Source organism: Prevotella sp. oral taxon 306 str. F0472 (assembly GCF_000257925.1).
Classification (GTDB): domain Bacteria; phylum Bacteroidota; class Bacteroidia; order Bacteroidales; family Bacteroidaceae; genus Prevotella; species Prevotella vespertina.
Window position 1 is genome coordinate 230,686 of sequence record NZ_AJIN01000067.1, and the last position, 57,671, is coordinate 288,356.

49 protein-coding genes and 1 tRNA gene (2 of these 50 only partly in view) are annotated in these 57,671 nt (G+C 44.5%); 27 read left to right on the forward strand and 23 right to left on the reverse strand.

Translation table 11 applies throughout. The features are described 5' to 3' along the window. On the forward strand, nt 1-1,646 hold the 3' portion of the coding sequence (locus HMPREF9969_RS11120) for an efflux RND transporter permease subunit (RefSeq protein ID WP_009435939.1). It extends 1,543 nt beyond the left edge of the window; only the last 1,646 of its 3,189 coding nucleotides appear in the window; its start codon lies off the left edge, out of view; its stop codon occupies nt 1,644-1,646. Continuing rightward, nucleotides 1,643-3,073 carry a TolC family protein gene (locus tag HMPREF9969_RS11125; protein ID WP_009435787.1) on the forward strand — a complete coding sequence of 477 codons (1,431 nt, stop codon included), beginning with the start codon at nt 1,643-1,645 and terminating at the stop codon, nt 3,071-3,073. Before HMPREF9969_RS11120 ends, HMPREF9969_RS11125 begins: the two co-directional genes overlap by 4 nt. Nucleotides 3,074-3,376: 303 nt before the next feature. On the opposite strand, the gene mnmE is transcribed toward HMPREF9969_RS11125, so the two are convergent. After that, a complete protein-coding gene (gene mnmE, locus HMPREF9969_RS11130; protein ID WP_009435956.1) occupies nt 3,377-4,768 on the reverse strand; it encodes a tRNA uridine-5-carboxymethylaminomethyl(34) synthesis GTPase MnmE in 1,392 nt (463 codons plus the stop codon). A gap of 23 nt (nt 4,769-4,791) precedes the next feature. Continuing rightward, nucleotides 4,792-5,667, reverse strand: a complete 876-nt coding sequence (locus HMPREF9969_RS11135; protein WP_009435834.1) for a nucleoside phosphorylase — start codon at nt 5,665-5,667, stop codon at nt 4,792-4,794. 491 nt (nt 5,668-6,158) lie between these two features. Here HMPREF9969_RS11135 and lpxD point away from each other — a divergent pair, with 491 nt between their 5' ends. The 7 genes from lpxD (at nt 6,159) to HMPREF9969_RS11170 (ending at nt 15,490) form a co-directional block, all read left to right on the forward strand. Then, nucleotides 6,159-7,199, forward strand: a complete 1,041-nt coding sequence (gene lpxD / locus HMPREF9969_RS11140; protein ID WP_009435812.1) for a UDP-3-O-(3-hydroxymyristoyl)glucosamine N-acyltransferase — start codon at nt 6,159-6,161, stop codon at nt 7,197-7,199. Between the two features lie 5 nt (nt 7,200-7,204). After that, nucleotides 7,205-8,593 carry a bifunctional UDP-3-O-[3-hydroxymyristoyl] N-acetylglucosamine deacetylase/3-hydroxyacyl-ACP dehydratase gene (locus tag HMPREF9969_RS11145; RefSeq protein WP_009435874.1) on the forward strand — a complete coding sequence of 463 codons (1,389 nt, stop codon included), beginning with the start codon at nt 7,205-7,207 and terminating at the stop codon, nt 8,591-8,593. A 37-nt stretch (nt 8,594-8,630) separates the two neighbouring features. Then, nucleotides 8,631-9,401, forward strand: coding sequence for an acyl-ACP--UDP-N-acetylglucosamine O-acyltransferase (gene lpxA / locus HMPREF9969_RS11150; RefSeq protein WP_009435810.1), 771 nt, complete (start codon nt 8,631-8,633; stop codon nt 9,399-9,401). Nucleotides 9,402-9,405: 4 nt separating this feature from the next. After that, on the forward strand, nt 9,406-10,305 hold the full coding sequence (gene miaA, locus HMPREF9969_RS11155) for a tRNA (adenosine(37)-N6)-dimethylallyltransferase MiaA (protein WP_009435907.1): 900 nt from the start codon (nt 9,406-9,408) through the stop codon (nt 10,303-10,305). Between the two features lie 65 nt (nt 10,306-10,370). Beyond that, nucleotides 10,371-12,938 carry a transglycosylase domain-containing protein gene (locus tag HMPREF9969_RS11160; protein ID WP_009435767.1) on the forward strand — a complete coding sequence of 856 codons (2,568 nt, stop codon included), beginning with the start codon at nt 10,371-10,373 and terminating at the stop codon, nt 12,936-12,938. Nucleotides 12,939-12,956: 18 nt separating this feature from the next. Further along, nucleotides 12,957-14,699, forward strand: a complete 1,743-nt coding sequence (locus HMPREF9969_RS11165; protein ID WP_009435914.1) for an AAA family ATPase — start codon at nt 12,957-12,959, stop codon at nt 14,697-14,699. A 266-nt stretch (nt 14,700-14,965) separates the two neighbouring features. Then, complete coding sequence (locus HMPREF9969_RS11170; protein WP_009435817.1) at nt 14,966-15,490, forward strand: hypothetical protein; 525 nt, start codon at nt 14,966-14,968, stop codon at nt 15,488-15,490. 508 nt (nt 15,491-15,998) lie between these two features. Here HMPREF9969_RS11170 and HMPREF9969_RS11175 read toward each other — a convergent pair. Both HMPREF9969_RS11175 and HMPREF9969_RS11180 read right to left on the reverse strand, forming a co-directional pair. Continuing rightward, a complete protein-coding gene (locus tag HMPREF9969_RS11175; protein ID WP_036895715.1) occupies nt 15,999-16,835 on the reverse strand; it encodes a bifunctional metallophosphatase/5'-nucleotidase in 837 nt (278 codons plus the stop codon). A 21-nt stretch (nt 16,836-16,856) separates the two neighbouring features. Beyond that, nucleotides 16,857-17,621 (reverse strand): 5'-nucleotidase C-terminal domain-containing protein, encoded by a 765-nt coding sequence (locus HMPREF9969_RS11180; RefSeq protein ID WP_009435794.1) that lies wholly within the window; start codon nt 17,619-17,621, stop codon nt 16,857-16,859. A gap of 318 nt (nt 17,622-17,939) precedes the next feature. On the opposite strand from HMPREF9969_RS11180, the gene HMPREF9969_RS11185 reads away from it, so the two are divergent. The 3 genes from HMPREF9969_RS11185 to rplS all read left to right on the forward strand — a co-directional run bounded on the left by HMPREF9969_RS11185 (nt 17,940) and on the right by rplS (nt 22,143). Further along, entirely contained in the window at nt 17,940-20,075 is a 2,136-nt protein-coding gene (locus HMPREF9969_RS11185) for a TonB-dependent receptor (RefSeq protein WP_009435816.1), read from the forward strand. A gap of 718 nt (nt 20,076-20,793) precedes the next feature. Then, nucleotides 20,794-21,522, forward strand: coding sequence for an acid phosphatase (locus HMPREF9969_RS11190; RefSeq protein WP_009435983.1), 729 nt, complete (start codon nt 20,794-20,796; stop codon nt 21,520-21,522). 252 nt (nt 21,523-21,774) lie between these two features. Next, nucleotides 21,775-22,143: a 50S ribosomal protein L19 gene (gene rplS, locus HMPREF9969_RS11195; protein WP_009435837.1), complete on the forward strand. Its 369-nt coding sequence runs from the start codon at nt 21,775-21,777 to the stop codon at nt 22,141-22,143. Nucleotides 22,144-22,198: 55 nt separating this feature from the next. Here the strand turns inward: rplS and HMPREF9969_RS11200 are convergent, their stop codons facing one another. Both HMPREF9969_RS11200 and pncB read right to left on the reverse strand, forming a co-directional pair. Then, nucleotides 22,199-22,483 (reverse strand): hypothetical protein, encoded by a 285-nt coding sequence (locus tag HMPREF9969_RS11200; RefSeq protein ID WP_004383742.1) that lies wholly within the window; start codon nt 22,481-22,483, stop codon nt 22,199-22,201. Nucleotides 22,484-22,597: 114 nt separating this feature from the next. Then, on the reverse strand, nt 22,598-23,803 hold the full coding sequence (pncB, locus tag HMPREF9969_RS11205; protein ID WP_009435780.1) for a nicotinate phosphoribosyltransferase: 1,206 nt from the start codon (nt 23,801-23,803) through the stop codon (nt 22,598-22,600). Nucleotides 23,804-24,570: 767 nt separating this feature from the next. On the opposite strand from pncB, the gene nrfH reads away from it, so the two are divergent. The 5 genes from nrfH to HMPREF9969_RS13250 all read left to right on the forward strand — a co-directional run bounded on the left by nrfH (nt 24,571) and on the right by HMPREF9969_RS13250 (nt 29,426). After that, nucleotides 24,571-25,200 carry a cytochrome c nitrite reductase small subunit gene (gene nrfH / locus HMPREF9969_RS11215; protein WP_036895684.1) on the forward strand — a complete coding sequence of 210 codons (630 nt, stop codon included), beginning with the start codon at nt 24,571-24,573 and terminating at the stop codon, nt 25,198-25,200. A 23-nt stretch (nt 25,201-25,223) separates the two neighbouring features. Further along, a complete protein-coding gene (gene nrfA, locus HMPREF9969_RS11220) occupies nt 25,224-26,720 on the forward strand; it encodes an ammonia-forming cytochrome c nitrite reductase (RefSeq protein ID WP_009435933.1) in 1,497 nt (498 codons plus the stop codon). A 213-nt stretch (nt 26,721-26,933) separates the two neighbouring features. Then, nucleotides 26,934-28,247 carry a cytochrome c biogenesis protein ResB gene (locus tag HMPREF9969_RS11225; protein ID WP_009435818.1) on the forward strand — a complete coding sequence of 438 codons (1,314 nt, stop codon included), beginning with the start codon at nt 26,934-26,936 and terminating at the stop codon, nt 28,245-28,247. Further along, nucleotides 28,244-29,032 (forward strand): cytochrome c biogenesis protein CcsA, encoded by a 789-nt coding sequence (ccsA, locus tag HMPREF9969_RS11230; protein ID WP_009435769.1) that lies wholly within the window; start codon nt 28,244-28,246, stop codon nt 29,030-29,032. Before HMPREF9969_RS11225 ends, ccsA begins: the two co-directional genes overlap by 4 nt. Before the next feature lie 109 nt (nt 29,033-29,141). Continuing rightward, a complete protein-coding gene (locus HMPREF9969_RS13250) occupies nt 29,142-29,426 on the forward strand; it encodes a hypothetical protein (protein ID WP_009435927.1) in 285 nt (94 codons plus the stop codon). A gap of 212 nt (nt 29,427-29,638) precedes the next feature. Here HMPREF9969_RS13250 and HMPREF9969_RS11240 read toward each other — a convergent pair whose 3' ends face one another. From HMPREF9969_RS11240 to HMPREF9969_RS11270, 7 genes are all read right to left on the reverse strand, one after another. Beyond that, entirely contained in the window at nt 29,639-30,994 is a 1,356-nt protein-coding gene (locus HMPREF9969_RS11240; RefSeq protein WP_009435772.1) for an MATE family efflux transporter, read from the reverse strand. A 279-nt stretch (nt 30,995-31,273) separates the two neighbouring features. After that, nucleotides 31,274-31,852: a porin family protein gene (locus HMPREF9969_RS11245; RefSeq protein WP_009435979.1), complete on the reverse strand. Its 579-nt coding sequence runs from the start codon at nt 31,850-31,852 to the stop codon at nt 31,274-31,276. Nucleotides 31,853-32,151: 299 nt separating this feature from the next. Continuing rightward, the gene (locus HMPREF9969_RS11250; RefSeq protein WP_009435821.1) at nt 32,152-33,153 is read right to left on the reverse strand and encodes a 2-hydroxyacid dehydrogenase; all 1,002 of its coding nucleotides are present in this window, start codon (nt 33,151-33,153) and stop codon (nt 32,152-32,154) included. Nucleotides 33,154-33,826: 673 nt separating this feature from the next. Further along, nucleotides 33,827-34,408 carry a DUF417 family protein gene (locus HMPREF9969_RS11255; protein ID WP_009435953.1) on the reverse strand — a complete coding sequence of 194 codons (582 nt, stop codon included), beginning with the start codon at nt 34,406-34,408 and terminating at the stop codon, nt 33,827-33,829. A 191-nt stretch (nt 34,409-34,599) separates the two neighbouring features. Next, nucleotides 34,600-35,307 (reverse strand): DUF4230 domain-containing protein, encoded by a 708-nt coding sequence (locus HMPREF9969_RS11260; RefSeq protein WP_009435915.1) that lies wholly within the window; start codon nt 35,305-35,307, stop codon nt 34,600-34,602. Continuing rightward, nucleotides 35,308-35,976 (reverse strand): DUF4230 domain-containing protein, encoded by a 669-nt coding sequence (locus tag HMPREF9969_RS11265; RefSeq protein WP_009435854.1) that lies wholly within the window; start codon nt 35,974-35,976, stop codon nt 35,308-35,310. Between the two features lie 88 nt (nt 35,977-36,064). Then, on the reverse strand, nt 36,065-37,750 hold the full coding sequence (locus tag HMPREF9969_RS11270) for a glycoside hydrolase family 10 protein (protein WP_036895685.1): 1,686 nt from the start codon (nt 37,748-37,750) through the stop codon (nt 36,065-36,067). A gap of 356 nt (nt 37,751-38,106) precedes the next feature. Between HMPREF9969_RS11270 and HMPREF9969_RS11275 the strand changes: the two genes are divergently transcribed. The 6 genes from HMPREF9969_RS11275 (at nt 38,107) to HMPREF9969_RS11300 (ending at nt 41,609) form a co-directional block, all read left to right on the forward strand. Continuing rightward, complete coding sequence (locus tag HMPREF9969_RS11275) at nt 38,107-38,601, forward strand: outer membrane beta-barrel protein (protein ID WP_009435850.1); 495 nt, start codon at nt 38,107-38,109, stop codon at nt 38,599-38,601. Nucleotides 38,602-38,629: 28 nt separating this feature from the next. Then, nucleotides 38,630-39,238, forward strand: coding sequence for a recombination mediator RecR (recR, locus tag HMPREF9969_RS11280; RefSeq protein WP_009435937.1), 609 nt, complete (start codon nt 38,630-38,632; stop codon nt 39,236-39,238). Between the two features lie 33 nt (nt 39,239-39,271). After that, nucleotides 39,272-39,724 (forward strand): hypothetical protein, encoded by a 453-nt coding sequence (locus HMPREF9969_RS11285; RefSeq protein ID WP_036895686.1) that lies wholly within the window; start codon nt 39,272-39,274, stop codon nt 39,722-39,724. Continuing rightward, nucleotides 39,725-40,924, forward strand: a complete 1,200-nt coding sequence (locus tag HMPREF9969_RS11290; protein WP_009435889.1) for a glycosyltransferase family 2 protein — start codon at nt 39,725-39,727, stop codon at nt 40,922-40,924. Nucleotides 40,925-40,928: 4 nt separating this feature from the next. Then, nucleotides 40,929-41,456, forward strand: coding sequence for a GNAT family N-acetyltransferase (locus HMPREF9969_RS11295; RefSeq protein WP_036895717.1), 528 nt, complete (start codon nt 40,929-40,931; stop codon nt 41,454-41,456). Between the two features lie 79 nt (nt 41,457-41,535). Beyond that, nucleotides 41,536-41,609: transfer RNA gene (locus HMPREF9969_RS11300), tRNA-Asp, on the forward strand. 374 nt (nt 41,610-41,983) lie between these two features. Here the strand turns inward: HMPREF9969_RS11300 and HMPREF9969_RS11305 are convergent. From HMPREF9969_RS11305 to HMPREF9969_RS11335, 7 genes are all read right to left on the reverse strand, one after another. Continuing rightward, nucleotides 41,984-43,330 carry a zinc ribbon domain-containing protein gene (locus tag HMPREF9969_RS11305; RefSeq protein WP_009435793.1) on the reverse strand — a complete coding sequence of 449 codons (1,347 nt, stop codon included), beginning with the start codon at nt 43,328-43,330 and terminating at the stop codon, nt 41,984-41,986. Nucleotides 43,331-43,392: 62 nt separating this feature from the next. Then, nucleotides 43,393-44,100 (reverse strand): glycoside hydrolase family 25 protein, encoded by a 708-nt coding sequence (locus HMPREF9969_RS11310; RefSeq protein ID WP_009435829.1) that lies wholly within the window; start codon nt 44,098-44,100, stop codon nt 43,393-43,395. Nucleotides 44,101-44,421: 321 nt separating this feature from the next. Beyond that, complete coding sequence (locus HMPREF9969_RS11315; protein WP_009435873.1) at nt 44,422-44,907, reverse strand: ferritin; 486 nt, start codon at nt 44,905-44,907, stop codon at nt 44,422-44,424. A gap of 171 nt (nt 44,908-45,078) precedes the next feature. Then, nucleotides 45,079-46,095 carry a branched-chain amino acid aminotransferase gene (locus tag HMPREF9969_RS11320; protein ID WP_009435884.1) on the reverse strand — a complete coding sequence of 339 codons (1,017 nt, stop codon included), beginning with the start codon at nt 46,093-46,095 and terminating at the stop codon, nt 45,079-45,081. 90 nt (nt 46,096-46,185) lie between these two features. Beyond that, nucleotides 46,186-46,374, reverse strand: a complete 189-nt coding sequence (gene xseB / locus HMPREF9969_RS11325) for an exodeoxyribonuclease VII small subunit (protein ID WP_004383232.1) — start codon at nt 46,372-46,374, stop codon at nt 46,186-46,188. A gap of 40 nt (nt 46,375-46,414) precedes the next feature. Continuing rightward, nucleotides 46,415-47,716 carry an exodeoxyribonuclease VII large subunit gene (gene xseA, locus HMPREF9969_RS11330; RefSeq protein ID WP_009435795.1) on the reverse strand — a complete coding sequence of 434 codons (1,302 nt, stop codon included), beginning with the start codon at nt 47,714-47,716 and terminating at the stop codon, nt 46,415-46,417. 36 nt (nt 47,717-47,752) lie between these two features. Next, complete coding sequence (locus tag HMPREF9969_RS11335; RefSeq protein ID WP_009435913.1) at nt 47,753-49,177, reverse strand: S8 family peptidase; 1,425 nt, start codon at nt 49,175-49,177, stop codon at nt 47,753-47,755. A gap of 406 nt (nt 49,178-49,583) precedes the next feature. On the opposite strand from HMPREF9969_RS11335, the gene HMPREF9969_RS11345 reads away from it, so the two are divergent. Both HMPREF9969_RS11345 and HMPREF9969_RS11350 read left to right on the forward strand, forming a co-directional pair. Then, nucleotides 49,584-50,327 carry an Eco47II family restriction endonuclease gene (locus tag HMPREF9969_RS11345; RefSeq protein WP_009435786.1) on the forward strand — a complete coding sequence of 248 codons (744 nt, stop codon included), beginning with the start codon at nt 49,584-49,586 and terminating at the stop codon, nt 50,325-50,327. A gap of 117 nt (nt 50,328-50,444) precedes the next feature. Further along, entirely contained in the window at nt 50,445-51,560 is a 1,116-nt protein-coding gene (locus tag HMPREF9969_RS11350; protein WP_009435910.1) for a DNA cytosine methyltransferase, read from the forward strand. A gap of 186 nt (nt 51,561-51,746) precedes the next feature. Here the strand turns inward: HMPREF9969_RS11350 and HMPREF9969_RS11355 are convergent, their stop codons facing one another. From HMPREF9969_RS11355 to HMPREF9969_RS11365, 3 genes are read right to left on the reverse strand one after another with little or no spacing between them, the layout of a single operon-like run. Beyond that, nucleotides 51,747-53,276 carry a peptide MFS transporter gene (locus tag HMPREF9969_RS11355; protein WP_009435908.1) on the reverse strand — a complete coding sequence of 510 codons (1,530 nt, stop codon included), beginning with the start codon at nt 53,274-53,276 and terminating at the stop codon, nt 51,747-51,749. Nucleotides 53,277-53,299: 23 nt separating this feature from the next. Beyond that, nucleotides 53,300-54,049: a porin family protein gene (locus tag HMPREF9969_RS11360; protein WP_009435989.1), complete on the reverse strand. Its 750-nt coding sequence runs from the start codon at nt 54,047-54,049 to the stop codon at nt 53,300-53,302. A gap of 26 nt (nt 54,050-54,075) precedes the next feature. Further along, nucleotides 54,076-55,485, reverse strand: coding sequence for a LysM peptidoglycan-binding domain-containing protein (locus HMPREF9969_RS11365; protein WP_036895689.1), 1,410 nt, complete (start codon nt 55,483-55,485; stop codon nt 54,076-54,078). A gap of 225 nt (nt 55,486-55,710) precedes the next feature. Between HMPREF9969_RS11365 and HMPREF9969_RS11370 the strand changes: the two genes are divergently transcribed. Next, entirely contained in the window at nt 55,711-56,394 is a 684-nt protein-coding gene (locus HMPREF9969_RS11370) for a gliding motility-associated C-terminal domain-containing protein (protein ID WP_050899979.1), read from the forward strand. Between the two features lie 145 nt (nt 56,395-56,539). Next, nucleotides 56,540-57,671, forward strand: partial view of an excinuclease ABC subunit UvrA gene (gene uvrA / locus HMPREF9969_RS11375; RefSeq protein ID WP_009435811.1) — the 5' end (the start) only. Its footprint extends 1,697 nt past the window's final position; the window shows 1,132 of its 2,829 coding nt (coding positions 1-1,132); it begins with the start codon at nt 56,540-56,542; its stop codon lies beyond the right edge, outside the window.

A 57,671-nucleotide genomic window follows, 5' to 3' on the forward strand; every position in this document is an offset into this window, starting at 1 on the left:
TAAAGAAGTTCAATACCACTTTCGATGCTGGTAGCAAGCGGTATGCTAGCTTACTGCAACACACTGTTAAGCATAAAGCCTTTACAATGATTGCCATCTTAGTGTTCTGTGGGCTTGCCTATTGGGTGAACCTTGGTCTACCTTCAGGATTCATCCCGCAAGAGGATCAAGGTATGATTTATGCCGTCATCGAGACGCCTCCAGGCTCAACCATAGAGCGCACGAACGAGGTTGCTCACCAACTCCTTGCCATTGCCGAGAAGGAGGATGGCATTGAGAGTGTATCTTCTTTGGCTGGTTTTGAGATCCTTTCAGAGGGTACAAGTGCCAACTCTGGTAGCTGTCTGATCAATCTCAAGGACTGGAAACACCGCAAGCGTACAGCCAAAGAGATTATCGAAGACCTTGAACAAAAGTGTAAGGTCATCACGACGGCGAACATTGATTTCTTCGAACCACCATCGATTCCAGGTTATGGAGCAGCCAGTGGATTCGAGTTGAGACTATTAGATAAGACTGGTAATAACGATTATCACCAGATGGAGAAGGTTAGTAAAGACTTCGTAAAGGAGCTTAATAAGCGTCCAGAAATAGGCAACGCCTTTACGTTCTATTCGGCTAGCTTCCCTCAATACATGCTCAACGTCAATGATGCAATGGCGTTACAAAAGGGTGTAGAACCCGGTAAGGCGCTCAATAACTTATCGATATTGGTGGGCTCAGACTATCAAACGGGATTCATCGAATTTGGCAAGCCTTACAAGGTAATTGTGCAAGCCGCACCACAGTATAGGGCGTTCCCAGAGGACTTACTCCATCTCTATGCAAAGAATGATGAGGGCAACATGGTGCCTTATTCAGACTTTATGACGTTGCAGAAGGTGTATGGTATGAGTGAAATCACACGTCATAACCTTTACAACTCATCAGAGGTAACAGGTGCGCCAGCACCAGGCTATTCCAGTGGACAGGCTTTGAACGCTATCAGCGAAGTAGCAGAAAAGTCCTTACCAAAGGGTTATGACTATGATTGGGCTGGTATTTCAAAGGATGAAGTGGACCAGGGTAACACCGCAGTCATCATCTTCATCGTCTGTCTTGTCTTCGTTTACCTCATCTTGGCAGCGCAGTATGAGAACTTCCTATTGCCTCTTCCGGTCATTATCTTCCTACCCGTTGGTGTCTTCGGAGCCTTCCTCTTCCTGAAACTATGCGGTCTGGAGAATAACATCTATGCACAGATTGCCCTCGTCATGCTTATCGGTCTATTGGGTAAGAACGCTGTGTTAATGGTTGAATATGCCGTACAACGAAAGAATCTCGGACAGCCTATTCTGCATGCAGCAATCGAAGGTGCGGTAGCGAGATTCCGCCCTATTCTGATGACAAGTATCGCTTTCATCGCTGGTTTGATCCCACTCGTCTTTGCTTCGGGAGCTGGTGCTATTGGTAACAAAACCATTGGTACTGCCGCAGTGGGCGGTATGTTAATTGGTACGTTATTTGGTCTTTTGCTCATCCCAGGGCTTTACAATATCTTTGCATCTATGGCGGACAAGATCGTTCACTACCAGAAAGACAAGCCATTAAGCGAAGAGAAGGACAAACGTTACCACAAGGAAAAATCTAAAGAGGAATCAGAATGATGAAAAAGAACCATAGACAGTTACACATTATATATAATATAGCAGCCCTGCTGGGGCTGTTATCTCTCGCAGCATGTAAGACTCCGCAAGCGACCTTACCGAAGGACATCATCAAAGCAAGCCTCCCTGTTGCAACAAGTGACACGGTGAGTGCCATCCCTGTTTGGCGTGATTTCTTCCAGGATGAGACGCTCCGTGCACTCATCGACACGGCTTTGAACAATAATCAAGACCTAAAGATAACCTTGCAGGAGATGGCTATTGCGAAGAGTAATATCCTAGCCAAACGTGGGCAGATGTTGCCTTCCATCACGGCAAACATGTCTGTTGGTGCATCGAAGGTGGGACGTTATACGGCTGACGGAGCGGGTAACGTGGGTACGCAAATCACACCTGGTCATAACATCCCAACCGTCACACCAGATATAGCACCTAGTTTGCAACTCAACTGGACGATTGACCTTTGGAATCAACTCAATAGTGATAAGCGTGCAGCAGTCGAACGTTACCTTGCTTCGGAGGATGGTCAACGCACGCTAAAGAGCCAGTTGGTGGCTGATGTAGCAGAGAATTACTACTCGTTATTGGCGTTAGATAATAAGCTGGATATCATGTTGCAATACATTAAGTTACAACAGAAAGCGGTGCAGATAGCCCGTGTTCAGAAGGAAGCAGACGCTGATACGCAATTAGCAGTGGAGAAGTTTGAGGCCGAGCTAGCGAAGGCGTCAGCTGAAGAATACGAACTCCGACAGGCTATCACAGAGACGGAAAACAACTTGAATATGCTACTTGGACGTTATCCAACGCCTATTCTCCGCAACAAAGAGAACCTGATGAATAAGCAGGTACCTACGTCCTTGCAGACTATTCCTACGAGTCTCTTACTCAAACGACCTGATGTTGTACAGGCAGAGCACCAACTTGAGGCTGCAAAATGGGATGTTGACGTAGCCCGCAAGGCTTTCCTTCCTTCACTGAACGTGTCGGCTTCGCTTGGTTTAGATGCTTTCAACCCTAAGTATCTATTGCATTTACCGAAGTCGTTAGCCTTTGGTGTCATCGGTGGACTGGCTGCTCCTATCATCAACAAGAAGGCTATTCAAGCGAATTTCGACCAAGCAAATGCCTTGCAACTAGAGGCTCTTTACAATTATGATAAGGTGTTGCTATCGGCTTATAGTGATATGACTACCTTGCAGGCAAAGGCTCATAACCTTGCACAATATCAGGCGTTGAAGGTGAAACAGGCGGATGCTCTTTCGAAGGCGGTCATCGCTGCCCAGCAACTCTACACCTATAACCGCGCAACCTACCTAGAGGTTCTCGATAGCGAACGCGAACAACTCGATTGCCAAGTAGAGCTTGTTGACACGCAGTTACGCCAACTCTCTACACTAATCGACCTATATAGAGGTTACTTCTAAAGGCTCAAGACATAGCAAAAAAAAGCCTCTCCCCCGCCCATCTACAGCCTCTCCCCCGCCCCCTCTCCGAATGGAAAAGCCTCCCCCAACCCCTCCGAAGGGAGGGGAGAGCCTAACGGGAGCTAGCTAGGAAAAGGCACTCTTAATACAAAGAGGGCGTTTCTTCGATGCAAGGAAAGCCTCTCTTCATAACGAAGAAACGCCCTTTTCACATGAAAGAGAGGCTCTTTTAGATAGAAAGAAGCGTTTTGGGGGAATACATCCCCTCCTTCGGAGGGGCTTGGGGAGGCTGTTTTTCCGTCCTTACTTACCGATACAGAAGTGCTTAAAGATATTCCCCAACACCTCATTCGGAGTAATTTGTCCACCCGTGATATCGGCTAGTTCATCGAGACAAATGCGGAGATCTTCACTGATAAGGTCGCCTGAAAGACTCATAGAGAGGGCGTCTATCACACGAAGAATCGACTCGTCGGCGCGAGTGAGTGCTTCGTAATGGCGAACGGAAGTGATGATTACACTGTTCTCATTAATCTCTGGGATATTAGCAGAGGCGTAGATAAGTTGCTCCAGTTGGTCGATATTACGCTTATACTTGGCAGATATACTAACTATCGGACAGTGGCTATCGCCTACCGAAAGCTCTTCCGCATTCGTCTCATCCACCTTGTTCCGCACAAGGATAAGGCTCTTTCCTTCGCAACGAGCCTGCATCTCAGACAGTTCCGATAGACTAGGAGTAGCATCAACCACCCACAAGATGATACGAGCCTCAGCCAGTTTCTTATACGATCGTTCGATTCCGAGTTGCTCAACCTGGTCGTCCGTGTTACGCAAACCAGCTGTGTCAATAAAGCGGAAGGTGATTCCCTGTATCTCTGTTGTGTCCTCAATGACATCGCGGGTCGTACCATGAATATTTGAGACTATCGCTTTCTCCTCATGTAACAAGCAATTCAAGAGCGTTGATTTGCCCACATTTGTCTTGCCAATGATGGCTACAGGCACTCCACGCTTCAGTGCGTTACCTGTTTCAAACGACCTGATAAGCACCGAGATACGCTCGTGTATTGTTTCAGCCAACGCCTTCAACTCCCCTCTATCAGCAAACTCTAGCTCCTCATGATCGGAGAAGTCGAGCTCTAACTCAAGTAGGGACGTCATCTTCAAGAGCTGGTCTCGTAGCTTGGAAAGCTCCGAACTGAAGTGACCCTTCAGTTGGCTCAATGCCACTTGATGTGATGCTCTGTTCGTCGCAGCAATCAGGTCGGCAACAGCCTCAGCCTGACTCAAATCCATCTTACCATTCAGATACGCCCGTTGGGTGTACTCTCCTGGTCGAGCCTGTCGACATCCAGCATCAATGAGAGCCTTTACCACTTGATTAAGAACGTATGCCGAACCATGACACGAGATCTCCGTACTATCCTCACCAGTATAACTATGCGGTGCACGGAACACACTCACAAGGACATCGTCAATCTCTTTTCCGTCCTTGCCAACAATCTCACCATAGTGTAACGTGTTCCCTTTGGCTTCGTGGAGCGGCTTCTTCCCCACCCCACGAAAGACCTTCTCCGTCAGTTCTATTGCTTTCGAGCCACTCACACGCACCACTCCAATGGCTCCACCGGGCTGCGTTGCGAGTGCTGTTATCGTATCTGTTGATATTGAAGAAATCGTGTCTAATAACATAAAAAATATCTATCTCAACCTTATTATATACGCTCAAGGACAAGAGTAATCAGTCCGTCGATGGTGTTCTTATAGTTCGCATTCGCCTCCTTAGCCAATCGGTTGGCAATAACCATGCAACAGGTGACAGCCTTATGACCCATGAGTGTTGCCAAACCAGCCAACGCTGACGACTCCATCTCAAAGTTCGTCACACGCATACCATCGTATTCAAACTTCTGAATCTTCGTATTTAGCATTGGATCTTGCAGTGGTAAGCGCAATTCGCGACCCTGCGGACCAAAGAAGCCACCGCAGGCAATGGTTACACCTCGCACCATATCGTCGCCCGCAATACGCTCAAGTAACTCGCTATCAGCGCATGCCACGTAAGGATTACCCATCTGCATATCCCATTGCACTTGCTCTTTAAACGCTTGTTCAAAGGCTAAGTCGCTTGCTTGATTGCGCCCAGCATAGAAGTTCAGAAGCCCATCAAAGCCAATACTCTTGGCTGATGCGATGTAAGTACCTACTGGTGTGTTAGGCTGCAAACCACCACATGTACCAATGCGAACCAATGACAACTGTCTTAATTGTTCGTTTTCATAACGTGTCTGAAAGTCGATATTTGCCAAAGCATCAAGTTCGTTAAGAACGATGTCAATGTTATCACAACCAATACCCGTGCTCACTACCGTTATACGCTTGCGATGATAAGTACCCGTAATGGCTCTAAATTCACGATTAGAAACCTCACACTCAATGTCTTCAAAGTGTGATGCCACGAGTGCCACACGCCCTGGATCGCCCACAAGTATCACTTTTTCAGCAAGATCTTTAGGCTTTAAATGTAGGTGGAAAACACTTCCATCATTATTGATAATCAGCTCTGAGGGGGCAAAATACTTCTTCTCCATATCAAAAGGTGTTTTGGTAAAAATATTGACTACTGTTTGTTAACTGACAAAGATACGTATAAAAGTGGAAAGAAACAAGTTTTTTCATATAGAAAGCGTATGTTTCTTTCATTCAAAGGTAAGCTACAACAAGGCTAGGAGTGATGTTTATCACAGCTATTCACGTATGATTATAAGTTTTTGTAACGATTTATAAGATAGCCCAGAGGCTGCAACAAGAACATCGGGAGAGGCTCACAAGAGACCTCAAAGCAATCACTTAAAATCGAGCAGCCCCACAGGTGAAAAGGACGAGACGCCCTTCTTGCAGGAAAGAGAGCCTCCCTTCACAGCAAGGAGAGCCTCTCTTGCTAACGACGAAACGCCCTTCTCTATAACGCATAACGCCTCAATGGGAGCATAAAATTATGCAAATTATACTAACGTAAGCAATGATTCTAATAAAAAATATCTATCTTTGCAGAATTAATAACCAATTAATGGTATAATACATGGAGTTTTCTGCAAAACAGATAGCGCAATTCATACAAGGACGTGTTGATGGTGATGAGAATAAAACCATCCATACTTTCGCCAAGATAGAGGACGGAAAAGAGGGAGCAATCTCTTTTCTTGCTAATCCGAAATACACACATTATTTATATGAGACGGCTTCGTCAATCGTTCTCGTTGATGAGGACATCCAGTTGGAGAAGCCCGTTAAAGCCACATTGATACGTGTTAAGAATGCACGTGATTGTGTTGCGAAGTTGTTGCAGTTATATGAGAGCATGAAACCTAAGCGTCAGGGCATTGACAGCTTGGCTTTCGTTTCACCCAAGGCAACCATCGGTAAGGATGTTTATATTGGTGCCTTTGCATACGTAGGGGACGGTGTGACGGTTGGAGATGGCTGTCAGATTTATCCTCATGCAACGATAATGGAAGGCGTAGAGATGGGTAAGAACTGTATTATCTACCCTAATGCTAGCATTTACCAAGGCTGTAAGTTGGGCGATAGAGTTATCCTCCATTCAGGCGCAGTGGTGGGTGCTGATGGTTTCGGATTCGCTCCTAACGCAGAAACAAATAGTTATGACAAGATACCACAGATAGGTATTGTGACCTTAGAGGACGATGTTGAGATTGGAGCAAACACTTGTGTGGACCGCTCAACGATGGGTAGCACCTATGTTCGTAAGGGTGTTAAACTGGATAACCTCGTGCAGATTGCACACAACACAGACATTGGCGAGAACACAGTCATGTCTGCCCAAGTGGGTATCGCAGGCTCTACAAAGGTGGGCCAGTGGTGCATGTTCGGTGGACAAGTGGGCATTGCAGGGCATATAGAGATAGGTGATAAGGTATTCCTAGGCGCACAGTCAGGTGCACCTGGAAGTTTGAAGGCTAACCAACAACTGATTGGTACACCTCCAATGGAGCAACGCTCTTACTTTAAGTCGCAAGCCATCTTCCGCAGACTGCCTGAGATGTACAAGCAACTAAGCGACTTGCAGAAAGAAATAGACCAATTGAAAAAGAACAGATAACATTCATGGATACAATAAAGCAGAAGACATTAAAAGGGAGTTTCTCGCTCTTTGGCAAGGGACTTCACACTGGTTTGAGTCTTACCGTAACGTTTAATCCTGCTCCAGAGAATACTGGTTATAAGATACAACGTATAGACCTTGAAGGGCAGCCAATCATCGATGCCGTTGCAGAGAATGTAGTGGATACACAGCGCGGAACGGTCTTGGCAAAGGGTGAGGCACGTGTAAGTACCATAGAGCATGGTATGTCTGCCCTATATGCAATGGGCATTGACAACTGCTTGATACAGATAAACGGACCAGAGTTCCCTATCCTCGATGGCTCTGCAACGATGTATGTTAATAAGATCAAGGAGGTGGGCATTGTGGATCAAGCAGCCCCGAAGGACTATTACATCATACGTAAAAAGATAGAGATAAAGGAGGCGAACGGGTCAGTAATTACTATCTTGCCTGACGACGAGTTCTCTATTACTGCCATGTGTAACTTTGATTCAAAGTTTATCAGCAGTCAGTTCGCTACGTTGGACGACTTTGGTACCTACGAAGAGGAGATTGCGCCAGCTCGAACCTTCGTCTTCGTGCGTGACATTATGCCGTTATTACAAGCGAACCTCATTAAGGGTGGCGACTTGGATAACGCTATTGTTATCTATGAACAGCAGGTTTCTCAAGAGAAACTAGACCAACTGGCAGACCTCTTGAAAGTGCCTCGCATGGATGCAAATAACATTGGTTACATCCAACATAAGCCTTTGCAGTGGGATAATGAATGTACCCGTCATAAGCTCCTAGATATCATCGGAGACATGGCACTCATAGGTAAACCTATCAAGGGACGCATTATTGCAACTCGACCAGGGCACACTGTGAATAATAAGTTTGCGCGTTTAATGCGTAAAGAGATACGTAAGCACGAGGTGCAAGCACCGATTTACGATCCTAATGAAGAGCCTCTCATGGATAACAACCGCATACGTGAGTTGTTGCCACATAGGTACCCCATGCAGTTGGTAGACAAGGTTATCTCCATGGGAGCAAATAGTGTAGTTGGTGTGAAGAATGTCACTAGTAACGAGCCATTCTTTCAAGGTCATTTCCCTCAAGAGCCCGTTATGCCAGGTGTACTTCAGGTAGAGGCAATGGCGCAATGTGGCGGTCTCTTGGTATTATCTCAGCTTGAGGAGCCAGAGAGATGGTCAACTTACTTCTTGAAGATAGACGATGTTAAGTTCCGTCAAAAGGTCGTTCCAGGTGACACCCTCTTGTTCCGTGTGGAGCTATTAGGTCCTGTTCGCCATGGAATTAGCTCAATGAAAGGCTATGTATTTGTCGGTGTCAACGTTGTCACTGAAGCAACGTTTACAGCACAGATAGTGAAGAATAAGTAAGGAGGTGTTTAGGAACTCCTCCCCAAAACATAATGATATGAACCAAATAAGCCCACTTGCCTTTGTTCATCCAGAGGCACAACTAGGTGACAATAACATTATCGGTCCGTTCTGTTACATCGACAAGAACACCGTAATCGGTAGTAATAATGTGTTCCAAAATGGCGTTACCATTCATACTGGAGCACGAATAGGTAATGGCAACGAGATATTCCCTGGAGCTAGTATCTCTACAAAACCTCAGGACTTAAAGTTCCGTGGTGAGGAGACAGAATGCGTCCTTGGAGATAACAACTCCATACGTGAGAACGTTACAATCTCACGTGGTACTGCATCCAAAGGGAGGACTGTTGTGGGGAGTAATAACCTCCTTATGGAGAGTATGCACATAGCACATGACTGTGAAATTGGGTCTGGCGTCATCATCGGCAACTCGACTAAGTTCGCTGGAGAAGTGGTCGTTGAAGACTATGCCATCATATCAGCTAACATCCTTTGTCACCAGTTCTGTCGCATTGGCGGATACGTTATGATACAAGGAGGAAGCCGTTTCTCAATGGATATTCCACCTTATATTATAGTAGGCAAGGAGCCTGCTCGCTATATGGGAGTTAACCTCGTTGGATTGCGCAGACGTGGTTTTACAAACGAACAGATAGAACTCATCCATAACACGTATCGCCTACTTTATGGTACAGGAACACGTGCTGAGAATATAGCTCGTATAAAGAGTGAACTGCAGGTGACGCCTGAAGTACAGCGAATCATTGACTTCGCAGAGGCTTCACAACGTGGTTTGATTAGGTAAGAGTTTGAAGGAAAAGACATTAATAGTCGTCACGGGACCAACAGGTGTAGGCAAGACGGAGGCTACCTTGCGCCTTGCCGAACGCTTTGATGTACCTGTTATCAATGCAGACTCACGTCAGATCTTCTCTGAAATACCCATCGGAACGGCAGCACCAACGGCTACTCAGCAGGCACGAGTGCGTCATTACTTCGTTGGGAACCATCACTTAGAGGACTACTATTCGGCAAGTCTGTTTGAAGAGGATGTTTTGAAGATTATTAATGAGGCTTCTTCGAAGGTTTCCTTACTATCGGGTGGGTCAATGATGTACATCGATGCGGTTTGTAAAGGTATTGATGACATTCCGACAATACGCCCAGAAGTACGGCAGGAGATGATGCAACTCCTTGATAATGAAGGCTTAGAAAAGATGTGCGAGTTGCTTCATGAATGGGATCCAGAGCACTGGGCTGTAGTCGACAGGAACAATCCTCGACGGGTTATTCATGCCCTTGAAATATGCAAACAGACGGGTAGAACCTATACATCCTTCCGTTCTAATACCATCAAAGAACGTCCTTTTAATATTATCAAAATTGGTTTGAATCGTGATCGTGAGACCCTCTATCAACGTATCAATCAGCGAGTTTTGCAAATGATAGACGATGGTATGATCGAAGAAGCGCAACGCGTCTATCCGAAGAGAATGCTCAATTCGCTTAACACGGTGGGCTATAAGGAACTATTTGAGTATCTTGATGGATTGACAACACTTGATGAAGCGATCTTTAAGATACAAAGTAATACCCGTCGCTACGCCCGCAAACAACTCACATGGTACAAGCGTGATGCGGAAATGACGTGGTTTTCACCTGATAACATTGAAGAAATCTTAAATTATCTATCGACTATCTCCCTGTAAGCAAGTAAATAACTACTTTTGCAGTAATAGGTGAGTTATGTTATAAAACGAAGATTGTAAAGGCAATGATAAAGAGACTTTATTCATTTATTAAAGCTATTTTCCAAGGGATAGTACACTTCTTTCCTTGGTACATAAAGCTCTATAAGGGTCGTGCATGGTACACGAAAGCAGCACTGGGGATCACTTCCTTCATCGTTGCCATATTCCTTTATCTAGGCATGGTAGACACTAACTTCCTGTGGCTCTTTGGTAGATCGCCTGGCTTTATAGAGATTAAAACACCTCCAACGTACGCTGCTTCGGAGATATATAGTGCTGACTCCGTACTTATTGGACGCTTTTATAAAGAAAACCGTACGCCTATCAAGTATGGAGAAGTTAATCCCGCCTTCTGGAACGCACTGATTAGTACAGAGGACGAACGCTTCTATAGCCATCATGGAATCGACTTCATGGGTATCGGTGGAGCGATTAAAGACGCTGTTACTCGTGGTGATGGACGTGGTGCATCGACGATTACTCAGCAGCTAGCAAAGAATATGTTCCGTGTGAGAACACAGTATTCTACAGGCTTACTGGGGCACGTTCCAGGGCTTCGTATGCTTATTATGAAGAGTAAGGAGTGGATTATTGCTGTGAAATTAGAGCTCATCTATTCCAAAAAAGATATATTGACAATGTATGCCAATACCGTCGATTTCGGTAACAACTCATATGGTGTCAAGACCGCAGCAAAGACCTATTTCAATACCACACCAGCGAAGATGTCGGTTGATCAAGCAGCCACCCTTGTGGGTATGTTGAAGGCTACTACCTATTACAACCCCATCACGCACCCTCAAAACTCTATCCGTCGACGCAACACAGTATTATATAATATGGTGACACACCATGTATTACCTCAATCAGAGTACACCACTTATTCGAAGCGTCCTCTACACCTTGATGTACACATGGAAGAGAACTATGACGGTCAAGCACAGTACTTCCGTCAATATGTTGCAGACGAGTTTAAGGAGTGGATGAAGGAACATGGTTACGACTTGTATAGCAGTGGTCTAAAGATCTACACCACGATTGACACCCGCATGCAGAAGTATGCCGAACAGGCTGTATCGAAGCAGATGGAGAGTGTGCAAAACAACTTTAACAACCATTGGCGGGGTCAGAACCCATGGAGGGACGCAAGTGGAAAAGAGATACCAGGCTTTATCGAGGGCATAGCTCAGCGCCAACCTTTCTATAAGAAACTTGTTCAAAAGTATCCCAACCAGCCTGATAGCGTTCTTTATTATCTAAATAAACCACACAAGGTAAAGCTCTTTGATTATGCAAAAGGCACCATTGAGAAGGAGATGTCATCGATGGACTCCATCCGTTACATGGTACAGTTTATGCATTGCGCAATGGTTGCAATGGAGCCACAGAGTGGTGCAGTAAGGGCGTGGGTAGGCGACATCAACTTCGATACATGGAAGTATGATAAGGTCATAGCAGAGCGTCAACCGGGTTCAACCTTCAAGCTTTTTGTATACACCGAAGCCATGCGACAGGGTATGACGCCATGCACTCGTCGACGTGACGAATACATCAGTATGCAGGTTCTCGATAAGAAGACTGGACAGATGAAGACGTGGACTCCGCATAATGCTAATGGGCGTTTTTCTAACGACTCCATACCTTTGATGACCGCATTCGCTCGAAGTATTAACTCCGTTGCAGTGCGTGTTGGACAGGAAGTCACTATACCAAGTATCATCGAGACAGCGCAGAAGATGGGCATAAAGAGTCCGTTAGATAACGAGCCATCATTGGCTCTTGGATCAAGTGATGTCAACTTACTTGAGATGGTGGATGCCTACTCTACGATAGCAAACTATGGTGAGCATATTGATCCTGTGGTCGTTACTCGAATCGTAGATATGAATGGTAACGAAGTTTATACAGCCCCTCAAAACCACGAGAGAGCCGTTGATACGAAGTCTGCCTTCCTAATGCAACAGATGCTCAAAGCTGGTGTCAATCAAGGAGGAGGTACCAGTCAGTCATTGAGACAGTATGTTCCTAGCGATACAGACTGGGGTGGAAAGACTGGTACAACCAATAACCACTCCGATGCATGGTTTATGGCTGTTAGTCCGAATCTAGTAGTTGGTGCATGGGTAGGAGGCGAATATCGCTCCATACACTTCCGTACTGGCGCCCTCGGACAAGGCTCAAAAACAGCCTTACCAGTGGTGGGTGAGTTCCTTCATAGCCTGATGTACGACCGCACCTATAGGCGTTATCATGCCAAGTGGGAGGTAGATGAGGATGATGATATCGACCCAACAATGTATAATTGTCAGCCAGCTCCTGTCCAGCGACAGCTCCCTGACTCTCTGAATGGGCTAAACGCAGGGCACAGACGTTATCATGGTGATAACGAGGAGGGCATTCCTTCTGACGGAAACGATGCTGAAGGCATACCTTCAGAGCCTATCCAACCAGCGGAACCAGTAAGCAGACACCAGTCTGAGAATGGCTCTGAAGGGGGCGGAAACAGCCATGAGAGCAGGTCAGAGAAGAAGAAGGAAAAGAAGATAAAGGCTGCTAAAGACCCAACGGTAAGTAATATTGAATGGGACTAAGCGGCGTTAATCAGCATCATGAAAGCTGCTATTAATAACGCAATAGATCTACAGAATCCAGAGCTACAAAAGGCTTTGCAGATTATACAATTTACACATAATTCCCTGTTCCTGACCGGTAAGGCAGGTACGGGGAAGTCTACTTTCTTGCGTTATATATCGTCTACTACAAAGAAAAAACACGTTATTCTCGCCCCGACCGGCATAGCTGCCATCAATGCAGGAGGCAGCACTTTGCATAGCTTCTTCAAGTTACCTTTCCATCCATTAGTGCCTGATGATAGTCGATACACGCCTCGTCACTTGCGCGGAACAATGCGTTATAACGGCGACAAGTGCAAACTCTTGCGCGAAGTGGAGCTTATCATCATCGACGAGATAAGCATGGTTCGTGCCGACATCATCGATTTTATCGATAAAGTATTGCGTGTTTACAATCGCAATATGCGTGAGCCTTTCGGTGGAAAGCAACTCCTTTTGGTTGGAGACATCTATCAGTTAGAGCCAGTAGTCAAGGAGGATGACCGCAGACTATTACAACCTTATTATGCAAGTAACTATTTCTTCGATGCTAAGGTATTCCAGGATTACCCCTTGGTCAGCATTGAGTTGAATAAAGTTTATCGTCAGAACGATTCCACCTTCATCTCTATTCTCGACCACATACGCACCAATCAAGTCACAGACACCGACTTTAAAATGATTAACGCACGTGTGGGTGCATCCTTAGAACCGCAGGATAAGGACAAAGAAAACTTCACCATCACCCTATCAACGAAGCGAGATACGGTCGACTGGATCAACAATGAGGGACTAGACAGGCTCGAGGGCGACCCCGTGATGTTCCTTGGTGAGATCAAGGGAGAGTTCCCTGAGAGTAGTCTACCTACCCCCATGGAGTTGAATCTCAAGGTGGGTGCACACGTAATGTTCATTAAGAACGATATAGAAAAGCAATGGGTTAATGGCACACTGGGGATTATCATCGGTATAGATGAGGAGGAGGGAATGCTCTATGTACGCACGGAAGAGGGTCACGACCTGCAAGTTCAGCGTGAAATGTGGGCTAACGTGCGTTACACCTTCAATGAGACTGAGAAGAAGATAGAGGAAGAACAGATAGGAACTTACATCCAATTCCCATTGAAACTAGCGTGGGCTATCACCGTACATAAGAGTCAAGGACTAACGTTCAAGAACGTTAATATCGACTTCACGGGCGGTGTTTTCGCTGGTGGTCAGGCGTATGTTGCACTCTCCCGATGCACCAGTTTGGAAGGAATTAGCCTCAAAGACCCACTGAGACAGAATGAGGTTTTTGTCCGAGCAGAGGTTACGCAGTTTGCACGTCATTATAATGATCGCAATATGATAGCCACAGCCTTGAAGCAAAGTAAAGCCGATAAGGAATATTACGATGCTGTGCGAGCATTCGACGAGGGCGATTATGACAGTTTTCTAAACAATTTCTTCCTTGCCATCCATAGCCGATATGACATAGAGAAACCCGTTGCGAAACGTTATATCCGTCGTAAACTCGAAACTATCAATCAGCTCCGACGAGAGAACGAAGCCTTACGGCAGCAACAACGAGCGCATGAGGATTTCCTCAAAAAACTCTCTGTTGAATATGTGATGATGGGTAAGGAATGTGAAAAGGAGGGTATGCGTGAGGCTGCCATTGCCAACTATAAGAAGGCTATAAAGCTCTATGAGGATAATCCGATAGCACGAGGACGACTCGAGAAGCTATGTTCGTAATGCAAAACAAAAAGCCTCCCCAAGCCCCTCCGAAGGAGGGGATGTATTCCCATAAAGCACTGCTTTGATGTAACAAAAAGCCCTCCATTGATGCAAAATGTATATTCGATTAGTGCTGTTGGGGCTAGATTCAAGGAGTGAAAAGAATGAGAAAAAGTGAAAGAGAGCGAAGGCAATAGCACAGACTGCTGTTAGTTGTACTCTCAAAGACGAATGTCTTAACTCCAGCACCCAGTCTCCTGCCTCTTAAAATAGAATTAAATTACATGGAAAAGAAGAATAATCAATCACGAATCATCAGTTTGATCTTCCTCAGCATATTATTGGCTGTGGGCGTCATTGCGTCTTGTCACCATAAAAACAGCATTGAGGTAGAAGACAATAAAGACACTGTTGCGGCGAAGGACTTTGCCCCTTTGGTTGATAGTGGTAAGTTATCAATCGACCTAAAAGGCATTACTTCCGTTGCTTTCCCTAAGTATAAACTATCCAAAGCAACGCCTTTCATCCCCGATTCTGTTAGTGTTGCTGCAGATGAAGAGAGCGTTTCGAGCGGTAATTACTCGGCTACTCTTATGCTCGACACCATCCCTCCGAAAACCTTTTACCAGTCGGTTGAGATGGCAGCACAACACGATACTTGTTGGCAGATTAACAACTTTGCTTTCACTTACGAACGCAAAGATAAGAAGGGAGGAGTGTATAAGGTTAGCTTTAGTAAAGGCGGTCAACAAATCTTTGTCACCCATCTGAATAGTGACATGGTGGGGCTTACTGGTAAAAAGAAGTAGCCTCACCCCCGTCCCCTCTCCGAATGGAGAGGGGCGTGAATACTATTAGTAGGATAAGAGAGGATGGTTTGTGGGGTGAGAGATAATTGTATTTTTGAATCAAAGAAAAAGCCTATGGTTAAGACATCCCCTCCTTCGGAGGGGCTTGGGGAGGATTTTAGTTGAATAAAAATGGGCGTCAGCTTCTGTGGATTCTCGTGTTCCTTTAGGAACTCTGTGTCCCTTTTAGGCTCCGTGCCATCCGTGTATTCCGTGTTAAAAATGCCCCAGCAAAGAATTTATTAATGCCTTTCAACAATAAAAGTAATCACATTTTTGAATCGTGAACTTTGCATTTTAAATTAAAGAAAGGTTTTTAGCAGAATTAAGAAAACGCCTTTCTCCAGTTGAGAAAGGCGTTTCTTCCTATCGAAGAGAGGCTTTCCTTGCATCGAAGAAACGCCCCCTTTATTTGCAAACAGCAGTCTTCACTCCCCTCTCCATTCGGAGAGGGGGCGGGGGAGAGGCTTTACTTCTTCTTCAAATCAAGCACTAGCTTGCCCACAAAGATAGCGTGCTTGCCATTCTGATCATCACCAACTAACTTGCCGTCGAGGTCTTTTACGTACTCAAGTTTCGTTAGGTACGTGTGAGAATGCCCTCCCAAGACTAGGTCAAGACCACGAGTTCCAGCGATAACTTCCTCATCGCTGACCCCTTCAATGTCCCATCCGAGGTGCGAGATACAAATGATTAAGTCGCACTTCTTGCCTTTCAACTCGTTAATAACCTTCTGTGCGCACGCAACAGGGTCGTTATAAACGATCTTACCATAGTTAGCTTTCACCACAAGACCATCCAACTTAGGAGCAAGACCGAACACTCCTATCTTTAAGCCGTTGCGTTTCAAGATGACATAAGGCTTTACCAAGCCCTGAAGTGGCGTACCCGTGAAGTCGTAATTGGCACATACAATAGGGAACTTAGCCATCTTAAAGAGGCGAACCATATTGTCCATACCAAAGTCAAACTCATGGTTTCCTATCGTAGCAGCGTCATAGTGCATCCGATTCATTAGACCCACTTCAACGTCACCTTTGAACATTGTATAATAAGGAGAGCCTTGCGAGAAGTCGCCACTATCGAAGAGTAGCAAGTCAGGTTGCTTCTTTCTCTCTTCTTTAATCATAGCCACACGACGCACGAAACCGCCTCGTCCAGCCTTCATAGTGTCTGCGAGGGTTGCACTTAACGGATAAATCTGACTGTGCGCATCGTTTGTATGCAGGATTGTTAACTGCTTTGTCTGTCCGAAAGCGAGGATTGCTATCAAACAGAAACTCATCAATAATATATTTCTTTTCATCTTCTTCAACTCTAGATATGGTTATTCTACACGAATACGACCCTCTTTCTGAGCATTGACAATGCGCCCTTTAGCGGTTTGCTCCTTAAAGAAGTTCATGATAATAAAGCGTGTGTTATTGCTTGTTTCTTGCGGAGATACAACGCTAGTAGCCGACTTGAATGCCTCCATCTTATCGTTTCCTTGTGCCAAATAATCGAGTGTTGCGATACGATAAGACGCCTTCGGGTCAATCTCCTTACCATTGAGAAGAGCCGACTTCAACTTGTGGTCGCGTGTGAAAACAAGCTCTACTCCATGGCTAACAGCCTCTCCACCAGTATAAGCCATCTGACGGAACAACTCTAACACCTTCTCTCCAGTGAGCGTCACGAAGCATATCTTGTTCTCAAAAGGAGCTATATCAAGGACGTCGCCATAGGTGATTTTACCCTTAGGGAGGGCTGCACGAATGCCACCCATGTTGTAAACACCGAAGTCAACACGCTCATTATAATCGCGAGCACCCCACACCATGATGTCAGCCAAGAGGTTGGATAGGTCGCTCTCAGGTCTGTGTGCAACCATCTCATGGTCTGTTTCACCCACAACAGGTCCCATTAACGAGTCCACCTTGTGCTTGAAAGGTTCCATAAACTTTGCTGCGTCGGCATCAGGAGCAGCGTCATACCTACTATCCACCAGCACACGTGTACGCTGAATACTGGCTAACTCATAGTGAGACGCACAGCCCGTCAATGCCAGCAATGCTGTTAATCCAGATAGATAAACTGTTTTCTTATACATATATAGTGATATTTTATAAATCTCATAAACATTCATCAGCCCAGAGAGCACCCTCACTTTGATTGGATAGCAATGTCTCCTACCTTATATATATAGGTGACATGGCATGCTGATAACATCTAAAAAGATAATGCAAAAGTAAGAAAAAAAATCGAATACACTGCTTGTAGGATGATGAAAGATAGATCTCTACCACATGAAGAGGCGCACGATAACAGCCGTTGCCCCCACCTTTATACCTAGTTTTAGGTATTGCCTATTTGAAAGATAATTTATACTTTTGCACTCAAACATTAACATTTAACGGATTGTACTCACATGAAGAAAGAAGCAATTTACCTATCTCTTGCTATGCTCGCAATGGCTACAACGCCTTATAAAGCGCATGCACAAGAGATGGAAGACACCACATTACAACTCAAAGAGGTAACGATTAGTACGACACGTATGCCTGAAGTAAAGCAGAATGCGGCTGCTACTGTTACCATCATAGACCAGAAGCAAATAGCAGAAATGAGTAAGGCGGCACCCGACATCACCCATCTTTTGGGCTTACTCACACCAGGTATGGCACTATCAAGCAATACCACAAGCTCGCGCTCACAATCACTTCGTGGACGAAGTGCCCTCATCTTGATTGATGGCATCCCTCAATCAACTCCTTTACGTTCAACCGATCGTGACATAAGAACCATTGACATCGCTGCTATCGACCATATAGAAGTGGTGAAGGGATCTACTGCCCTCTATGGTAACGGGGCTATTGGTGGATTGATAAACATCATCACGAAGAAGAATACAACTAATAGAGCTATTGCTGGCGCAACGACTCTCTCGGGCTCAACCTACAACTTCTTCCGCCAGAGCAAAGGGCAAGGTTATCGCATCAACCAGCAACTCTATGGTCGTTTGGGAAACTTCGATTACCTCGTAAATGGCGCATTCGGGCGTACAGGTAGTGCCGTTGATGGTGACGGGAAGTTCATTTCTCCACGTTACGGACTCGGTGATACTTACACAACGAACGCACTCGTCAATCTCGGTTACAGCCTATCTCCAAAGAACAGAATCGAATTGATGTATAATTTCTATCGTAGTTTGCAAGACACGAAACTGATTCCTTCCGGTGGAAAATACCTCCAAAGCCCTTCAATAGGTGTAATTGGAAACAAGGATCCACAGGCAGTTGACGAGGGAACAAGGTACAACCACAATGCGTATCTCAAGTTTACTTCAAAGGACATATTCAAACATACCGACTTAGAAGCATCCGTTTATGGCTCGAGTTTATACACCATCTTCGACTTCCGAAAGGCTAATCCAGCACAACCAAGATGGGAGGAAACAAGCGGACAGTCGGCTGTTAAGGATCGTAAGTTCGGTGTTCGTGCTCAGTTCAACAGCCGTCTTATCTTCTCTGACAACGCCTTTGCACATCTAGCCTATGGTTACGACTACCTCTACAATAAGACTTCTCAACCCTTAGTAGACGGCAGGTATTGGATGCCATGGCTCACCAGCAACAACCATGCACCCTTCCTTCAGATCAAAACAACGCTCTGGCAACACCTTAGCATCAAACTCGGTGGACGTTACGACTACATTAGTGTGAAGGTACCAGACTACGATGTACTGCGTAATAAGCTCTCCGACCCACAAGTGCAGGTAAAGGGTGGCACGCTAAAGTATAACAACTTATCCTTTAACGTGGGTGTTTCTTATAACAAATATCCTGCTTTTCAACCCTTCGTAGCCTACTCTCAAGGCTTTTCTATCTTCGACTTAGGTCGTACACTACGTGCTGCTAAGGCGGATGTACTCGCTAAGATCTCCACAGAACCAGTAAAGACTAACAACTACGAGATTGGTGCTTACTCTGATATTAACCATTGGTTGCAGCTCAATGGCTCGTTCTTCTACACCTATTCTAAGCTAGGAAGTGACCTCAAGATAGACCACGGCTTCTGGGTAGTCAATCGTACTCCACAGAAGGTATATGGCGTTGAGTTGAGTGCAGATGCGCAAATCCTCAGCAACTTAAAGGCAGGCGCTAACCTCTCATGGTTCGAAGGTAAGCTCAAATCAGCTACTGGTAAGTGGGACACATACATGTCGAATATCTCCATTCCAGCCGCTAAGTTGGCTATGTATGTCAACTATGCTCCAGTCAAGAATACCTATCTCCAACTGCAATACATACACACTGGTAAGCGCGACCGATTCGCTCCTAACGCATCAGGAGTATATAACGAAGGAGAAGGAAAGGTAAGTCGTATCAACTTACTAAACCTCACTGCAGGTGTTAACTTGAAGGTTTGCGACTTGAGTTTGTCGGTAACCAACCTCCTAAACTACACTTATTACACACCAGCATCCATGATGATGGCACGCAATGCAGAGTATGCCCACGCCGATGGACGCAGGTTAACTCTCACCGCAGTGTTTAAGTATTAAGCCACAGAAACACGACAGGTAGGCTCCCACGTGGCGGGAGATTCCTAAGTAATAAAGTAGGGGTAGATGTTCAGCATCTGCCCCTTTCTTATGCACAACACGCCTCGCAAAAAGGCACAACAGCCTATCGCACATCGTAAATTATAAGCAGGGAAGACGGAATATAGCATATCTTACATTCCTTCTTGCCTACTTCTCTTTTGCTTTTCAGCGTATTTCGCATTGCTGAAATGCGTATCTAACCATATTATCTAAGCGTGATAATTAATTATCTAAGTCCTGATAAAACTTTATCTAAGCGTGATAAAACTTTATCTAAGTGTGATAATACAAAGACATACGCATTGCATCATTACGAAATAGGCGCTAAAACAATACGAGAAGCGTGTGGAATGAATACCGAAAGCGTATGAAATGAGATTTTAAAGCGTGTGGAATGAAAACCGAAAGCGTGTGGGGAAGTAGCGAAGAGAGGCTCTTCAGAAATCATAACACTACCTGACTCGTTCGCTCGCAAGGATTGCATCATGACATGACAAGGGCTAACACTCAATCATTTATGCGTCAGAAAGGCAATAGTTGCAATACGCTTCACTCGTTACTAACGCAAAATGCAACTATTTAAAAGCGGATATTCCTTTGAAGAACATATACAATTATCTACTTTTGCAGCACTTAATACACATCAATTTATAATCAATAAAAACCGTTTATCATTATGAAGAAGAGTTTATTCATAGGCTTTGTTATGCTCTTAGTTGGCATGACTGCCAGTGCTCAAGACTACAAGAAACAGTCGTTCATACCAGAGGCTGATATGCCAGATGCCGGTATCTACCTCCCTGCGCCACCTGATACTGCATCCTATCAATTCGATTATGACTTCCGTCAGTATTGGTGGGGTCGCAAGATGAGAGAGGACAAAGAGCGTGCTGCACAGGCTAAGTTCGATGCAAACTTCGATGTGGATTCAGTCCTCGTAGGCTTTGCTCCAGCCTTTGGAATGCTCATCACACCCGAGAAAACACCCGAGACTTACAAGCTCATGTGCATGATTGGTATTGATGGTAACCATGCTGTCGATCGTGCCAAGGCTAAGTATATGCGCAAGCGACCATTTGCGCAGTTCCATGAGCATACCCTTCAGCCACAATTCGAGGCAGAGCTGATCAACAACGGGTCTTATCCTTCTGGTCATACCTGCCGTGGATGGATCTTCGGTCTGACCTTAACTGAGTTGAACCCATCACGTGGCAACGAAATTATGAAGCGTGCTTACGATTATGGTCAGAGCCGTGTTATCTGTGGATATCACTATCAGAGCGATGTTGATGCAGGTCGCCTATGTGCGAGTGTAGGCTATGCTGCAGTTCATTCATCCGAAGCCTTCCAGAAACAAATGGCTAAGGCTAAGAAGGAAATAGCCAAGATTCTTGCTACAAAATAAGCCCAATAAATGTCCTAAAGAAGCAAGAATCTTACTTTAAATAAGCATAATTCCTACCTTAAATTAATATGAATCTTACTTTAAATAAGCATGATTCTTAGCTTAAATAAGCATTAAAAGCATACAAATACTTTGTTGTTTCAACGAAAAGCAGTAACTTTGCAACGCTTTTCGGTGTAACCGCTGGTTGTGGAAGAGTCGCTAACTATGTTACATTGGAACGACAAACAATATTTAATTTATCAATAAGAAATGGATTTAATTAAAGTTGCAGAGGAAGCATTTGCAACCGGCAAGCAGTTCCCAGAGTTCAAGGCTGGTGACACAATCACTGTCGCTTACAAAATTGTCGAGGGTAACAAGCAGCGTATTCAGCTCTATCGTGGTGTAGTAATCAAGGTTTCTGGCCATGGAGAGAAGAAGCGTTTCACTGTTCGTAAGATGTCAGGCACCGTTGGTGTTGAGCGTATTTTCCCAATCGAGTCACCTAATATCGATTCTATCGAGGTGAACAAGCGTGGTAAAGTTCGCCGTGCGAAACTCTATTACCTACGTAATCTTACAGGTAAGGCTGCACGTATCAAGGAGAAGAGAACAGTTGTTGCTTCTACTGAGAAGTAAGCCCTTGGAAATCCAAGAAAATAAAAGTCCGATACCAAGAAGGTATCGGACTTTTTTAATCTTCATAGTTCAACTTAGCATCATTGTCGCCATGCAAAGCCTTACTTAGGTCTTTCCAGTTCTGGAACCCAGCGAAGAGTGCTAGCCTATCTAACGTCTTTTGGGATGGTTTCTCTTTACCTTTAAAATAACCAATCAGCCTCTTCAGTGATGTAGTCTCCAAATTGATATGGTAGACCGCAAGCCTGCTTGACAACTTCTCTACATCTGCCACTAGTTCTTTACGCACTTGAGTCTTATGCCCTAAATCCTCAATAATGGCTCTAAACTTCTTTTTCATCTCTCATTGAAAGCATTACTAACGTGCTGCAAAAGTAATAAAAGATTAGGTAAATGAGTAAGATTCAGCAAGTTTTTTATGTTACTAACAGCAGATAATAGCCTCTCCTCCCACTTACTGCTTATAATGTATAGCCTCCATGAAACGCTTGACAACCTCTGGTTTACCCGTGTGTTTACCCTCATCTTCAGATATCTTGCAGGTGTCATTATAGTACGGCCACAGCTCTGTTATCTTAACTGCTACGAGCTTAATAACGATGTTCATAGGCTTAACATGTGGGAAGTCATTGGTGAAGTGAGTGCCTATTCCGAATGAAGGTTTTACCTTTCCTTCGGCATAGTGTTGTAACTCTATCGCACGGTCAGTATCGAGTGCATTAGAGAAAAGAACCTGCTTGTCACGGGCATCGATACCGAATGACTTGTACTTAGCAATAATCTTATCCAACTGCTCATGGTTGTCGCCTGAATCAATACGAAGCCCCTTGAATTGGTTAGCAAAGTCTTCCGAGAAGTTATAAGAGAAGATATCCCAACCGAAAGAATCATATAGGTAAGTACCGAGAGCACCCCTATAAGTCTTGCGCCAAGCCTCCATTGCCATGTAATTAGCCATCTGTGGACCAAACATACCACCTATTGCACAGATGAATTCATGCGCCATTGTGCCCACCGGCATCAGGTCATACTTCATCGCAAGGTGTATATTACTAGTACCCACAAACTTGCCCTTCCACGTCTTACTCTCATAACAATCTTTCATCGCACGAACGGCTATCTCTTCTGCTTTCAGACTAGCACGACGACGCGTACCAAAGTCTGAAAAGACGCAACCAGCCTCTAGCAAGCGTTCCGCCTTATGGTAAGTTTTATCGTAAAGAAGCTGATAATCGAACTCTTCTGCCTGCTCATTAAATACGTAGAAAAGCTCTGATATGATGGCAAGAACCTTCACTTCAAGCAAGATCGTATCGGCCCACAAGCCTTCAAACTCTATGTGTAAATGCCCTTCCGAGCTCTGCCAAACCTTTACCCAATCGCTTGAGAAGCGGAAACCACGTAGATAAGTAAAGAACCATTCAGGCAAATAGTTGCACTTACGACGTAGGAAGTTTATCTCCTCCTGAGTGATGATAACCGACTCTAATAGCTTTATCTGATGTTCCACCTCACGTGCAAATCCATCTGGATAAACCGTATCGTCACGATCAACAAACTGATAACAAACATGCGCACGAGGGAAGTTATCGATGACAGCACAGCACATTGTCAGCTTGTAAAGGTCATCGTCAGTGAAATGATTAATAATCTGTCTCATTTGTTATTGTACGTTTTTTTCTGCCGTCAAAAGTATAAAAAAGATGTGGAAGAACAAAGTCTTTTCATAGAAATAACATATCTGACAACTCAAAAGAGAGCCTCATCCGAAGTCTAATAAAAGTCACTTCTCTACCCATCTCCCGCAGAAAAGCAAGAATAAATAGTCCGTTAACCACAGAAACTATACACGCCAGCACCAACCATTCAGCCTTCATCGATCCTTAGAACAGGCTACTTGAATCCTCCATCATTCATTCCTCTGTGTGTAACAAGCCACCACCTCGTAAACAAAGTCCAACAGAGCGAAAACGAAGAAACGCCCTTCTCCATTTGAAGAAGGCGTTTCCTCACATCAAAGAGAGCCTCCCTTCGTATGGAAGAGAGGCTTTCCTTGCACTGGAGTAAGCCTTTCTTGAATTGAGGAAAGTTTTTCTTTTGTGTTACCGAAAGCACTCTTTTGTAGTGAGCAGTGTTCCTCTTAATATCAAGGCGAAGTACTTCTTTCTTCTTATTAATTGACATCACGCACACAAAAGAGGATGTTAATGAGATGAATTAATCGTTGTTATTCATACATATATTCGTCAGTTCCATCAGTAATAATACGTGATTGGTACGAATAATAGCCCTGAGAATAGGCGTATTCAAGCCGATTTGCAGCGTAAATAAAACTTTCTCATCATTTATAATGATATTTTCTTATTTTTTTACAAGCACTTTAAAGATTATTATTTATATTTGAAAACGAAACATTATGTGATACGTATGAACCTAAAAACAACTCTAAACAAGCTAAAGACTAAATGGTTTAACTTTCTGGAGAGGCTGTCCTATCGTCAGAAAGCGTCGTTGGTAATGCTTTGCGGTGTTATTGTTGGACTGACAGGGCTGTTCTTTTACCTCCTTCGTATGCATACATATATAATAGGAGACGACCCTGCTGCATGTATAAACTGCCACATCATGTCACCTTACTATGCAACGTGGTCACATTCAGCACATGCTCGTAACACAACTTGCAACGATTGTCATGTGCCTAACAACAACATTGCTTCTCACTATGCCTTTAAGGGGGTAGATGGTATGAAGCACGTTGCTTACTTCGTGACACATAGTGAATCACAGGCGTTCGAGGCTGAGGATGCATCTGCAGAAGTGATTATGGATAATTGTATTCGGTGTCATAAACAACTCAACCAAGAGTTTGTAAAGACAGGACGAATCGACTATATGGAAGCGAAAAGGGGCGAAGGTAAGGCCTGTTGGGACTGCCATCGCGATGTAGCACACATGAGGAAGAACTCCTTGTCGAGTACTCCTGGGGCAGAGTTTGTAGAACCCATGCCTCCTTCTCCAGTCCCTGATTGGCTCCAGAAAGTGTTAGGAAAGAAATAAAATAACTACTAAACCCTATAATTATGGCAAAGACATTAAAGAAATGGCAGGGCTGGTTGCTCTTCGGAGGAGCGATGGTCATCGTGTTCTTCTTAGGTTTGCTATGCTCGTCCATGTTAGAACGAAGGGCGGAAATAGCGAGTGTGTTTAATAATCGACGTACCCAGATGACTGACTCTATCGTAGCTCAAAACGAGAAGTTTGCCGAAGACTTCCCCCGTGAATACGAGACTTGGGCGATGACGGAAGATACCAGTTTCGTTAGTAAGTATAACTCTTCACAGGAAGTCGATGTATTAGGACAACGACCAGAAATGGTTATCTTGTGGGCAGGATATTCTTTTTCACGTGGATATAACACCCCTCGTGGACACCGCCATTGCGTTGAAGACTTACGTAAAATAATGCGTACTGGTAGTCCAGGTGTGGATGGTCAAGACGATATACAGCCTGGTACGTGCTGGACATGTAAAGGTCCTGATGTGCCAAGGTTGATGAGAGAGAAGGGAACAGACAAATTCTATGCTGCCAAGTGGAGCAATTGGGGACCAGAGGTCATGAACACCGTCGGTTGCTCTGACTGCCATGATGCACGGACGATGGAGCTTCGTCCAGCTCGTCCAGCACTCTATGAGGCGTGGGCTCGCGTTGGTAAAGACGTGAGAAAAGCCACACATCAAGAGATGCGTAGCCTGGTCTGCGCACAGTGCCACACAGAGTATTACTTCGAAAAGGACAATGGTAACTATCTACACTTCCCTCAGGAGAAGGGTATGACGTGTGAGGCAGCAGAAGAATATTACGATAGTATAGGCTTCTATGACTACATTAATCCACTCTCAAAGGCGAAGATCTTGAAGGCACAACACCCTGGTTATGAGCTTTACTTACAGGGTATTCACGGACAGAGAGGCGTTTCTTGTGCTGATTGTCACATGCCTTACATCTCTGAAGGTGGTGTGAAATACACCGACCACCACATCATGAGTCCGCTAGCTCACATCGATCGCACTTGTCAGACATGCCATCGTCAAGATGCAGAGACGCTTCGTCAGAATGTTTATGAGCGTCAACAGAAGATTTATGACTTCCGTACTCATGTGGAGAAGGAGCTTGCTGCAGCACATATCGAGGCTAAGTTTGCCTGGGATAAGGGTGCTACAGAAGCAGAGATGCAGCCTGTTTTGACTGATTTACGTAAGGGTCAGTGGCGTTGGGACTATGCTGTTGCGAGTCATGGAGCAGCCTTCCATGCACCTCAAGAAGTAATGCGTTTGCTCGCAAGTGCTATGGAGTTTGCTAAGGATGCACGCCTACAAATAGCACGAGTTGTCGCTCGTCATGGCTTTACAGGACAAATTCCTCTGCCTGACATATCGACTAAAGCAAAGGCTCAGTCATATATAGGACTAGACATGCCAAAGCTTAATAGTCAGAAAAAACAGTTCCTCGACACAATCGTACCGAAGTGGATTGAGACTGCAAAAAAGAACAAACGGTTCATAACTAAGCCGATGTAAGCGAACAAAGTAGTAAAAGATAGTTGGTAGCTAATGGTTAACTCCATTGCTACCGACTATTAATTTTTATGGTATTGATCTAGTAATGTGATAGAAACAGGTGATAGTCTTGTATCTGAAAAAGCATGAGAAATGCAACAGAAACAGTGCAAGTATTGAGGATAATATCAAAGATTACAACTGAAGATACCATTTCTTTTCCTTAAAATAACAATGTGGAATAAACCTTATACATTAAAAGAAGGGACGGCAATCGTCGTTGGATTGCTTATAACTGGTCAGTTATTACAGTTTACAATGGGGCCTTTGGAGTGGGCAATCTTTGCTTGGCCAGCTAATATCGGGACGCTCCTTTTCCTATTGATAGCCCTAGTTGTTGTTTATGCCTTGCGTAAGAAGGTGTACTTCTTCCGCTTTATGACCACCATGCAAGCCGCTATTCCTGCCATAGCAGGTGCTGCTTTGCTAACGTTGATCATGGGTATTACGAAGCAAGTAGCCGAAGGGAGAAACCCAGTAGACCCCATCGGACTAACGAAGATGCTGAACTATTGGCCATTTGTACTCGTCTATCTCTGGTTGACCATCATAGTGGGTGAGGTCACACTGAACCATATCTTCCATTTTTCATGGCGTCGTTTGCCATCTTTTGTGAGCCATGCAGGATTGTTCATAGTGCTCACCTGTGCAACACTGGGTAGTGCTGATATGCAGAAAGTGAAGATGTATTGTGAGACAGGGCAGCCTGAATGGCGTGGTCTAGACGCTATGGACAATGTGCATCACCTACCAGTTGCCATTCAACTAGAGAAGTTCACCATTGATGAATACCCTCCCAAGCTAGCGTTAATAGGGCGTGGTGGGTTCCCACTCCCTAAGGATAAGCCTGAGAATCTATTGTTAGATAAAGGTATGCGAGTAGGTCAGTTGCTCGATTGCAAGGTAGAAGTTCTTAAGCGAATAGATAATGCTGTCCCTGCCATGTTGAGCAAGATGATAGGCAAGATGCCCACTGGAATGATGGGAAATATTCGAATGGATTCACTCGGACAAGCACGTAATAAGGATGGATATATAGCCTCGGATGCAGCTGGTTCGGCGTGTGCTCTATTGGTGAAGGTCACTACTAACAATGCACCCTACAAGGGTGTACATCATAGCTACACGGGTTGGGTGACCTGCGGAAGCTATCTCTTCCCTTATCAAGCCCTACGTTTGGATGACGGGCGTATGTTAGCTATGCCTAACCGAGAGCCTCGTCGTTTTGCATCTCTCGTCGACATCTATACGAAGAGTGGGCAGAATATCCAGACAGAGATAGAGGTTAACAAGCCATTCAGCATTGAGGGATGGACGATCTATCAGCTCAGTTACAACGAGCAGATGGGTAAATGGAGTAATCTCAGTATCTTTGAGTTAGTCACCGACCCATGGTTACCAGTGGTGTATGTCGGTATTTTCATGTTATTAATAGGTGCCGTTGGAATGTTCCTAACGGCTAGTCGTAAGAAGGAGAATCAGTTATGATCTGGAGTTATTTCGTCGTTTTCGCAATCATCTCAGTATTGTTATGGGCAGTCGGAGCATGGGCTTCGTGGCGTAATCGCCGTAGTCTAGCCTTCATAACAACAGGTCTTGGACTCTGTGTGTTCTTCTCTTACATCCTTATCATGTGGATAACTCTCGAGCGACCACCGCTCCGCACGATGGGAGAAACGCGTCTTTGGTATAGCTTCTTCCTCCCTTTAGCGGGCATGATAGTGTACAGTCGATGGCAATACAAGTGGATTTTGAGCTTCTCAACACTCCTTGCAACCGTCTTCGTGTGCGTCAATCTCTTCAAACCAGAGATACATTCAAAGACGCTCATGCCTGCTTTGCAGAGTCCATGGTTTGCCCCTCACGTCATCGTTTACATGATGGCTTATGCCCTCTTAGGCGCAGCTGTGGTCATGTCAGTGTATCTGCTCTTCTTCAAGAAAGGCACAGATACCACGAAAGAGATGGAGATTACGGATAATCTCACCTATGTTGGGCTCTCCTTCATGACGCTTGGAATGCTCATGGGAGCACTCTGGGCAAAGGAAGCATGGGGTCATTACTGGGCATGGGACCCAAAGGAAACATGGGCAGCTATCACTTGGTTCTCTTATCTCGTTTATGTTCATTACCGCCAGTATCGCCCTCATCACCTGCGCCCAGCCCTTATCATCCTCATTATAGCCTTCTGTTTGTTACAGATGTGTTGGTGGGGTATCAACTACCTACCATCTGCGCAGGGGATAAGCGTGCATACTTACAATTTGAATTAAGGCTTTTCTAAAAGCCTATTCAGCCTCTCCCCCCGTCCATCTACAGCCTCACCCCCGTCCCCTCTCCGAATGGAGAGGGGCGTGAATACTATTAGTAGGATGAGAGAGAATGGTTAGTGGGGTGAGAGATAATCGCACTTTTGAATCAAAGAAACAGCCTCTGGGTAAGACATCCCCTCCTTTGGAGGGGCTTGGGGAGGCTTTTAGTAGAATAAAGGAAACGCTCTTCTCGCTTGGAGAAGGGCGTTTCTTTGCATTGAAGAGAGGCTCTCTTGCCATCAAAGAGACGCCCTCTTCAATAGCTATCAACCCTGTTCTCTCCCCTATCCATTCGGAGAAAGGAGGAAAGCGAGGCTCTCCCTCTCCTTTCAAGGAGGATAGAAGGAGCATCTAAAGGGGGTTGACAAGACTTTAGGGGAGGTTCTGCAGAAGATTCAACAAGGGTGTTTATACTCATCATCCACATTGTTTTGAAGGGAAGAAAGCAGTATATACAATCTCCCCCTATCGTCTGTTGTGACAATAGGGGGAGGCTTTGTGTTGTGTTGTTGTTATCTATCTCTATCGTGAAAAGATAATGGAAAGGCAGGAATAAAGTCCTTTCTTTTACTTTGCAGACTCCTCTATACGCTTCAAACCCTTCTGATAATAAACGTAATAGAGTATTCCTGCGGTTGTTAAACCAAATGGGAAGGCATACCAAATACCCAAGAGTTGGAAATTCATAACTACTCCGAAGAGGTAACCCAATGGCAATGAAACGATGAAGAAAGCAATAAATGCAATCCAAATCAGCGGTTTCACTACGGCGATACCACGCATGGCATTTGCATAATTACACTGCATTCCGTCGCCAAACTGATATATCATGAAGGGGACAATGGTCATTGATACCATCGAAATAACCTCGGTATTATCAGTAAACAAGGCTCCCATGCTATGACGGAAGATGAAGATTGGAACAGAGGTCAGCATTGCCAGGAAGAAAACGAGGTGTATTCCTGCTGTCGCCGTGCGCCTTACTGCTGTGTAATCACGCTGTCCCATGAAGTTACTAATGCGCACTGCTACTGCTGCAGCAAGCCCATAATAAATCATATAACCCAGTTGGGAAATAGTTAACATGACCTGGTGTGCTGCCAAGGCTGTTGTTCCGAACCAACCAACCATTAGGCTAGACAGACTGAAAGCTGCTGTTTCCATACCCATTTGAAGTGCCAACGGAAACCCGAGAACAGTGATTTGTCGGAAGTCTCTGCGGTTTGTTCGCCCTTGATGCCAGCCCTTTCTGTATTCCTTGTACTTCTTACTAAAGAAGAAGATACCCATCATTACGAGTGCCATCACTATACGGGAAATCATTGTGGAAAGCCCTGCTCCTATCAGTCCCATCTCTTCCATGCCTAGGTGACCATAGATGAGAACCCAGTTACCAAATATATTCATTATGTTGCCACTTACCAATATCCACATAGCCACACGAGTATCAGTAATACCGTCAGTGAACTGTCGGAAGGTGTTAAACCAGCAAACAAATGGAAGGGAGATAAGCTGTATGATGAAGTAAGGACGCATAAGGGGTAAGAGCTCTTCAGGCTGTTTTAAGTTGCCTAGATTCATATACAATACACCCATGATAACCGATAAGATTACTGCCATACAGGTGTTTGCTGCCACCGCACTCTTCATGAGTTCGCCAATACGATGCGTCTTCTCCTGTCCATAAAGGTTACCCACAAGGGCAGTAATAGCGTAAGTAAAGCCTATAGCAAAGACGATTACCAACGTAAACATATTGTTAACAAATGCCGCAGCAGCCAACTCCTCCGTACTATGATGTGATATCATCAAGGTGTCAGCGAAGTTTAGAATGAGGTTTCCTAGCTGTCCGATGATGATAGGTACACCCAAATAAGTAAGGTTCCGATAGTGTGTCTCGTATCTTGAAAACTGATATGACATAATGATGTATCCTGTTTCTTTGTTGTTAATGGTGCAAAGGTACGAAATTAAAACGTATTATTATACGCCTTTTATAATAATCTTCTCTCTTTTAATTAACTATTAGAACTTTTCTTGCTCATGCTCATCTGTGTTTGAACGAAACGCCTCCTTTTTGTAACAAATTTATCTTTTCTATTATTATGTGGCTTTGGCTCCGTGCCAGATAAGGGCAGATAAAGACGAAAAAAGAGGAAACCTTCAGGCTTCCTCTTTGCTATTTAAACTGTAACGAATGGTTTACAAGTCGAATTTATAGCCCAGTGTAATCTGGAATACGCTGTTCTTTACCTTGCTACCTTCGTATACCTTTGTTACACCCCAGTTGTAACGAGCATCCAACTGGAAGTTGTTATACTCATAAGAAACGCCTACTGGAATAGAAAGGTCAAATGACTTTGCCTTGCCAGGAAGGGCTACATTGAGTGCATGTGCTGCATCAACAGAAGCAACATCACCGACTTTGAAACCTGGTTGAACACCCAACTTCACTGCAAGACCCTTAACAACATACACATTAGCAGTTATTGGAATGTTGATGTAATCAAGCTTTTGTGTAACTGTAACAGACGGTTGATTCACCTTAGCACCTTGCATAGAGTAGAGCAGACCAGCGCTAACTGAAACGATGTCAGTTGCTTGATACTCTCCTTCAGCACCTGCTACAAGACCGAGACGAGCGTCTGACTTGCTGTAATCAGTTAGGTTTGCAATGTTCAAACCAACCTTTGGCTGGATGTTAAAAGAACCTACTGCGTGTTGTGCGAATGTAGCTACTGATGATAACATCAGGGCTGCTACTAACATAATCTTCTTCATAATCGAATGAATTTAATGTGAGTTTAATTGTTATCTATAATCTTTTTACTGTCTTGTTAATTCTCTCCTTTGTAAGTCATAACCTATTCGTTCGTTTTAACAAACCTATTATCACTTGGCGTGGGCAAAGTTATGTTTTATAAAGAAAACGGCAAATTATTTCCAATTAATAAGTGTTAAAGAAGGTATTTGGATAACATTTATCATAAAAAAAGGCGAGTATTGGAGATCAATCAACCAACTCTCACCTTATTATATATATAACATAAATGTTGCTGATAACATTTAGTTACATTGCTTTATGCGTTCTTTACCTCACAAGTTAAGTCTTTTCCTTCGGCAAACTCCTTCACACTATCGAGGGTAGAAACGGCTATGTTATGCAGAGCCTCAGCAGTGAAAAAGGCTTGATGAGAGGTTAGTACGACATTAGGAACCATCAACAAACGCGCCAAAACATCGTCATCTATCATCTTATCACTCTTGTCTTCATAGAAGTACTCACGCTCTTCTTCATATACATCAAGGCCTGCTGAACCTACTTGCTTACTACGAAGTCCCTCTATAAGATCCTCTGTATTGATCAGTTTCCCACGACCAGTATTGATGATCATAACGCCCTTCTTCATCTTAGCTATGCTATCCTGATTAATCAAGAACTTCGTGTCTGGCGTCAATGGACAGTGCAGAGAGATAATGTCACTATTGGCATATAACTCGTCAAGACTTACCACCTTCACATCGTACTGCTTAGCAAATTCGTGGTCAGGATACAAGTCGTAAGCCATCACATTCATACCGAAACCATGCAAGATCTTGATGAGTTCCTTTGCAATTCGGCCCATTCCGATTACACCAGCGGTCTTTCCATACATGTCAAAGCCCAACAGTCCGTTCAGAGTAAAGTTACCATCTCGGGTGCGATTAACGGCACGGTAGATCTTACGATTTAGACTGAGCATGAGTGAAACAGCGTACTCTGCCACTGCATGAGGTGAATAAGCTGGAACGCGTGTAACCCTTATTCGACCCTCAGCCGCTTTAAGGTCTACGTTGTTAAAGCCCGCACATCGCAATGCAATTAACTTGACTCCGTTGTTGATCAACTCGTCTATCACCTGTGCATCACACTCTGCATTCACAAAGATACAAACGACATCTGCACCCTTAGCGAGGGGCACTGTGCTAATACTCAGGCGTTCCTGATAGTAGCGAATATCGAAGTTATAATCCTTGTTAACTGCGTTGAACGACTCAATGTCATACGACTTTGCGTCGAAGAAAGCGATTCTTAATGCCATGTATCCTAAATATTTAAATTGTTATGAGTGTTTAAATAAATCCTTAAGACCATTGTCTTAGGGAGTTCTTATCAATTCTTTCAATGTCTCAGGTAGGTTTTATCCCTTTTAGTTACCTTGTCTTTTCCTTTAAGACAATGCAAAGTTACGCATAAATTGTAATATTTGCAAGTATCAAACTATAATTCATTTCATTAATAGATATGGGTCAAGTGACCCGCTAGTTGGCGTCCTTTCTTTTGCCAATAACGCTAACATCTCTCCCACTCCACGCCGTCACAGGAAGGACATGAGCCTCTCCTCCATTTGAAGGGGGCGTTTCCTTGCATACAGAAGAGCCTTTCCTTGCCTCAAGGAAACGCCCCCTTTAATGCGAAGGGACGCCTTCTTTGAATGAAGGTAAGTCTTTCCAAGCTAGCTCCCGTTAGACTCTCCCCTCCCTTCGGAGGGGTTGGGGGAGGCTTTTCCATTCGGAGAGGGGTTGGGGGTGAGGCTTCTTCTTCCTACGCATAGGGTACGAAGCTGTGGGAAAAGAGCACCTCAACTGCCTATTGACAACAGCTCAAGTACAAGGGTGGATATAAATAAGAAAGTGTGTCAAATATGCTGTTGAAGCATCTGACACACCCTTCATTGCTATTTAATTACTCTAGTAAAAATGTGTTGTATATGATTACTTACGTTTCAAAATACGCCGTGCACAATCGGACAAGACTACTATCGCTGATGCCAATATACAGACATCCTTGATAACTAATCGCCCTGCTCCGGTTAATAACGGGAACCCGTGTTCGCCACTACCAAGGTCGGGAACCCACGCTTCGGGTGTAGTGACAAGGAAGGACAAAGTGCCTAAGGTCATTAAGATGACAAGCCCCGTACCAACGAAACCTACCTTTGGGAACCATATACCTAATAGTGTCAATACACCGAAAGTCATAATCGCAATGCCTAGACCATGTGAGAAGGTGTAAGTGTTGTTGGCCTCATGCCACTCGTGTTTAACCTTATCGAACTCACCTTCCTTTAGCTTGTAATCCTTGTATTCTGGCGCATTCTTTGTGTAAAAGAAGCTCATAAACGGACTGTTAGCAACGAATGGTACGATGCCTTCGGCCTCATAGTTCCAGAACTTCAAGCCCCCAATCCAAACGAAGATAATAAATATTGCAATACGTATAAAGTTGATACCCACGCCCTTAATTGAGGCCGCAATCTCAAGTACTGTATGCACCAGTGCTGTGATCTTATTCATAGATTCTTATCCTTTTAATTAATTGATTAATATTCTTTTAACGCCTACAAAGGTATATACTTTTGCTTAATTAAAAGGCAAAAAGTTGTATTTATTACAAAAAATACCCACTTCATGGTATATAACCTGGCGCTAAAAGGGGGCTAACGAACCATGAAGTGGAAAAGAAGTGGGTATCGGGACATTACTTCCTATCCCTCTTTTTGCATTAAATTCTTCGGACTTTGTGGAGCTGACAGCGTCACTTTCACATTCTTATAACCCATTGCTTTCAGGAATTGGGTGAACTGTCTCCGTGCGTTCTCTTCGGCTATCTTGATGTTAGCAGGCGTCAAACAGCGTGCAATCATCTTGTTATATGCACGGCGATAAAGGGCTTCGCGGTCAGCTGATGACCAATCTCCTTTCTCGAAGAACGAGCGTGTGTGCGCCTCATCAATGAAGTTCCTATCCAAGAGTTCGATAGGTGGTAGCTTGGCAACTACGATACTATCATCCTCAACTTGCAGCCATTGAGGTTCTGCGTGGTGCAGGTCTATCCCCATGCGAATCGTTCCGTAATAGATTCTCACTAGTTCATCGTCAGAGAAGAAACCATGATTAATCGTGTCAATCAGCTCCTCGTCATTGATAGCAAGGAACTCCCATTGCCCGATGTCTTGTATCTCTTGTATGCGAGTAGGCGTGATGTCTATCTTATTGTCAGTGCTTATCCCTATCTCATTGGACCCATTCAACCATGAGAAAGCACCGATGAGGATCACAATGAGTGCTAGGGGGAGTAACAAACAGCCCATTGCTTTCCAGCTTTTAGGTAGGAATCCAGCGATAGTCTGCCCTTTCGTTTCGTTCTGATGAACCTTCTGTAACTTGTTCGTAGGCGTTTTCTCTTCCATCATTTAGCCCTCCTTGCTTGTTTCAATAAAGTTACGTATATCATTGATGGTAAACTTCTTGCGGAAAGAAATCGTCACATCAGCATCCTTATAACCAAGTTGTGTGAAGATAGGAACCAACTGGCGCGCTGCACTCTTGCGTGCTTCTTCTATGATCCCCATCTGTGGTATGGCATTAAGAATCTGTTTCCTGCCTTGCTCCTCATAGTTAGTTAGCTCGGCATCAGTGAAGTTTTGCCGTGTTAAAGCTACGTATTTCTTGACCTCCTGATGGTCTATTTTTGTCGAGGTAAGCACAATCTTAGGGTCAGGAAGGGTGATAATGAGTTGTTTCCCACTGCGTTGAATGTTCTTCGCATCGAACGATGAGAGGTCGATATACGCCTTTATCGTTGCTGTCATAGGGATTGCTATGCGCCTCTCACCCAACGGAAGGTTCACACTGAAGTCTTTCTTCATAAACGAACCAGACACTTTCATCTCGTCATCGTGCGTGATGATCTTATGAATATGGTATTCCGTCGTATAGAGACGGGAACACTCTTGCACCTGCGTGACCAACATTGGAATCGTATCGAGCGCCTTATTGGTTGCGTCGGCATCAGTATTCTTGTTCTTACAAGCCCCTAGGGTGATAGCCAGTAAGACGATTATAGGGATTATTCTCTTCATCTTCTTAGTTGTTAAACGGCACAAAGATACAAAAAAAGTGTTATATCTTACAATGCAAAACATAATTCATACATCATCGTTAGAGCCTCTATCGCTTTATAACAAACGCACCAATGCTATACTCCTTATGCTTCTTTGTACGCCCCGTAAGCTGGTAGATGCCAGGAGAAAGGCTTGAGATATTAAGGGCAGATTGCCTATTTGTTACGTTTGTGATGGTGCGAAGACTCGTTCCCTGCATACTTTTGATGTCATACTCCACGATGTCTGCCTCCTTCACCATCGCTGGTAAGGTTAATGATTGTCCGTCATTAGCGAGCAAAGCGGTTGTTTTCTTACTTGAAAGTGGTGCCAGTTCTTGCAGTGCGGGACTCTCATTACCATATCTGTCCATCGCTGTCACGGCAAAGTAAAGACCCTCGTTTACGGATGACAAGTGCAACTGTGTACCTGCATAACGGGCGTATAAAAGGTTACGTGCATTGCTTATGTCGACAGGATAAGACCTACTGGCATATATATTATAATAAGGTGTGTTGCCCTTCCAACGCATTGTCATCCCTCGGTCGGAACCATATTCTACGAGTGGCGACATCGACTCTGTCGTTGGAACCGATACGGCTCGTCCCCCCTTCGTGACGGGTGGCAAGGCAAGAGAAGAGTTGAATCTACATTCAAAATCATAGATTCCTTGTTGGTTAGAAGTGAGGAAGTAAGAACGGAAATGAGCGTGTCCCATACCCAAGGAACGACTGACGTACATCTGACGAGTCATGTCCGACAATCGCCAGTTGCCCTGTCGTGGGTCGAGGAAGTACGTTCCCAAGCCCGTAACAACGTCCCTGCTATATCGGTTCTCCACCCAGTCTGCGATGAAAGGATAGTAGTTCTCGCCACGGAAATACTGCATAGGATAGAGTTGATCCATTAGACCTTCTCGTAGCCACTCTTGCGCTTCTTGTGCCACACGATCGCGTGCATTGAAGTTCTTAGAGCTGTATCTACTCAAGTCAGAGTACTTTCCGATGGGCGAACATGACATCTTCACCCATGGTTTGATAGCCTTCACTTCATCGTGAATAGCCCGTACAATCGCTGTTATATGCGCCCTTCTCGCCTCGGGGGTATCGCCATTTCGATACGAAGGGAGCGGCCATCCATCAGGATAACGTATGTAATCGAGGTTGATACCATCAATGTCATACTTCCTCGTAATCTCTCCGCAGATGCGAGCAAGGTATCCCGGCACGGCTGGGTCGGCTGGGTCTAGATACGAACCAGTGGCATAGCTCCGCACACGGAAGCCCCTTTTCATAATGGTCCGACAGCCTAGAGTAGTCTTCATACCCACAGGAATGGTGGCAATCCACGCATGAATCTCCATACCACGGCGGTGACATTCATCAATGGCAAAGGCTAATGGGTCATAACCGAAGCCCGGCGCACGCCCTTCCACACCTGTGATACAATGGTCCCAAGGCTCTATCTCGGATGGATAAATGGTCGCTGCACGCACACGCGCTTGCAGTAATACGGTGTTGATATGCGCCTTTTGATAGCTATCGAGTATGTCTCTCAGCTCTTGCTTTTGCTTTTCTATATTCTCTTTCGACGTTGCGAATGTCTTAGGCCAGTCCAAATTGGATAGTGTAGTGAGCCATACTGCACGAGTCTCACGCTTTGGTTGCGGTAGAGTGAGATAATCCGCAATGTTCGTTTGAGCCTGCGATTGCAACGTTAAAAAGCCTAATATAATAAGGTGAAAAAGTCTCATAAATGATGAATTAAGAATGTTATAAAGCCTCCCCAAGCCCCCAAAGGTGGGGAGAAGGAGCCTCACTCCCAACAAAGAGGGCGTTCCGTCGCATTAAAGGGGGCGTCTCTTCACATCGAAGAGAGGCTTTCTTTGCATGAAAGAAACGCCCTCTTCATTTGCACCCCCGCTATTCCAGCGAACGAGCTACTGCCTCGTAACACTCCGACTGACGTCCCCTCTTATGCAAATAAAGCACAAAGATACAGCAAAGATTTCTTTAATCCAAATATTATCCTTACCTTTGTCTTGATTTGCTAACGTATAGGTTACGTGCAATCAATCAATCATTAATATTCATTTTAAGTAGTATCAATATGATAAGAAAGTGTTTCCTACTTGCTGCGGCAATGATAGTTAGCCTCTGTGCATCGGCTCAATTCCAAGAAGGAAAGGGCTATGTAGGTGCGTCACTGACGGGACTTGACTTGCATTATAATAGTAATGACGGTTTAAACATGGGTGTTCAAGCTAAGGCGGGATACTTCCCTTGGGACAACGTAATGGTATTGGCTTCCGTTGATGCAGTACATAATGGTTCTAAGACAGTGGCTGATCACATCAGTGTGGGTGCTGGTGGACGCTATTACATCACGCAGAATGGATTGTACCTCGGTGCTGGTGTGAAGTTTCTACACGCCAATCACCGATATAACGACATAATGCCGGGCATGGAAGTGGGGTATGCCTTCTTCATTAACCGGTCGGTAACCATCGAGCCAGCTATCTATTACGACCAGTCGCTTAAGAGCTCTAATTACTCTACAGTAGGGCTTAAGGTAGGTATTGGTGTCTATCTCTTCGATGATTAAGGTAGCCCTTTAGCAACACAAAACACACATGCAACAATATTCATCACAGCTCTTGGAACGTGCTGTTGAGAGCTTTTCGCAGTTGCCGGGAGTAGGACGTAAAACCGCCCTACGCCTTGTTTTGCATCTACTTCGCCAACCCCTAGAAGACGTGGACAGCTTTACTGATGCGGTAACACGTGTTAGGCATGATGTAAAATATTGTAAGGTGTGCCACAATATATCGGATACTGACATCTGTTCTATCTGTTCTGACCCCCGAAGAGACGGCTCCGTCGTATGCGTAGTGGAGAATATTCAAGACGTAATGGCTATTGAGAACACACAACAATATCATGGTCTTTACCACGTTCTAGGCGGTATCATCTCTCCAATGGATGGTATCGGACCTCACGATCTATCGATTGATTCATTGGTGGAACGCGTAGATACGGGCGAAGTAAAGGAGGTGATCCTTGCCTTGGCAAGCACGATGGAGGGCGACACAACCAACTTCTATATATCACGGAAGCTCAAGGACAAGGATGTGAAGCTGTCTATTATAGCACGCGGAATATCTGTTGGCGACGAACTAGAGTACACCGATGAGGTCACTCTGGGGCGAAGTATCCTCAACAGAACGCCTTTCCAATCTTAATATCATCGCTCTCAAGAGCCTTACTAATTAACAATGACTGAAACAAGAAAAACCCTTTTGACGGAGTTAATAGCGTCATGTGCGTTGGTACTCATCATTATCATTGTCTTTGAATGCCAATGGCTCTTACCCGGGATGTGGGTAGGTGCAGAGAACCACGTACTTGTTATGCTGCAATTCATTATGCAGTTAACCACCTTAGCAGCCATCCCCTTGGCTCTATTCTTATTCAAGATTGGATCGATAAGGGACGCTTTGAACACTGATGAAAGCCATGTGAACAGGGCTTTACTGAAGTGGGGAACGGTGCGCATGATGCTCCTCTGTGTGCCAATGGTTGCCAACATCTTCCTGTATTACGCTACTGGTGAGGTCGTTAGTTACTTCTATCTCGCTATCATTCTAGCCCTTAGTCTCGTCTTCATCTATCCTAGTAAGAAGCGATGTGAGCATGAATGTCACTTGGATAACCCAACGGATGAATAGATGAAGATTAGTGTTATCATCGTAAACTACAACGTTAAGTACTATCTCGAACAATGTCTTATGAGCGTGGAAAGGGCTTTGGAGGGCATTGAAGGCGAAGTGCTCGTTGTGGATAATCACTCTTCTGATGGGTCAGTAGACTATCTCAAGCCTCGATTCCCAGCCGTTCACTTCATTACAAGTGGGCATAATCAAGGTTTCGCAAAGGCAAATAACATCGCTATCAAGCAATGCAAAGGGGAATATGTACTATTGCTTAACCCCGACACTGTCGTGGGGGAAGAGGCGATCCGATCGTCACTTGCCTTCATGGAAGGGCATGAGAAAGCGGGAGGATTGGGCGTGATGATGCTGACGGACACAGGAGTTAGAGCCTTGGAGAGCCGTCGTGGACTGCCAACTCCACGTGTCGCCTTCTATAAGATGGTTGGTCTTTGCAAGCACTTCCCCACTCACAAGGACTTTGCACACTATTATATGGGGGACTTGTCATGGGATGTTCCAGGACAGATAGAGGTCATTAGTGGGGCATACTGCTTCCTTCGGCACTCAGCATTGCGCCAGATTGGATTGCTGGATGAGGACTTCTTCATGTATGGAGAGGATGTTGACCTTAGTTACCGACTCTTACAAGCAGGCTACGAGAGCTGGTATTTGCCCGTGCAGATACTCCATTACAAGGGAGAAAGCACTCAGAAGTCGAGCTACCGATACGTACATGTGTTCTACAATGCCATGCTGATCTTCTTTCAAAAGCATTATGGCGGAGCAAGCCGATTGCTGACGATACCCATCAAAACGGCTATTTATGCCCGAGCACTGCTCTCACTTGTGGGGACAACACACCATGCTATTGGTAAGATGTTAGGCTTCCGAAGTCGAAAAAGGCACCATTCGCCACATTATATATTTGTTGGTGGAGAGGAGATGACGGCACGTTGCCAACAAATAGCAGCCGATAACGGATTGATAGCAACATCTCGTAAGGTGAACAAAGATAGCTTACGAATGATTCATAACGCACTCTTAGACGAATGGGAGGGGCGGAAAGAAACGCTCTACATCGTCTATGACAATGCACTCTTTGCCTATCGTGACATATTAGAAGTCTTTGAAGCACGCCCAGTGACGCTCATTCACATGGGATTCTATCATCATTCTATAGACAAAATCATCACTTCTAAAGAAATAATTGGTTGATAAGATGCAAACAAGCAACGCACCCACTGTTACCTTGCGAGCCATGGAACCAGAGGATCTGGACGCCCTTTATCGCATTGAGAACGACCGCCAATTATGGAACATCGGCTCTACGAATGTTCCTTATAGCCGTTACGCACTGCATAACTACATAGCGGATGCGAAGAACGACATCTACATTGATGGGCAGATACGCATGATGATTGAGAACGAAGAGGGCATTGTGGTGGGGGTAATCGACCTCGTTAACTTCGATGCCAAGCACCAACGTGCAGAGTTAGGAATCATCATCATGGAGCAACACAGGCGTCAGGGCTATGCCAAAGCAGCAATTCTTAAACTCATTCAGTACGCTCGTAACGTCTTACATCTCAATCAGATATACGCAGTTGTAGCTGTTGACAACACGAACTCACGCCATTGTCTCACCTCATTAGGCTTTAGCTCTGGTGCACGTCTTCAACGATGGCTTTGTAGCGAAGGCTCTTATCAAGATGCACTAGTAATGCAACTTTTTATCGAAAAAGCGTAAATAAAATTTGTGGGATTAGTTTTTTATTGCTATCTTTGCACTCGCAAAACAGAAATGGGGCACTCATTAGCAATGCTTTGGTGCGTTAGTTCAGTTGGTTAGAATGCCTGCCTGTCACGCAGGAGGTCACGAGTTCGAGTCTCGTACGCACCGCAAAAGGTCTTAGCTTTATCGCTAAGACCTTTTTCTTTATATCCAGATAGACGATAGTAGTACCAGTGGAAACACCCCGAAACACCCAACCCAACCGCAAGAATTACCCTAAACAGCCTATCCGAACTATCACGCTTAACACCGCCGAAGAGGGCTGTGTATGCCTTAGAAGTTCGTAAGGAAAGATGGGATTAACACTAATGGGGCTGCACCTCGTTCACAAGGGCAACTGAAGTAAAAATGAGGAAACGCCTTCTTTGCATTAAAGAGAGCCTCTCTTCAATACAAGGAAACGCCTTCTTCATAACGAAAAGACGCCCTTCTCTATTCGAGAAGAACGTCTCCTATTTTCTAAAACAATCTTTCTTTTCCGTTTAGTTCCAGTTGATTTGCGTGATTCTACCGCCTTTCACAACTGCAGAAATCATGTACTTGCGGTTGGAAGTACCGCCTTCACGCTCTATGCTAAGCGTCGCAGGCACCTTAATCTTCAAGGGTGCGTCATCGTCATTGCTGTCTTTTGTCACCTCAGCAGGCGACCCGAGATGCCAATTCACCGTCTTCACGTCAGCTTGATAGAGCCTATTGTGCATATAACTCTGTATGTCCTTTGCTGTAGAACCAGCCGACCCGAGGAAGTTCAGTTGGCTAGCTACAGCGCCAGCTATCTTTTCGTTGCTCTTACTATTTATCCCTTGCAACAGCTGACGGACTGCATTTACAGCACTAGACTTGTCTGCGTCAGCCACAGTATGCTTCATCAACTTCTTTAAAATAGCGTCAGCCTCAGCAGCATGTGCGCCATTCTGGTGCATAGCAAGGTAACCGGCATAAGCGTCCTCATCGTTCTTTTTCACTGCCGTAGCCCAATCCATCTCATCAATCTTTGCTTGCAACTCCTGCTTGTGAGGCGAGTTAGGGTGCTTAGAGAGGTAAGCCTGCATTGCTTCCTTCGAGTTGCTTGCTGCAACCGAAGCCCAGTCAGTATCTGTCGTATGCAATGCCTTTATACGTAACGACACACTATCGCGGTGCGCCTTAGGTGCATCTGGATATTGCTTGAGGTAATTTTGCATAACAGTAGGCTCACTGCTTGCCATTGCCTGGGCGTATTCCTCCTGTTCATCATTCGTCTTGTTATTCCGAACTCCTTGGTTATAAAGGAAGAGCAAGACGGCAGCTGTGATGACAGCAATGAGCAATGAGACAGCCAGAGAAGTGTGATTATGCTTCTTAGATTGCTCCTGCTCTTGACTTTCCGAACCCTCTTCTTCAAGTCGTTCAGCCGCATCTAGCACAGCAGCATCCTTATCATTATCCATGATAAATGCCGCATCTACGACATTATCTTCTTCATCATCTGCATCCGTTATAGTCGGTTCCTCCGCTGGCAAACCCACAACGATTGGCTCGTCAGAAGGCGCATTTTCAAGACTATCATGCACCTCCTCTGCTGCCACCCCTTCGGTTATCTCTTCTACAGCCGATGATGCGTTCGCCTCCTTCGGAGCGTCCACAACCTCCTTCTCAACCGCTGCCACAGCCTTAGCAACGTCCGTTTCCGTGTGATGACAATTAGGACATGAAGCCTCTTCTATTAGGTATAACTCCCCACAATGGCTGCATTTAATGATATGTCCGGCTATTTCTACACCACAGCTAGGGCACACTGGAGCTTTATCGCTCACCTGATGACCACATTCAGGACATTTAATTATCATGAATCTAACGTATTATTCGATTATTGCAAATGATATTTTCTTATTCTTTCAAGGCGTATCTCTTATCGTCGTCGCCTGTATCTCAGTTCTCGCATACTATGTCTTCCGAGTAAACGACTCTTGTCGACGTATCCATTCACACCATTAATTCGCCCCTTACCAGTGTACTGCCAGGCAAGAATATCATGTCCGTCGGACAGTACCGGCTCCTTGTTATTGTATTGCGCAATGAATAGCTTGTATTCATCTAACGCCCCAACGAGGTAACGATTATAGAAGTTTGTATAGGTATATACCAATGGTTTCACCCCATACGCCTTAGTCATTAGCACCAAGAATGTCTGTAAGCTATCACGCAAAGCCTGCGCACTTAGACCGCCAGTAGTCTCTATGTCGACCATAGGAATCAGGTCTTGATCCTGCGGGCGGCACTGAGTTTGGAAATTGCGGAGCTGTTCTAACTGCGGAACCGACGGACGATAGAAATGGTAAGAACCGACATTCATACCATAGCGTTGCGCCGCCTCAATATTATCGAGGTATCTTTGATCAATTCTGCCACTGCCTTCGGTAGCCTTCAGATAGACGTAATTGAGTTTATGATTGCTGTTTTCTGCAACCGTCTCCCACCACACATCACCCTGATAATGGCTCATGTCAAGACCATGAATATGGCTACATGTGTCCTCACATTGTATGGTGTATTGCGCTCGCAAGCCTGTGAATGAGCACAAACAGACTATGATTGATAGTAAATATTTCATTTTCATACCTGCAAAGGTAGTGTTTTATGTTGATATAAAGCCTGTGTACGAATAGATTTAAGGGCTTAGAAACTTAATTTAACTTTGTGTAAGAGGGTGAGAAAGAGGCGTTTCCCCAACGTGAAATTCTGCCTTTTTGAATGAACTTGAAAGCCCATCTGGATGGGAAGAGAGGCTTTCGTCACAGCAAAGAGAGCCTCCCTTCATGGCAAGGAGAGGCTCTCTTCCTAACGAAGAAACGCCCTTCTCGAATGGAGAAGAGCGTTTCCCTTAATTCAGAAATACGAGAAGTTATATGCCTCGTTAGTATTATCTGCTATGCCAATATTACTTACGATCGCCTAACTTGCTATCGATGTGTGCAATAGCATGGCTTGACAAGTGAGCGAAAGAATCGAGTATGTCTTGTACATTACGCTCCTCTTCAACTTGCTCATCGATGTATTTTGCGATGAAGTTCTGCGATGCGCGATCCTTTTCCTCATCTGCTATATCAGCTAACTTGTTGATGAGTTCAGTTACTTTCTGCTCATGTGCCAATGTGTCAACGAATACTTCTTTAGGATCAGACCAGCTTGTCTTGACTGCATCAATTGCTGTCAACACAACCTCACCACCACGATGTAGAATGAACTGAGCCATGTCCATGGCATGTGAACGCTCCTCTTCTGCCTGCTTATACATCCAACTAGAGAAGCCCTTCCAGCCCTCTTTACGGAACCAGCAAGACATCTGGAGATAGAGATTAGACGAATACATTTCAGCTATAATCTGCGCATTGAATGCGTCTTGCATCTTACTTGTAATACTCATTGTTATACCTTTTTAAATTCTAAATAAACCTTATTTGTATCTGTCGTTATTGTAATTCCGACTGCAAAGGTACCACTTTTTCTGCACAAGACCAAACTTCTTGTGCAGAAAACATTGCTTACGACGGATTATACCGATAATTTAATCACAATATAAATAACGCCTTCTTGCCTACTCAATAACGACAGTTGTCCATCCATGTTTGTCTTCGATCGTACCGTATTGGATGCCTCGAAGGGTCTCATAGAGCTTTGTTGACCATGGTCCGGGCTTATCTCCAAAGTTGTAAACCTTGCCTGTCTCCAAGTCATCGAGGTGTGAAATAGGTGAGATAACAGCTGCTGTACCACATGCACCAGCCTCTTCGAAGCTGTCTAACTCATCCTCCGCAACAGGTCGGCGTTCGACTTTCATACCCAAGTCTTCGGCTATCTGCATGAGACTCTTATTAGTGATTGAAGGCAAGATAGACGTTGACTTCGGCGTAACATAGGTGTTATTCTTGATTCCGAAGAAGTTAGCTGCACCGCACTCATCAACATATTTCTTCTCTTTAGCGTCCAGATAGAACTCCGAAGCATACCCTTTTTCATGCGCCATCTTATTGGCTCTCAATGAAGCGGCATAGTTTCCTCCCACCTTAAACATACCTGTTCCCAGTGGAGCAGCACGATCGACGTCACGCACAATGACGTATGGATTGGAAGAGAAACCGCCTTTGAAGTAAGGACCTACTGGTGTGGCAAAGATCAAGAAACAATATTCTGTTGCTGGACGAACGCCCACGCCTGCTGTAATACCAAATAGTAACGGGCGCAGATAGAGCGTTGCTCCACTCTCATAAGGTGGGATGTACTCTTGATTGAGGCGTACCACCTTCTTCACCATATCAACGAATAGCTCGGTTGGAACCTCTGGCATGACAATACCACGGGCTGTGCTCTGCAAACGAGCGGCGTTTTCTTCTGCTCGGAAGATGCGTACCTTGCCATCAGGACAGCGGTAAGCCTTCAGTCCCTCGAATGCTTCTTGACCATAGTGGAGGCACGTTGCAGCCATGTGTAACTTCAAGTACTCATCCGAACAGACCTCTACTTCGCCCCACTTACCATCTCGGTAATAACAACGAACATTGTAGTCGGTGCGTAGATAACCGAATGTCAAACTCTTCCAATCTATATCTTTCATATCATATAAGTATTTAATTGCATCCTGCTATAGCCTAATGCAAAAGTAAACAAATCTATCTTTCCCTGTAACCCATCGTTCGCTTTATTGCTACTGATTGGCTAACAGCTTTTGAATCTCATCATCGGTGTGCTTGAGCTTCTGCTTACACAGCTTCACAAGTGCCTGTGCTTGCTTCAGTTGAGCAGCCATTGAATCAACATCGAGTTCGCCTCGTTCCATCTTGTCAACTATGCTCTCGAGTTGCTGAACGGCGTCTTCATATTTCATTTCTTTCATCTTCTTGATTGTATTAAAGGGTTTAAAGGATTCCTCCTAGCTATTTCTTCACCACACTCTCCACCTCTCCTTGCTCAAAGCGAGTGGTGATAACGTCTCCAGCCTTCAGCTGTGAGGCATGGCGAACAGCCTTCCCATTGTGTAAGGTAATGCTATATCCTCGACTTAAAAGCAGCTTCGGATCCATCAGTTGGGCACGTTGAGCGAGCATATCTATGCGACGTTGCTCGTTAGAAAGGCATCCTACAAGGGTGGGAATAGCATATCGCATCATCGAATCAAGGTCGTAACGGGCTTTAGAAAGCCTTTCCTTCATCCTATTCACCAACCTTTGTGAAAGACTGTCGAGCCGTGCTTCCTGTTGAGTACGCACCACAGAAAAGAGCATGGGGATGTGAGTTGCAATGTGTTGTATGTGCATCTTCTCCCGTTCTAACCTGCGTTGAACAGCCTCCACAATGCTTGCTTGTGCGTTCTCAACCCTTGCCAGCGTTGCAGCCAACTGATTGATAAGGTAAGCGGCAGCTGCTGTTGGGGTTTTCACACGCATGAATGAAACCATATCCAGCACACTCTCGTCACGTTCGTGACCAATTCCTGTGATTATCGGGAGTGGGAAGTTCGCCACATTCTCCGCCAGATTCAAGGTGTCGAAACCACTCAAATCGGCTGTCGCACCGCCTCCTCGGATGATAACAACGCAATCGAAATCCTCTTCCCGTTCGTTAATTAGGTTCAAAGCATTGATAATGCTCTGTTCAACTTGGTCTCCTTGCATCACTGCGGGGAACAGTTCTACATGAAAGGCAAGCCCAAACTCGTTATGAAGTAACTGATTGCAAAAGTCGCCATAACCTGCTGCTGTCTCGGAGGAGATGACGGCTATGCGTTGAGCAAACATCGACAAGCACAATTCGCGTTGCAAGTCATAGACGCCTTCTGCCCTTAGCTGTCGGATAATCTCCTGTCGTTTGCGCATCATGTCGCCCATGGTAAACTCGGGATTGATGTCATCTACAATCCAAGAAAACCCATATTGAGGATGGAACTGAGCGTGCACAAGCAACATAACTTTCATACCCGCATGGATCGTCTGACCCGTTATCTTGATGAAAGAAGGCTGTATCTCCGCCCACACATTATGCCAACACTTGGCTTGAGCACGTGCAATGGGAACATTGCCACGAGCGTCCTTCTCAATCAGTTCCATATAACAGTGTCCACGGCTCTCACGTGCTTCGGACAATTCAGCCTCAACCCAGTAAGAACGCGACAAGGTGCTACTGATAACATCCGATACCAATGCGTTCAGTTCATAGAGGGTGAGTGCTTTTGTCGTCATGTGTGCTTCTATATATATAATAAGGTGTAAATTACATTACTTATCCTTAGGCAATACCACCTGATGATACGCCTCCATGAAATCGGGAACACCATAACCCATGATGTTATTGGGCGTCAGATGATTATTAGATGTCTGCCGAATCACCTCTATCAAGTCCTTTGCACACGTGTTAGGAGCGGCTTGCCACAAGCAAGCAACCATCCCTGCCACCAACGGACAAGCAAAGGAAGTACCCGTATCGGGCGTTATATATCCCCTACCCGATACCACATTTGTTGGACAACCATACGCCATCACGTCTGGTTTCACTCGATTATCTGCGGTTGGACCGATCGATGAGAAAGCTGCATTAATGCCGTCTGGTGCAATCGCACCTACCGTGAGTATGTCATGCGCATCGGCTGGTACATTGATCTTCTTCCATGGTCCCATGCCATCATTCCCCGCACTGTTGACAAGGATAATGCCTTTGGATGCAAGCAAGGAAGCCGCCCTTGAGATGGGTGCCGTCACTCCATTGAGGTCGGAATAATGATAGTTTAAACTCTTATCATCGAAGCCGTGATAGCCTAAAGACGAACTAATGACATCGACACCGACGGAGTCAGCAAACTCAGCAGCGGCTATCCAGTAGTCTTCCTCCGCTGAGCTCTCTGTGAGATAATCCTCCGAACGCAACAACCAAAAGCTCGCTTTCGGTGCAGAACCTACGAAGGTAGAGGGTTGATTGACTGCTATAACGGATAAAGTCTTCGTTCCGTGATCCATTTCCTTGTACACATCAGCATCATAACCAGCAACGAAATTATGCGTTCCAACGATGTTGACATTCTTAAAAGCAGCCATCTTATCCACGTTCATGAAGCCTGCATCAAGCACAGCGATGGTCATTCCCTGTCCTTGAAAGCCCATGTTGTGCAACTTCCGACCATTGAGATTCTCCAACTGTGCCTTTCCCATACCATAATAATCATGTATGGTGGAATCGAGCACTTGCAAGTCTGACCGACAGCGAACGCGTTGTGACAAAGGACGAATAGAGTCGGGAGAGGTGAAAACGAGCTTGCTATCTCTCACAAAAGACAACACCTTGAGATCTTCTAACGTCTGTCTGTTCCCTCCACGCACCAAGACTGAGTTGTTCCACTTGCTTATTGCAACCACATTCCCACCCTCTTTGCGTATCTTCTGGATATAGGTTGGCGATACAGGAAGGTCCGTTGAGTCCAACGTCAAGTGCTGTCTTTGACGTCGTTTCAGCGCCGCCTCAGACAAAAAGGCACTCGGTTTATCTAGCGAATAAGGCGATTGTCCCTTGTCACGGAGCGTCACACGAAACATATAACACTTCCCGCCAGGGTAAGCAATATAGCCTTTTCCATCATTACTAGCCTCAACGAAGGATGTAATGAAGGCGAATAAGCATACAAGATAAATCTTTAGATGGTTCCGACTCATAATATGCAAACTTACACAAAATAATTGAAATACGGATTACCAGGCTGTCTTTTTCGCTAAAATTATGATTCGTTCCGCCAGATGTTTTGCTTTTTTAGGGTCTAGACAATAAACCATCTTCCGCCTTAGAAGTTACCTCTTCAACCCAAAGAGATTTATTTGTGAAATGAAAGAGACGCCTTCTTCCCCACAAAGAGAGCCTTTCCTTCTCTCGAGGAAAGGCTCTCTTCATAATGAAGAAACGCCCTTCTCAAATGAAGAAGGGTGTTTCCTGTTATTCAAACATAACACTTTTCTTTCGGAAGCTACGCCAATCAGCAATGGAGCTAACACAAAAAAGCAATGGATAGGATGGGATAATATAATTTAAATTGTACCTTTGTTACGTTTTTAAATTACATATATTATGGCACAAGGAACTTACAATTTAGGGTTTATCTCCGATGTTGACATCTTCAATCACGTAAAGAATACAGTCTTAAAATATAAGGCTCTTATAGATTTAGCGAGGTTTAATAAGAACGTGATAGACCCCATTAAGCTCACTTTTGATGCCAAGGTATATGGTAAAACATTTGAGGAGATCATTGAATCAGAGTGTATTAGGCAAATAGACAAAGCCAATAATAACCATATAGAATACTTTCATCAGAACCTATTTAGCTATGCTGGTAATGGTTGGTATGTACCAGAAACGGGCTTCGATGTCGCTAATGACAGAAGGAAGATATATGTAGAAATGAAGAACAAGTACAACACAATGAATAGTGACACAGCCCAAACAACATATATAAAGATGCAGGATCAACTCTTGAGAGTGTCTAATTCAACTTGTATGCTTGTTGAAGTCATTGCCAAACAGAGCCAAGATAGACCATGGAAGATTACCTTGGATAATCAACAATACGAACACGACAATATCAGAAGAGTATCTATAGATAAGTTCTATGACATTGTCTTTGGTGATCCTAATGCTTTTATGAAACTCTGCAAGGCTCTTCCAAGGATTCTGGATGACGTAATCAGCGATACACATGAGAATTTGATAGAGAACAGAGTATATAGTGAATTGCAGGAAGTCTCTGCTGATACGTTCAAGAGCCTATACCTACTTGCCTTTGAGAATTACGAAGGTTTTAATCGCTTTTAACATGGAGTTATTCTTTACGATAAACAATATTGCAGACATACTAGGCGTATCTATTCATACTATTAATACATGGGTTAACAAGGGAAACTCGTATTAGAGAAAGGAGAGAATGGTCAGGTGGGGTTCTATGCACATCAGTTGATGGGTATTCCACAAGTAGAGACCATGATTAATAGTAACTGGGAAGAAGAAAGCAAAGTACAACCTATAAGGGACTTCACCTCTATTGAGCTGTTTGCAGGGGGTGGTGGTCTGGCATTAGGGATGGAGAGTGCAGGCTTTAAACACGTCCTTCTCAATGAGTTCGACAAGGCTGCTTGTGCCACACTTAGGCACAACCGACCATCGTGGAACGTGGTGGAGAATGATATTCATAATGTCTCTTTCAAGGATTATGAGGGGAAGGTTGACTTCCTTTCAGGCGGTTTCCCGTGTCAAGCCTTTAGTTATGCAGGTAATAAAGCTGGCTTTGAAGATGCACGAGGAACTCTCTTCTTCGAACTTGCTAGAGCCGTAAAAGAGGTGAAACCAAAGGTATTTATGGGGGAGAATGTGCGTGGTTTATATACTCATGACCATGGACATACGTTTGAAGTGATTAAGAGTGTGATAGCTGACTTAGGCTATACTTTGGTGGAACCACAAATCTTAAAGGCTATACAATATCAAGTGCCACAGAAGAGAGAACGCCTCATCTTGATTGCAATTAGGAATGACTTAGCCAACAGAGTATCATTTCATTACCCCTCTCCTTATCATCGAGTTGTTAACTTGAGAGACGCTTTCTTTAAGGGAGTCTTATATGATTGTGATGTTCCAGAATCCATCGGACAACAATATCCGAAGCGTAAAAGAGAGATCATGGAAAGGGTTCCCATGGGTGGGAATTGGCGAGATTTACCAGACGACTTGCAACGTGAATACATGAAAGCAAGCTATAATATGGGAGGTGGAAGAACTGGGATTGCACGAAGATTATCCTTAGATGACCCTTCATTAACGCTTACCTGTGCGCCAGCAATGAAGCAAACGGAACGCTGCCACCCAACCGAAACACGTCCATTAACGGTTCGGGAGTATGCACGAATACAGACTTTCCCTGATAATTGGGAGTTTTGTGGAAATATGACGGCACAATATAAACAGATTGGAAACGCTGTCCTCGTGAACTTGGCAGCTGCTGTTGGGCGCTCACTAATTAGGTTGTTGAATGATATTGAAGCCTTGAATTGATAAAGCAAAGTCGCTTTATCCTTATTATCAAGGAACTATTCCTATCCAACTGGAACTAAACAAAAACACAACTAACGCCTTCTTCCCCACAAAGAGAGCCTTTCCTTCTATCAAGGAAAGGCTCTCTTCATAATGAAGAAACGCCCTTCTCAAATGAAGAAGGGCGTTTCCTGTTATCTTAATAGCTTATGCCACTTTCTCTAAACGCTTCATCATGAGGAACATGAAGGCGGCTGAAATGAGGCAAAGAACAATGAATACGGACCAAACAATGGTGAGTGACAAACCTCCCCAAAGGTATCCTCCAACGCTGACAAGGAGGTTTCCGATTGCTGTGGCTACAAACCATCCGCCCATCATTGCGCCCTTATACTTTGGAGGAGCTACCTTACTAACGAAGCTGATACCCATCGGACTGAGCAATAACTCACCAAAGGTGAGGACGAGATAAGTACCAATTAGCCAGTTGGCTGACGCAAATGGGGTTGCTCCACCTGCTGCCTTTGCTGCTGCCTGCTCGTTAGGTGTGAGCAAACCTTGCGATGCCATGACCATAAGGAAGTAGGCGCAACCTGCAACGATCATACCGTATGCTATCTTGCGAGGTGCTGAAGGCTCCTTACCTTTGGCTGCCAACGAACTGAAGATAGCCATACTTACTGGTGTGAGGGCTACCACATAGAATGGATTGAACTGCTGGAAGATAGGTGCACTAACCTCTACTGAGCCTGAAAGCTCTCTGTATTTCCACATTAAAACTAATACTGCTACGAGGAAGACAACGCCTGAGATTGCCTTTGCTTTTGCTGTTTTGCTCTGGAAGAAGGTCATACCACTATACACCATGAGTACGATCATGACTAGATTGACTACATCAAATGCCATGCTCTGAACGCCTGTTGAAACAGGACTTACAAACTCATTAGCAAAGTAAGTAAGCGTCAGACCATTCTGATGGAACGCCATCCAGAAGAAGATAACGACTGCAAAAACAAGACAGAGAGCCACAATGCGCTCCTTTGTCTGCTGTGGGGTGAGTTCTTCTTCAGCAACAGTTGTATCCTTCTTCTCGGTCTTCCCGTTGCCACCCTCAACGTGTTTGAACATACGACGGCACCCATAATAGATTGCCATAGACACGATTAATGATACACAAGCTACTGCGAATGAGAAGTGATAAGCGTCATTGCTACTGCAATGGAGCGTTGCCTCTGCCCAAGACTGAATCTTTACGGCAGCCGTTGGAGCAAAGAGTGCACCAATATTGATTGCCATGTAGAAGATTGAGAACGCCGAATCGCGCTTGCCAGCAAGCTCTGGTGTGTCATAGAGATTACCCACCATAACCTGCAGATTGCCCTTAAATAGACCCGTTCCAAAGCTGATTAGCAACAGAGCCGCTAGCATAGCTATGAACGCAATAGAGCCTCCGCCCAATGGAATAGATAGGAAGAGATAACCGACAAACATAATAGCAATACCAATGGTTACCATCTTTCCGTACCCGAACTTGTCGGCCATGAAGCCTCCAATTAAGGGCAAGAAATAGACCAAACCGAGGAAGATACTATAGATTAGACCCGCTGTTCCGGCCTCTAATCCGAAGTTTGCTCTCAAGAATAAAGCGAATACTGCCAACATTGTGTAGTATCCGAACCGCTCGCCAGTATTGGCTAGTGCCAAGGCATAAAGCGCTTTTGGTTGGTTTTCAAACATAATGATAAAAATCTAGGTTAATATTACTTTGTTCTTTTGATATCGAATAGATAGGTTGCTTTTACTACTATATTCCCAAAGTTCGACTTACCGAAATAATCTCTCTTAGTGCTTCCGTAGATATTTCCTAGTCCATAGTAATAACGCCCTTCAAGTAGGAAGTGCCCCACATGACGGCTGCTCCATTCCATTCCTAAGCCTGCTGCTATACCATAATCGAACTTCTTCTCTACTGCTTTCGACTCTTGTTCGATGGTGACATTACTACGTCCTGTGCCGTCAGTAGCGAGGTTTGGAGTGGTATAATTCATGTTGGTTGACTCGTTCAGATAGACACCTATCTGTGGACCAGCTTGTACAAAGAAGTTGAAACCACGCTGCTCTTTGCCCCAAGCAAGGTGTGCAAAGACTGGAATCTGAATATAATTGATTGTTCGGGAGTACTTCTCTGCTTGTCCATTGGCGTTGATAACAGGTTGATCAGTGCCTGTCTGTATCTTTTCCTGCCATCCGATAGAAGCGTAATTGACCTCTCCATAGATGGAGCAGATGGTATTGAAATACTTTTCACATACGTATCTAACACTCAAACCACCTGTTATTCCCCCATGAAGAGACTGTGACACTTTTGGACTAAAGCCCACATTAGAAAGGGCATAACCACCATTAACACCAATGGAAAGGTCGTCACGATGTTCTCCCACTTGTGCTGCAACACGCATAGGAAGCATAAGTAAGAGCAGAAGGAATATGCTTAATGTCTTATTTCTCATATTATAAGCAGCTGTACCAGCGATGGTTAATAAACGAGATTCTCCATCTTCTGGTCAGTAGTAAAGTGTATCAACTGGAAGTTGTTATTGATGTATCCTCCCTGCCCTACACGTTCGAAGTTATAACGAGTTTGTAGTGGGCGATACTTCACATCGCTATATACACCCTTGAAGTCCTTTCCCTGTGCTTTAATTCCACGTACAAAGAATTGCGCCTGATCGTAACCAGTGAGTGCCAAACGGGGTATGTATTGCTTAGCCATTGGTTCGTCATACTGCTCATTATACTTAGCTTCAAGCGACTTCGTCTTCTCTGACGATTTATTATAATAATAGGTGGAAGGGATGTAGGTGTTATATCTGAAGAAGTTATCTAAGTCGTAATCTTGGTAAACGAACCATTGATTATAGCCATAGAGGGCTATTGCGATACCAGGATTAGTCTTCTTGAGTTGTGCTAACTTGGCAAACACCTCATTTAACTGCGGACTCTTCTCAGAGTTAAGGATAACTACATTAGGTCGAGTCTTATCGAATCGCTTTGCAAAGTCGGCTGCCGACGACTTGAGACTAGTAAGGGAATACTTAATCTTCAGTATGTCTAACTGCTTACGCAACAATGAGGTGAAGTTGCCCACTTGGCTGTTTGCATCGTTGCAATTAATGAATACAGGGTGATGAGACTTCTGGAAACGCTCTAAGAAAGACGCAATAGCCTTGCTATTCAAGCTCTCATCGGTTTGATACACTTGAAAGATATTAGGGTTATTCTCTACTTCGTTGCCTGTTATTGAGAATGGGATAACGAGCTTTGTGCCATGTGCTCGACAGAAGTCAGCCAATGGCTTCACCTGATCAGAGTAGAGAGGACCAAAGATGAGGTCAAGTTTTGAGGCATTAGGATCTGATAAGGTAGTACGGATGTCAGCATCCTTTGGAACATTCCAAGCATGTACGTCGGTTGTAATACCTTCACTCTTCATCTCGTTGAGGGCTAACAACACACCTCGATAAAACTCTATCATGCGCTTGCCATCACCATCTTGATTATGGAGAGGGAGCATGATTCCAACATGAATAGCATTCTCTTGTTTTGCGATAGCAGCCGCATTTGCGCCTTTCTTCTTAGCCTCTTTATCAGCTTTGGAAGGCTTTACTGTCTTGCCCATAATCGACCCATCAGGGCGGAAATCACCATCTTTTGCAAACGGAACAAGTATGAGTGCACCCTTTTTCAGTTCATATCCTGGGGTCTTCATAATAGGGTTGGAATCTATCAACTGTTGGATAGTTACACCGTACTCTTTGGCTATTCCGAATATAGTCTCCTTGCGTTTCACTTGATGTTGATCACGCCATACAACATTCTGAGCCATCACGCTACAGCTAATCAGGACTGTGAATAGCAATAAGAGATATCTTAAATAATTTTTCATGCACATATCTTTTGGGTTTACAAACTATTACTTATATGCAAATACATGTGCAAATATACAAAAGAAATCTGTAATCAACAGGTGTAGAGAGCAAAAAAACGTAAAATAGATAATGGCTTCTTGTATATCAACCATCGCTTTTCTGTTTTGCTTGTAGGTGTGAGAAAAAATGCTTATATTTGCACGATTATCCTTTTGGAGACGTTGAATTGTAAGGTAAAAGAGATGAGAGATAAATATACAAGATTCTTATTACTGCTTTTGTCAATGCTTGTCACGGTCTATACAAAGGCACAGGATTGCCAGCCAACAGGCTCTTATAACGATGAGAATGGCGAAGTTATGACGATAAATGCAGGTGATAATTACACAGGATCGGCACCTTTAACGATGAAACTGAAGGCTAATGCGCCTACAACGAATGACCCTGCAACGCATTATGAATGGCATTTCTTTGCACAAACAAGCCCTCGTGAGGCTTTTCTGATACGTTATGATGAAGACACAGAATACACTTTCACGAAGGCAGGTAATACACAGATTGTGCTTTACGAGATACTCAATGGAGACACAACTCGTTATAATCCTATAAGCGTATCTATTAGTGAAAGCAGCTTGCAAATGCCTAATGTTTTCACTCCAAATGGCGATGGTATCAATGATATCTATCGAGCGAAAACAGGCTACAAGAGTATCATTGAGTTCAAAGCAGTTATATTCAATCGATGGGGACAGAAGCTCTATGAGTGGACAGACCCTGCTGGTGGATGGGATGGAAAGTATAAAGGTAAGGATGTAGCTGAGGGCACTTACTTTGTGAATGTGACGGCAAAAGGAGCTGACGGAAGGCGTTTTAATATTCGGCGCGACGTCAATCTGCTAAGGGGATACAACCAATTAACACCCTAAACACACAACTCCTCATTCATAAATCATCATTAGGATAATTCCTAACTCACCACTCCCCATTCATAAATCATCATTAGGATAATTCTTAACTCACCACTCCTCATTCCTAACTCACCATTATTTATCTTATAAGCAACACACAGATATGAACGAAAAGATAGAAGTCTTCGGTGCAAGAGTACACAACTTGAAGAACATAGACATAACTATTCCACGCAACTCACTCACTGTCTTCACTGGACTATCGGGTTCGGGGAAGAGTTCTCTAGCCTTTGATACCATCTTCGCAGAGGGTCAACGAAGATACATAGAGACCTTCTCCGCCTATGCTCGCAACTTCCTCGGTAATATGGAGCGCCCAGATGTGGACAAGATAACGGGACTCTCGCCTGTAATCTCTATCGAACAGAAGACGACGAATAAGAATCCTCGCTCCACAGTGGGCACTACGACGGAGATATATGACTATCTTCGCTTGCTTTACGCACGTGCTGGTGAGGCCTTCTCATATATGAGTGGGGAGAAGATGGTGAAGTACACTGAGGAGAAGGTCGTCGATATGATCATGGCTGACTATCGTGAACGTAAGATCTACATATTGGCTCCTTTGGTTCGAAACCGTAAGGGTCACTATCGCGAACTATTTGAGCAAATGCGACGAAAGGGCTATCTTTACATCCGTATAGATGGTGAAATTGAGGAACTCACACGCGGTATGAAGGTGGATAGATACAAGAACCATAACATCGAAGTGGTCATTGATAAGATGAAACTCAGCGACACGGAAGATGCCACCCAACGTGAACGTCTATCGAAAACTATCGCTACTGCGATGAAACAAGGCGATGGTTTGATTATGATACTGGATAATGAGACGAGTGCAGCAAAATATTTCTCTAAACGTCTCATGGACCCTGTTACGGGTATTGCATATAAAGACCCTGCCCCCAACATCTTCTCTTTCAATTCCCCAGAAGGGGCTTGTCCGCATTGCAAAGGACTAGGTGTAATTGATGAAATCGACCTAAAGAAAGTGATCCCTGATGACGCTTTGAATATCTATGAAGGGGCTATCGTACCATTAGGGAAGTATAAGAATCAGATGATATTCTGGCAGATTGAAGCCCTATTGAAGAAGTATGATTGTACCTTAAAAACACCCGTTAAAGACATTCCCAAGGAGTGCATGGATGAGATTCTATACGGTTCTTTGGAGAAACTAAAGATTGCCAAGGAACTTGTTCACACCTCTTCGGATTACTTCGTATCCTTTGATG

Bases quoted from the DNA above. Each gene is read 5' to 3' on its own strand.
- lpxD (WP_009435812.1), top strand. From the start codon at position 6,159: ATGGAGTTTTCTGCAAAACAGATAGCGCAATTCATACAAGGACGTGTT.
- HMPREF9969_RS11365 (WP_036895689.1), bottom strand. From the start codon at position 55,485: ATGAAAAATTATTTAAGATATCTCTTATTGCTATTCACAGTCCTGATT.
- lpxA (WP_009435810.1), top strand. From the start codon at position 8,631: ATGAACCAAATAAGCCCACTTGCCTTTGTTCATCCAGAGGCACAACTA.
- HMPREF9969_RS11145 (WP_009435874.1), top strand. From the start codon at position 7,205: ATGGATACAATAAAGCAGAAGACATTAAAAGGGAGTTTCTCGCTCTTT.
- HMPREF9969_RS11370 (WP_050899979.1), top strand. From the start codon at position 55,711: ATGAGAGATAAATATACAAGATTCTTATTACTGCTTTTGTCAATGCTT.
- HMPREF9969_RS11200 (WP_004383742.1), bottom strand. From the start codon at position 22,483: ATGAAAAAGAAGTTTAGAGCCATTATTGAGGATTTAGGGCATAAGACT.
- HMPREF9969_RS11305 (WP_009435793.1), bottom strand. From the start codon at position 43,330: ATGATAATTAAATGTCCTGAATGTGGTCATCAGGTGAGCGATAAAGCT.
- nrfH (WP_036895684.1), top strand. From the start codon at position 24,571: ATGAACCTAAAAACAACTCTAAACAAGCTAAAGACTAAATGGTTTAAC.
- HMPREF9969_RS11320 (WP_009435884.1), bottom strand. From the start codon at position 46,095: ATGAAAGATATAGATTGGAAGAGTTTGACATTCGGTTATCTACGCACC.
- HMPREF9969_RS11185 (WP_009435816.1), top strand. From the start codon at position 17,940: ATGAAGAAAGAAGCAATTTACCTATCTCTTGCTATGCTCGCAATGGCT.
- pncB (WP_009435780.1), bottom strand. From the start codon at position 23,803: ATGAGACAGATTATTAATCATTTCACTGACGATGACCTTTACAAGCTG.
- HMPREF9969_RS11295 (WP_036895717.1), top strand. From the start codon at position 40,929: ATGCAAACAAGCAACGCACCCACTGTTACCTTGCGAGCCATGGAACCA.
- HMPREF9969_RS11345 (WP_009435786.1), top strand. From the start codon at position 49,584: ATGGCACAAGGAACTTACAATTTAGGGTTTATCTCCGATGTTGACATC.
- HMPREF9969_RS11165 (WP_009435914.1), top strand. From the start codon at position 12,957: ATGAAAGCTGCTATTAATAACGCAATAGATCTACAGAATCCAGAGCTA.
- HMPREF9969_RS11355 (WP_009435908.1), bottom strand. From the start codon at position 53,276: ATGTTTGAAAACCAACCAAAAGCGCTTTATGCCTTGGCACTAGCCAAT.
- rplS (WP_009435837.1), top strand. From the start codon at position 21,775: ATGGATTTAATTAAAGTTGCAGAGGAAGCATTTGCAACCGGCAAGCAG.
- HMPREF9969_RS11260 (WP_009435915.1), bottom strand. From the start codon at position 35,307: ATGATGGAAGAGAAAACGCCTACGAACAAGTTACAGAAGGTTCATCAG.
- HMPREF9969_RS11240 (WP_009435772.1), bottom strand. From the start codon at position 30,994: ATGTCATATCAGTTTTCAAGATACGAGACACACTATCGGAACCTTACT.
- HMPREF9969_RS11275 (WP_009435850.1), top strand. From the start codon at position 38,107: ATGATAAGAAAGTGTTTCCTACTTGCTGCGGCAATGATAGTTAGCCTC.
- HMPREF9969_RS11255 (WP_009435953.1), bottom strand. From the start codon at position 34,408: ATGAATAAGATCACAGCACTGGTGCATACAGTACTTGAGATTGCGGCC.
- HMPREF9969_RS11225 (WP_009435818.1), top strand. From the start codon at position 26,934: ATGTGGAATAAACCTTATACATTAAAAGAAGGGACGGCAATCGTCGTT.
- HMPREF9969_RS11310 (WP_009435829.1), bottom strand. From the start codon at position 44,100: ATGAAAATGAAATATTTACTATCAATCATAGTCTGTTTGTGCTCATTC.
- HMPREF9969_RS13250 (WP_009435927.1), top strand. From the start codon at position 29,142: ATGGTTAGTGGGGTGAGAGATAATCGCACTTTTGAATCAAAGAAACAG.
- HMPREF9969_RS11290 (WP_009435889.1), top strand. From the start codon at position 39,725: ATGAAGATTAGTGTTATCATCGTAAACTACAACGTTAAGTACTATCTC.
- HMPREF9969_RS11250 (WP_009435821.1), bottom strand. From the start codon at position 33,153: ATGGCATTAAGAATCGCTTTCTTCGACGCAAAGTCGTATGACATTGAG.
- xseA (WP_009435795.1), bottom strand. From the start codon at position 47,716: ATGACGACAAAAGCACTCACCCTCTATGAACTGAACGCATTGGTATCG.
- HMPREF9969_RS11175 (WP_036895715.1), bottom strand. From the start codon at position 16,835: ATGAAAAGAAATATATTATTGATGAGTTTCTGTTTGATAGCAATCCTC.
- recR (WP_009435937.1), top strand. From the start codon at position 38,630: ATGCAACAATATTCATCACAGCTCTTGGAACGTGCTGTTGAGAGCTTT.
- HMPREF9969_RS11315 (WP_009435873.1), bottom strand. From the start codon at position 44,907: ATGAGTATTACAAGTAAGATGCAAGACGCATTCAATGCGCAGATTATA.
- HMPREF9969_RS11170 (WP_009435817.1), top strand. From the start codon at position 14,966: ATGGAAAAGAAGAATAATCAATCACGAATCATCAGTTTGATCTTCCTC.
- HMPREF9969_RS11190 (WP_009435983.1), top strand. From the start codon at position 20,794: ATGAAGAAGAGTTTATTCATAGGCTTTGTTATGCTCTTAGTTGGCATG.
- HMPREF9969_RS11265 (WP_009435854.1), bottom strand. From the start codon at position 35,976: ATGAAGAGAATAATCCCTATAATCGTCTTACTGGCTATCACCCTAGGG.
- HMPREF9969_RS11135 (WP_009435834.1), bottom strand. From the start codon at position 5,667: ATGGAGAAGAAGTATTTTGCCCCCTCAGAGCTGATTATCAATAATGAT.
- mnmE (WP_009435956.1), bottom strand. From the start codon at position 4,768: ATGTTATTAGACACGATTTCTTCAATATCAACAGATACGATAACAGCA.
- ccsA (WP_009435769.1), top strand. From the start codon at position 28,244: ATGATCTGGAGTTATTTCGTCGTTTTCGCAATCATCTCAGTATTGTTA.
- HMPREF9969_RS11270 (WP_036895685.1), bottom strand. From the start codon at position 37,750: ATGAGACTTTTTCACCTTATTATATTAGGCTTTTTAACGTTGCAATCG.
- HMPREF9969_RS11160 (WP_009435767.1), top strand. From the start codon at position 10,371: ATGATAAAGAGACTTTATTCATTTATTAAAGCTATTTTCCAAGGGATA.
- HMPREF9969_RS11125 (WP_009435787.1), top strand. From the start codon at position 1,643: ATGATGAAAAAGAACCATAGACAGTTACACATTATATATAATATAGCA.
- HMPREF9969_RS11360 (WP_009435989.1), bottom strand. From the start codon at position 54,049: ATGAGAAATAAGACATTAAGCATATTCCTTCTGCTCTTACTTATGCTT.
- HMPREF9969_RS11285 (WP_036895686.1), top strand. From the start codon at position 39,272: ATGACTGAAACAAGAAAAACCCTTTTGACGGAGTTAATAGCGTCATGT.
- HMPREF9969_RS11245 (WP_009435979.1), bottom strand. From the start codon at position 31,852: ATGAAGAAGATTATGTTAGTAGCAGCCCTGATGTTATCATCAGTAGCT.
- xseB (WP_004383232.1), bottom strand. From the start codon at position 46,374: ATGAAAGAAATGAAATATGAAGACGCCGTTCAGCAACTCGAGAGCATA.
- nrfA (WP_009435933.1), top strand. From the start codon at position 25,224: ATGGCAAAGACATTAAAGAAATGGCAGGGCTGGTTGCTCTTCGGAGGA.
- HMPREF9969_RS11180 (WP_009435794.1), bottom strand. From the start codon at position 17,621: ATGTATAAGAAAACAGTTTATCTATCTGGATTAACAGCATTGCTGGCA.
- HMPREF9969_RS11335 (WP_009435913.1), bottom strand. From the start codon at position 49,177: ATGAGTCGGAACCATCTAAAGATTTATCTTGTATGCTTATTCGCCTTC.